The sequence below is a fragment of the Rhodoferax lacus genome (assembly GCF_003415675.1).
GTDB lineage: Bacteria > Pseudomonadota > Gammaproteobacteria > Burkholderiales > Burkholderiaceae_C > Allorhodoferax > Allorhodoferax lacus.
In genome coordinates this window covers 1-57,671 of the sequence record NZ_QFZK01000019.1, presented here as the reverse complement: position 1 = coordinate 57,671, position 57,671 = coordinate 1, and the positions used below count along the sequence as shown (strand labels likewise).

51 protein-coding genes (1 of these 51 running past the window's edge) are annotated in these 57,671 nt (G+C 60.1%); 20 read left to right on the top strand and 31 right to left on the bottom strand.

The features are described 5' to 3' along the window. On the top strand, window positions 1-3,201 hold the 3' portion of the coding sequence (locus tag DIC66_RS19415) for a site-specific integrase (RefSeq protein ID WP_117179839.1). It extends 2,373 nt beyond the left edge of the window; the window shows 3,201 of its 5,574 coding nt (coding positions 2,374-5,574); the start codon falls outside the window, past its left edge; its stop codon occupies window positions 3,199-3,201. Between the two features lie 56 nt (window positions 3,202-3,257). Here the strand turns inward: DIC66_RS19415 and DIC66_RS19410 are convergent, their stop codons facing one another. Then, window positions 3,258-4,139, bottom strand: a complete 882-nt coding sequence (locus DIC66_RS19410; RefSeq protein WP_147321360.1) for a hypothetical protein — start codon at window positions 4,137-4,139, stop codon at window positions 3,258-3,260. A 1,541-nt stretch (window positions 4,140-5,680) separates the two neighbouring features. Here DIC66_RS19410 and DIC66_RS19400 point away from each other — a divergent pair. Both DIC66_RS19400 and DIC66_RS19395 read left to right on the top strand, forming a co-directional pair. Further along, window positions 5,681-6,115, top strand: a complete 435-nt coding sequence (locus DIC66_RS19400; protein ID WP_117179836.1) for a hypothetical protein — start codon at window positions 5,681-5,683, stop codon at window positions 6,113-6,115. A 116-nt stretch (window positions 6,116-6,231) separates the two neighbouring features. Further along, window positions 6,232-6,684: a hypothetical protein gene (locus tag DIC66_RS19395; RefSeq protein ID WP_117179835.1), complete on the top strand. Its 453-nt coding sequence runs from the start codon at window positions 6,232-6,234 to the stop codon at window positions 6,682-6,684. A gap of 451 nt (window positions 6,685-7,135) precedes the next feature. On the opposite strand, the gene DIC66_RS22965 is transcribed toward DIC66_RS19395, so the two are convergent. The 8 genes from DIC66_RS22965 to DIC66_RS19360 form a co-directional block, all read right to left on the bottom strand. Next, window positions 7,136-7,396 (bottom strand): hypothetical protein, encoded by a 261-nt coding sequence (locus tag DIC66_RS22965; protein ID WP_233506011.1) that lies wholly within the window; start codon window positions 7,394-7,396, stop codon window positions 7,136-7,138. Between the two features lie 98 nt (window positions 7,397-7,494). After that, window positions 7,495-8,529, bottom strand: coding sequence for a Gfo/Idh/MocA family oxidoreductase (locus tag DIC66_RS19390; RefSeq protein WP_233506009.1), 1,035 nt, complete (start codon window positions 8,527-8,529; stop codon window positions 7,495-7,497). A gap of 31 nt (window positions 8,530-8,560) precedes the next feature. Further along, on the bottom strand, window positions 8,561-9,592 hold the full coding sequence (locus DIC66_RS19385) for an ABC transporter permease (RefSeq protein ID WP_117179834.1): 1,032 nt from the start codon (window positions 9,590-9,592) through the stop codon (window positions 8,561-8,563). Window positions 9,593-9,612: 20 nt separating this feature from the next. Further along, a complete protein-coding gene (locus tag DIC66_RS19380; RefSeq protein WP_117179833.1) occupies window positions 9,613-11,151 on the bottom strand; it encodes a sugar ABC transporter ATP-binding protein in 1,539 nt (512 codons plus the stop codon). Window positions 11,152-11,220: 69 nt separating this feature from the next. Continuing rightward, window positions 11,221-12,150 (bottom strand): sugar ABC transporter substrate-binding protein, encoded by a 930-nt coding sequence (locus DIC66_RS19375; RefSeq protein WP_117179832.1) that lies wholly within the window; start codon window positions 12,148-12,150, stop codon window positions 11,221-11,223. A 189-nt stretch (window positions 12,151-12,339) separates the two neighbouring features. Next, window positions 12,340-13,512, bottom strand: coding sequence for a Gfo/Idh/MocA family protein (locus DIC66_RS19370; protein ID WP_117179831.1), 1,173 nt, complete (start codon window positions 13,510-13,512; stop codon window positions 12,340-12,342). A 15-nt stretch (window positions 13,513-13,527) separates the two neighbouring features. After that, window positions 13,528-14,454, bottom strand: a complete 927-nt coding sequence (locus tag DIC66_RS19365; RefSeq protein ID WP_117179830.1) for a sugar phosphate isomerase/epimerase family protein — start codon at window positions 14,452-14,454, stop codon at window positions 13,528-13,530. Between the two features lie 31 nt (window positions 14,455-14,485). Then, window positions 14,486-15,394 (bottom strand): sugar phosphate isomerase/epimerase family protein, encoded by a 909-nt coding sequence (locus DIC66_RS19360; RefSeq protein WP_117179829.1) that lies wholly within the window; start codon window positions 15,392-15,394, stop codon window positions 14,486-14,488. Between the two features lie 236 nt (window positions 15,395-15,630). Between DIC66_RS19360 and DIC66_RS19355 the strand changes: the two genes are divergently transcribed. Then, window positions 15,631-16,656 (top strand): LacI family DNA-binding transcriptional regulator, encoded by a 1,026-nt coding sequence (locus DIC66_RS19355; protein WP_233506008.1) that lies wholly within the window; start codon window positions 15,631-15,633, stop codon window positions 16,654-16,656. A gap of 6 nt (window positions 16,657-16,662) precedes the next feature. Here the strand turns inward: DIC66_RS19355 and DIC66_RS19350 are convergent, their stop codons facing one another. The 3 genes from DIC66_RS19350 to DIC66_RS19340 all read right to left on the bottom strand — a co-directional run bounded on the left by DIC66_RS19350 (window position 16,663) and on the right by DIC66_RS19340 (window position 19,490). Continuing rightward, entirely contained in the window at window positions 16,663-17,454 is a 792-nt protein-coding gene (locus DIC66_RS19350; protein ID WP_117179827.1) for a TIM barrel protein, read from the bottom strand. 113 nt (window positions 17,455-17,567) lie between these two features. After that, window positions 17,568-18,578 (bottom strand): Gfo/Idh/MocA family protein, encoded by a 1,011-nt coding sequence (locus DIC66_RS19345; protein ID WP_117179826.1) that lies wholly within the window; start codon window positions 18,576-18,578, stop codon window positions 17,568-17,570. Window positions 18,579-18,587: 9 nt separating this feature from the next. Then, on the bottom strand, window positions 18,588-19,490 hold the full coding sequence (locus tag DIC66_RS19340; RefSeq protein WP_117179825.1) for a sugar phosphate isomerase/epimerase family protein: 903 nt from the start codon (window positions 19,488-19,490) through the stop codon (window positions 18,588-18,590). A gap of 108 nt (window positions 19,491-19,598) precedes the next feature. Between DIC66_RS19340 and DIC66_RS19335 the strand changes: the two genes are divergently transcribed. Then, complete coding sequence (locus tag DIC66_RS19335) at window positions 19,599-20,651, top strand: LacI family DNA-binding transcriptional regulator (protein ID WP_117179824.1); 1,053 nt, start codon at window positions 19,599-19,601, stop codon at window positions 20,649-20,651. Window positions 20,652-20,717: 66 nt separating this feature from the next. Here DIC66_RS19335 and DIC66_RS19330 read toward each other — a convergent pair whose 3' ends face one another. Continuing rightward, window positions 20,718-21,743 carry a LacI family DNA-binding transcriptional regulator gene (locus tag DIC66_RS19330; RefSeq protein WP_117179823.1) on the bottom strand — a complete coding sequence of 342 codons (1,026 nt, stop codon included), beginning with the start codon at window positions 21,741-21,743 and terminating at the stop codon, window positions 20,718-20,720. 126 nt (window positions 21,744-21,869) lie between these two features. On the opposite strand from DIC66_RS19330, the gene DIC66_RS19325 reads away from it, so the two are divergent. Together DIC66_RS19325 and DIC66_RS19320 are read left to right on the top strand one after the other, a co-directional pair. After that, a complete protein-coding gene (locus tag DIC66_RS19325) occupies window positions 21,870-23,084 on the top strand; it encodes a phytanoyl-CoA dioxygenase family protein (protein ID WP_117179822.1) in 1,215 nt (404 codons plus the stop codon). A 52-nt stretch (window positions 23,085-23,136) separates the two neighbouring features. Continuing rightward, window positions 23,137-23,976 carry an SDR family oxidoreductase gene (locus tag DIC66_RS19320; protein ID WP_233506007.1) on the top strand — a complete coding sequence of 280 codons (840 nt, stop codon included), beginning with the start codon at window positions 23,137-23,139 and terminating at the stop codon, window positions 23,974-23,976. A 2-nt stretch (window positions 23,977-23,978) separates the two neighbouring features. Here DIC66_RS19320 and DIC66_RS23660 read toward each other — a convergent pair whose 3' ends face one another. Beyond that, on the bottom strand, window positions 23,979-24,110 hold the full coding sequence (locus tag DIC66_RS23660) for a hypothetical protein (protein WP_275405262.1): 132 nt from the start codon (window positions 24,108-24,110) through the stop codon (window positions 23,979-23,981). A 1,492-nt stretch (window positions 24,111-25,602) separates the two neighbouring features. Between DIC66_RS23660 and DIC66_RS19315 the strand changes: the two genes are divergently transcribed. The 3 genes from DIC66_RS19315 (at window position 25,603) to DIC66_RS19305 (ending at window position 29,677) form a co-directional block, all read left to right on the top strand. Next, window positions 25,603-27,096 (top strand): DHA2 family efflux MFS transporter permease subunit, encoded by a 1,494-nt coding sequence (locus tag DIC66_RS19315; RefSeq protein ID WP_117179821.1) that lies wholly within the window; start codon window positions 25,603-25,605, stop codon window positions 27,094-27,096. Between the two features lie 100 nt (window positions 27,097-27,196). Next, window positions 27,197-28,909, top strand: coding sequence for an FAD-dependent oxidoreductase (locus DIC66_RS19310; protein ID WP_117179820.1), 1,713 nt, complete (start codon window positions 27,197-27,199; stop codon window positions 28,907-28,909). A gap of 12 nt (window positions 28,910-28,921) precedes the next feature. Further along, window positions 28,922-29,677 carry an SDR family NAD(P)-dependent oxidoreductase gene (locus tag DIC66_RS19305; protein ID WP_117179819.1) on the top strand — a complete coding sequence of 252 codons (756 nt, stop codon included), beginning with the start codon at window positions 28,922-28,924 and terminating at the stop codon, window positions 29,675-29,677. Between the two features lie 36 nt (window positions 29,678-29,713). Here DIC66_RS19305 and DIC66_RS19300 read toward each other — a convergent pair whose 3' ends face one another. Genes DIC66_RS19300 through DIC66_RS19280 form a run of 5 tightly spaced genes read right to left on the bottom strand, consistent with a single transcriptional unit; the run spans window position 29,714 to window position 33,536 of the window. After that, window positions 29,714-30,358: a 3-oxoacid CoA-transferase subunit B gene (locus DIC66_RS19300; RefSeq protein WP_117179818.1), complete on the bottom strand. Its 645-nt coding sequence runs from the start codon at window positions 30,356-30,358 to the stop codon at window positions 29,714-29,716. A 9-nt stretch (window positions 30,359-30,367) separates the two neighbouring features. Beyond that, a complete protein-coding gene (locus tag DIC66_RS19295) occupies window positions 30,368-31,072 on the bottom strand; it encodes a CoA transferase subunit A (protein WP_117179817.1) in 705 nt (234 codons plus the stop codon). Window positions 31,073-31,114: 42 nt separating this feature from the next. After that, window positions 31,115-31,732 (bottom strand): flavin reductase family protein, encoded by a 618-nt coding sequence (locus tag DIC66_RS19290; protein ID WP_117179816.1) that lies wholly within the window; start codon window positions 31,730-31,732, stop codon window positions 31,115-31,117. A gap of 2 nt (window positions 31,733-31,734) precedes the next feature. Further along, window positions 31,735-32,286, bottom strand: coding sequence for a nuclear transport factor 2 family protein (locus tag DIC66_RS19285; protein ID WP_117179815.1), 552 nt, complete (start codon window positions 32,284-32,286; stop codon window positions 31,735-31,737). Further along, window positions 32,283-33,536 (bottom strand): aromatic ring-hydroxylating oxygenase subunit alpha, encoded by a 1,254-nt coding sequence (locus tag DIC66_RS19280; RefSeq protein ID WP_158558955.1) that lies wholly within the window; start codon window positions 33,534-33,536, stop codon window positions 32,283-32,285. The genes DIC66_RS19285 and DIC66_RS19280 overlap by 4 nt, the downstream gene beginning before the upstream one ends. Window positions 33,537-33,827: 291 nt before the next feature. Between DIC66_RS19280 and DIC66_RS19275 the strand changes: the two genes are divergently transcribed. The 8 genes from DIC66_RS19275 to DIC66_RS19240 all read left to right on the top strand — a co-directional run bounded on the left by DIC66_RS19275 (window position 33,828) and on the right by DIC66_RS19240 (window position 42,507). Continuing rightward, window positions 33,828-35,081 (top strand): metal-dependent hydrolase family protein, encoded by a 1,254-nt coding sequence (locus DIC66_RS19275; protein ID WP_158558954.1) that lies wholly within the window; start codon window positions 33,828-33,830, stop codon window positions 35,079-35,081. 16 nt (window positions 35,082-35,097) lie between these two features. Then, the gene (locus DIC66_RS19270) at window positions 35,098-35,847 is read left to right on the top strand and encodes an SDR family NAD(P)-dependent oxidoreductase (protein ID WP_117179812.1); all 750 of its coding nucleotides are present in this window, start codon (window positions 35,098-35,100) and stop codon (window positions 35,845-35,847) included. A gap of 1 nt (window position 35,848) precedes the next feature. Next, the gene (locus DIC66_RS19265; protein ID WP_117179811.1) at window positions 35,849-36,538 is read left to right on the top strand and encodes a ThuA domain-containing protein; all 690 of its coding nucleotides are present in this window, start codon (window positions 35,849-35,851) and stop codon (window positions 36,536-36,538) included. Window positions 36,539-36,566: 28 nt separating this feature from the next. Next, window positions 36,567-37,334: an SDR family NAD(P)-dependent oxidoreductase gene (locus DIC66_RS19260; protein ID WP_117179810.1), complete on the top strand. Its 768-nt coding sequence runs from the start codon at window positions 36,567-36,569 to the stop codon at window positions 37,332-37,334. A 45-nt stretch (window positions 37,335-37,379) separates the two neighbouring features. After that, window positions 37,380-38,528, top strand: a complete 1,149-nt coding sequence (locus DIC66_RS19255; protein WP_117179809.1) for an FAS1-like dehydratase domain-containing protein — start codon at window positions 37,380-37,382, stop codon at window positions 38,526-38,528. 20 nt (window positions 38,529-38,548) lie between these two features. Beyond that, entirely contained in the window at window positions 38,549-40,621 is a 2,073-nt protein-coding gene (locus DIC66_RS19250; protein ID WP_117179808.1) for an acetate--CoA ligase family protein, read from the top strand. An 83-nt stretch (window positions 40,622-40,704) separates the two neighbouring features. Next, complete coding sequence (locus tag DIC66_RS19245; RefSeq protein WP_158558953.1) at window positions 40,705-41,484, top strand: IclR family transcriptional regulator; 780 nt, start codon at window positions 40,705-40,707, stop codon at window positions 41,482-41,484. 51 nt (window positions 41,485-41,535) lie between these two features. Beyond that, window positions 41,536-42,507 carry a PDR/VanB family oxidoreductase gene (locus DIC66_RS19240; RefSeq protein ID WP_117179806.1) on the top strand — a complete coding sequence of 324 codons (972 nt, stop codon included), beginning with the start codon at window positions 41,536-41,538 and terminating at the stop codon, window positions 42,505-42,507. A 46-nt stretch (window positions 42,508-42,553) separates the two neighbouring features. On the opposite strand, the gene DIC66_RS19235 is transcribed toward DIC66_RS19240, so the two are convergent. From DIC66_RS19235 to DIC66_RS19190, 10 genes are all read right to left on the bottom strand, one after another. Beyond that, window positions 42,554-44,221, bottom strand: coding sequence for an FAD-dependent oxidoreductase (locus tag DIC66_RS19235; RefSeq protein ID WP_158558952.1), 1,668 nt, complete (start codon window positions 44,219-44,221; stop codon window positions 42,554-42,556). A gap of 46 nt (window positions 44,222-44,267) precedes the next feature. Beyond that, entirely contained in the window at window positions 44,268-45,296 is a 1,029-nt protein-coding gene (locus DIC66_RS19230; RefSeq protein ID WP_117179804.1) for a phosphotransferase family protein, read from the bottom strand. Further along, window positions 45,293-46,075: an SDR family NAD(P)-dependent oxidoreductase gene (locus DIC66_RS19225; RefSeq protein ID WP_117179803.1), complete on the bottom strand. Its 783-nt coding sequence runs from the start codon at window positions 46,073-46,075 to the stop codon at window positions 45,293-45,295. The genes DIC66_RS19230 and DIC66_RS19225 overlap by 4 nt, the downstream gene beginning before the upstream one ends. Further along, entirely contained in the window at window positions 46,072-47,256 is a 1,185-nt protein-coding gene (locus DIC66_RS19220) for an acyl-CoA dehydrogenase family protein (protein WP_117179802.1), read from the bottom strand. The genes DIC66_RS19225 and DIC66_RS19220 overlap by 4 nt, the downstream gene beginning before the upstream one ends. Before the next feature lie 105 nt (window positions 47,257-47,361). Continuing rightward, the gene (locus tag DIC66_RS19215) at window positions 47,362-48,540 is read right to left on the bottom strand and encodes an ABC transporter substrate-binding protein (protein ID WP_117179801.1); all 1,179 of its coding nucleotides are present in this window, start codon (window positions 48,538-48,540) and stop codon (window positions 47,362-47,364) included. Window positions 48,541-48,606: 66 nt separating this feature from the next. Then, window positions 48,607-49,329 carry an ABC transporter ATP-binding protein gene (locus tag DIC66_RS19210; RefSeq protein WP_117179800.1) on the bottom strand — a complete coding sequence of 241 codons (723 nt, stop codon included), beginning with the start codon at window positions 49,327-49,329 and terminating at the stop codon, window positions 48,607-48,609. A gap of 3 nt (window positions 49,330-49,332) precedes the next feature. Beyond that, the gene (locus tag DIC66_RS19205; RefSeq protein ID WP_117179799.1) at window positions 49,333-50,088 is read right to left on the bottom strand and encodes an ABC transporter ATP-binding protein; all 756 of its coding nucleotides are present in this window, start codon (window positions 50,086-50,088) and stop codon (window positions 49,333-49,335) included. Continuing rightward, complete coding sequence (locus DIC66_RS19200; RefSeq protein WP_158558951.1) at window positions 50,075-50,971, bottom strand: branched-chain amino acid ABC transporter permease; 897 nt, start codon at window positions 50,969-50,971, stop codon at window positions 50,075-50,077. The genes DIC66_RS19205 and DIC66_RS19200 overlap by 14 nt, the downstream gene beginning before the upstream one ends. Then, window positions 50,971-51,867, bottom strand: a complete 897-nt coding sequence (locus DIC66_RS19195; protein WP_117179797.1) for a branched-chain amino acid ABC transporter permease — start codon at window positions 51,865-51,867, stop codon at window positions 50,971-50,973. Before DIC66_RS19195 ends, DIC66_RS19200 begins: the two co-directional genes overlap by 1 nt. Window positions 51,868-52,290: 423 nt before the next feature. Next, entirely contained in the window at window positions 52,291-53,472 is a 1,182-nt protein-coding gene (locus DIC66_RS19190) for a porin (protein WP_117179796.1), read from the bottom strand. Window positions 53,473-53,852: 380 nt separating this feature from the next. On the opposite strand from DIC66_RS19190, the gene DIC66_RS19185 reads away from it, so the two are divergent. After that, window positions 53,853-55,472 carry a GMC family oxidoreductase gene (locus DIC66_RS19185; protein ID WP_117179795.1) on the top strand — a complete coding sequence of 540 codons (1,620 nt, stop codon included), beginning with the start codon at window positions 53,853-53,855 and terminating at the stop codon, window positions 55,470-55,472. Beyond that, a complete protein-coding gene (locus tag DIC66_RS19180) occupies window positions 55,465-56,001 on the top strand; it encodes a VOC family protein (protein ID WP_199534802.1) in 537 nt (178 codons plus the stop codon). Before DIC66_RS19185 ends, DIC66_RS19180 begins: the two co-directional genes overlap by 8 nt. Window positions 56,002-56,019: 18 nt before the next feature. Here DIC66_RS19180 and DIC66_RS19175 read toward each other — a convergent pair whose 3' ends face one another. Next, window positions 56,020-56,820: an enoyl-CoA hydratase/isomerase family protein gene (locus DIC66_RS19175; RefSeq protein WP_117179793.1), complete on the bottom strand. Its 801-nt coding sequence runs from the start codon at window positions 56,818-56,820 to the stop codon at window positions 56,020-56,022. Window positions 56,821-57,361: 541 nt separating this feature from the next. Next, window positions 57,362-57,671: HipA N-terminal domain-containing protein (locus DIC66_RS19170; protein WP_147321358.1), on the bottom strand; the 310-nt coding region annotated here is incomplete at its 5' end.

Below are 57,671 nucleotides of genomic sequence, written 5' to 3'. Positions count from 1 at the left end.
GGTGTCCAACCGAATGTTACTGATATAAACATTCCTCAGGGATACACAGCATTTCCAGATGAGTCGTTGTTCGGCGCAGGCGCACGGGAGAAAAGTCGGTCGGACCAGCGCAAACGGGCAAAAGAGTCTGCAATTGAAGAAATTAGGGCATTCGTCAACAAGCGGCCTATTGATCAAATCAAACCCGAAGAATGGGAGCGGCTTGGGACAAATATGCTTTTGAGGGAAAACAACATTCCCCAGGCGAATGCCACGATCCGCTTTGAGGCATTTGAACGCTTTATTCACGACTCATGGCAAATATCCGGTCTTCGTCCTCGCTTCAAAACTTGGAAATTCCCTAAACCACCGAGCAGAACTGCTTTTTCAGAAGAAGCGGTTCATGCCAAGAATAAGCTTGAGCTTGTTCGCAATGCGCTTTGTAGCGTAATCGCAGTCACTCACCCTGGTCAGGTAGGAAGAAGCGTTTGTGCAGCGATCGCTGCTTTGGATGTCTGTCTTCACAGCCTTATAAGCAATAAAGGATTACTCCTAGATATAGTAAACGCAAATTGCGATGCGATCAGCTTAGTAATTCGAAATAAAACGGCATTTCTGGAATACACAGATGCACCTCGCTCCGCATCGAGCTTCCGACCTGTGGCGCGACACGCAATAACTCCTCATTGCGTTGCCTACATAACAAGAGCACTCGATGCAAAGAAAACTTTAATGCATACCGCCGTGGCGGGCGGCCCCCTAGAACCAATTGCACAGGCCCTTAATTGGAAAACCCTAGGCGAAATCAGTCTTACAGGAATGATCGAACACGTAGCCAACCTTGTCGACCACGAAAATTCATTGGAATTGCCAGGCTTACTCGCGGCAGTCAATGCCGGACGCACTCCAACCTTCTCACTTGATCGCAAAGACTGGATCCGCGCATGGACGGATCAAGCGTCTATTGATCCAAGCGACGCATTAGTCAGTCAATCTGAGCAACATGTAGAACAGAACGATCATCCAAAGGCAAACGCACAGACTATAAAAACTTTTCAAATTCCAAGAGGAACAACGGATGTTGAGAAATTCGACACAGCACGAAAATCTGCACGTAAGCTAATAAGCGATATTCGGAAGGTGCTAACAGCTTTTTTACGAGTTGAGGATGCAAATAGTACAGTGGGAATTGAGAGTGCCAATATAGAAAACACCAGCAATTCTACTGCGAAGCGCAAGAGGCGGAAATCTCTATATTCATATTCTAAAACAGAAAACATATCACGCGTTGAGGCTCGTAGGGATATCCAATTATTGATTGATGCAAGTGATGACTCCATTAGCACGACAATTCATGCATTTGCCAGATGGGTACTTCAATTGCTCAGTAGAGAAAATAACTCAAAGTTGCTTGATGTTGCGTCAGTTAAAACTTACATGGACCGAACAGCGCACGGCTTCACCTCATTTGCGCACTCTATAGACATTGCGGACCTAGACGAAGACGAGCTTACGGAGCTATACCAGCAGGTCATTGACCCATCTATATCCGTTGTAGAAGATGGGCCGGATAATGTCGACGGGCTTCGCACAACAATAAAAACACGCAAAGACCAAGTTTATGTCTTACATCGCATTAAGGAATTCCACACTTTCGCAGAAATCAAATATGGCCTGACAACTCCAGACTGGTCCGAAATTGGCGAAGGGTTAACCTCCGCAACAGCCTCGCCCGGAATCATAACTGAGCGAGAATATCAGCATGCTTTTTCAACGCTATGTAATGGCTCAGAATATTCCCATATTGACCGTCTAGCCGATGCTTTCATTCTTCTACTTACCTACAGATTTGGGCTGCGAGGTGGTGAAGCGATTGGGCTTATGCGTCACGAATGGGTAGAAGTTAAAGATACCATCGTAGTTCTTGTAACTCATAGATTTCACAAACTCAAGTCCAGAGCAGCACAACGACAAATTCCCTTGTTGGTGATGTTGACCGCGTTGGAGAAAAAAGTTGTCCTGAGGTGGATAGACCACTGGGACACGGAGAACAATTCCAATCCGAACGTTCCACTTTTCTTCTTTGAAAAAAACGCAGAATACCCCCGCGACATTCGCCCCATTAGAACGCGACTAATTGCTGCGATCCGCGCAGCTACACAGAATCAGCGAACGAACCTGCACCACGCAAGGCATAGCTTCGCTAACAGTACGGGTCTGTCGATCATCGCACCAAAGTTACCTTCACTTTGGAGTTCCAAATTCTCATCAAATTGCGTCATGGCGGAAAGCAATCGCAAGCTCCTTCTCGGCACAAACCAATCTACCAGGCGTTCAATATGGGCTATCGCCAGATGCCTTGGTCATGCTGGACCGCAGACCTTTGTCGGCGCTTATGGTCATTTTGCTCATGACTGGGCAAGCACCATCGCGCATGAAAGATTTCCTGACAGATTCAACTTCTCGTTACCAAAGGCAAGAATTGGAATTGATGATCTGGACCTGTGGCAAATCAGTCAGAATTACCTTGCGCCAACCCTATTAAAAGAGGCTCCTCCACTAGTTGATCTGACACCAGGGCTTGCAATGCGATACATGGAACTTCGATCGCAAGGGAAATCGGATGGCTCAGTCATTGATCACCTACGGCTGAAACCAGCAGTTGGACAACTGTTTGAGAAGAGTCTTTCACTTGTTGGAATGCGACTTTTAGCTAAAAAAGTTTCTTCCGATAGGTCCATTTCACGGCTGGTAAATGCCCATGGACTACTGGGTAAGATTCAGGCTCATCGATGGGAATATCTAACCAATCTTGCAAGCAGCTTAGACCAAGTTGAATGTCCTACAACGATTGACCTTGGCTCGATAATTGGTCATCCACAACAATTGCTTATTTGGAAGCGTGCCCACTTCGAATTACTCAATCTTTTTTTGAAAAATCTGAGATGGTCATTGGATCAAGTTACTGTCTATAAGCCAAAAAGCATTAATCCAGAGCTTATAGACTTGGCAAAGAGCTTCGATTTGGAACTAAACAATACACACACTGCCAATGGAAAGAAAATTTTTCAAGTGGCAAAAGTCTACGTTTTGGATTCAGAGGGAAATGAATTTGAACAGCCGAACCGAGTTGGATTGGTACGCTCACCAACCAATACTTCTGTCGCTGATAATTTTGAATTTATAGCCATTTGGCTTGCAGTCATTCGGCACCGACAATGAAACTGCAACTCGCTCCAACAACATTGGTTGCAGGCGCATAGCCTGCAACCAATGAATCACATTTCATCCTCTTCATCCTGTGTAAGCACAAACTCCTCGTCGTCAGCGAGTCTAGTCATCTTATTCAGCACCAACCGAGTCTTCTTACCCATGTGGACGATCCTACACTCAAGCTTTAATTGAGCCCTCTCATTTTCTTTCAAATCTTTCAAATCTTGTGAAAATTTTAAAATATCGTAGTAAATCTCATGCTTCTTTGGGTTTTTTTGCCCTTCTTTAACTTTGAGTAAACCTTCATCAAATTCTCTGCCGTTGTACCTTGCGATAATTTCTTTTGTTTGATCCGCACGGTCTTTCATGTCCGGATGTTCATCCCATGTCCCTTTAATCAATGCAACATCCTCCCCAGATACATTGATTTGCATGGCTTGTCTGATTTCACTCCCCCCATGCGACTTCAGAAACTTCAATGCGTGTTTCTTAATTTGCACCATAACTTCGTCGGTCAGTATTACTGCCTTTTGCCCCACGCTTTCAAACAAGTCGCGATTCGGCGTAGTCAAGTTTGCATACTCCCTAATAATTTGACGGGCATCATCACAATCTATGTTGGTCGTGGATGGAACATTGATAGATACAGTCGCCAAGATCTTCTTTCCTTCCATTTCGGTATATCGCTGCTTCAATTTTACTGAGTCTTTTTTTAGCTTGTATGTCTTTTCAAATATCCGCGTGATGCTCTTCACACAAGCATTTGCCTGAGACCATTTTGACTCAACAAGGTCACCCTCAAGATAACCCCGCCCTTTCACTGGTTTGTGTATCTCCCCAGTGATTTCACAAGTCAAATTCACGGCTGCCAATTGCTTGTATAGTGCTACAACCGTCGTTTCATTAAAAGAAGTTGGCGTCTCGGATTCCGGTTTATTTTCGCCCATCACTTTGCTCCATAGGATATTGAAGCTTTAATATTAGATTAAAACCGAGTTGCTTTTTTGTCGGCATCGCGCGGTTATTGCATGCTTTGCCGGTATTGACTTTCGAAATGAATTGTGTTCAGTGAAATAGGATGTCAATAACATTGCGCCTATTCACCATTTGTCGAACTAAGAAGTTTCTATTCTGAATTCTTGGATGCCATGGATAATTAATACCCATTTGGCATAAAATTTTCCATTTTCCCAATGGCTAATTTTTCGTTCGTACGAACGATTAATCAATTTTATTGCTGAATTCCAGTAACTTTTACATCAAAACGATTTAAACGCTTTATAGGCGCTTTTTATGCCCCAAAGCCACCATCGTATTGCCGCCCAATCAATAGTCGCTCAAAAGCTCATTTAAGAGATCGATTTTTTTAACCGAGTTCAAAGTGATGCGTACTAGTTTGCATTAAAGAGCTAATATTGTGGCTTTTTATGCAATATGCATAAGATCATATACTTCCTCAATAACTCTCTAGCATTACCGTGAAGAAGGTTCCTTTGTGGTAGTCCAGACACTGACAGATAGACCAGTGAGCTGATGTTCCTGTTGGGAATGACCGCGACTCCCCGGCCGCAGCGACCCGATTTGATGGATCTGCCAAATAACAGCCGCCCTGGCGGCCGCTACCGGGGAGAAAACGACCGTCAGCTCATGCTTGAAGCCCTGCTTTCCGGGCTCCAGATGTTTTATGTCAGCGGGCCACAGTAATCAGCAGTCCCTGTCGCTGGTGTCGCAACTGCGCGAGCACCTTGGCGCCCGCTAGGGAGCCAAAGCCGTAGTCACCATTCGCACCAAGTAGCACCCACCGCAATCCTTTAGCCGCCAGTATTTTGAAGAGAGCCGCTCGTTACTGAGCTTTGCACACGAGCGGACCTCGGCCCACGCCACCCTGGCGCACGTGGATGCAGATGGCAACCATCTGCGCTCGATTTAACCGATGTGCCCAAAAACTCAAATCCAGGAGATTTGCACCAATGCATTTCAATCATTACTGAACTATGGCGTTGGATGGTGTTCCATCTTGCAGTCGAGGCTATTTACATCCTGCTCTGCAGTGATTCAGCATCGTTCCCTAAAATTTGCTTCCAATAGTCTGCAAAAACTACCACAACGCCAATAAATTTGATCTTGCTACTGATGATCCAATTGAAAGGACTCACTCGGATCGAGCTGACGGCCTTTAACCAGATTGTGATTATCAATTGAAAAGAGATTCACCCCAAATTAATGGTGCACTTTGCACTCTGCAAGTCCACGCACAACGATCAGCGTTCAAAAAACCACGACATCTCGGTGGCTGTTTTGAGGATCGTCGTAGAGACTGCAATTCTTCTCTTTTCCCTCTGAAACACGAGGTAATGCACGTCACAACGCAGCCCGCATCTGGCTCTCTTTCGTAATTTGTTCAGATCCGTCCACTTAGCATTTGCCGGCAATCCCATCTATTGATTTGGATCGGATGCTTTCAACAACTTCTTAAAAAGGACAACCTATGAAATTAGAACCATTTGAAATTTTCAACATCGGCAATGACATTGACTGCGTGCGGACGCAGTATTGGAAGTCAAATTGGGCAGCTAACAATGTTTGGCATTTGTCATTCCTGAATGACAACGCCCGCCTGCTCCTCCCCAAGTCAGCAGAGCGCCATATTCGAGAGATGATGGATAGCAAGGAAATTTCAATTACGCGTGGCTACTCAAATATTCTTTCCAGTCCAGGTGTTGAGATATTGTTCGATTTCGAATTGATGTCTCCGTTTTTCATTCAGTTGCGTGAAATTCAATGCCTTGGTTTGCCGAAGAATTTCACATCCAAACAGCCTATGAATTTGTTCATCTGGACGAAGAGAGGGAATGTTGCCAATTTTTACGCAATGTATTCCCAAGTGGAAGAGCTTCCAAGTTCGAATCGCATCAGTTATTGAATTTCACTATTTATCTATTAAGAATTCATGTATTCCGTATGTACTCATCGTGATATCACCCAATCCGACAACATCATCACCTTCGACGTCTTTTAAAAATTTTAGGACAACCATATATGACAAAAGATTCATATGATGCTTTTAGATTTCTCTCCCCTAAGGAGATAGAAATATTTATTGACTCTATTCACCAACAACTCAAAATGTTTAGCCATGAGGATTTGATTATTCTCATTCAGTCTGGTTATGTCGCCGTCGACATGTGGTCGGTTTTGCATAACAGCTTTTATGAAGATGATGTCTACATTTTCCTTACAGAGAATGGTAGTGATGTAGATGGCTCCTTGCCGGAAACGAATCTAACTTCAATTATGATTTTTGTATATTTTCATGACTTTCTTTATCCTTCAGATGATGAAGACTCACCACAGAAAAACCCTCATTGGAACAATATTATTTCCATGTCGTGCGAAGAACTCGTTTTAGGTATAGAGGATTACATGTACCCCATGTTTATTGATGTCTTTAAAATTTGCTTTTTTGAGTATCAACAAAAAGTATATGGATAGATAACATACGAACTCCCACACTCTGTGTCAATTGCGATTATCTGTACCAGGCATGACTGAATAATGATTTCCTTCATATATGACAAGCACTTTTACGTTAACCCAGGTGGGATTGAGCGCAAAGGACGCGCCGATACCAATCTCGAATGACTGCAAACAAGAAGGTCGACTTCAGTAGTGGGCGACTCCTGACGACCAGGAGCCGTCATTCACATTCAAGACTTCTGCTGGCGGTATGTACGTCAATGCCGTCATTGCATGGCCCCTAGAGTTGACCGCTTTTCCATGTACCAGAGAACTTGCACTGAATCCCTCGTTTGCCGATACGTCTTCCCTCCTCTAGATGAGCTAAACGAAAGGTGCACCATCGACCTCCATCATTAATCCAAAGCTATTTGCTGGGGCAACACCATTTGCATATAGGATCGTTCATTTACGAAAATTATCGACGTCAGTGTGGATATCTCGGCAAAGTTACGCTTAAAAAAGCCTCTGCACCTTCTGCATCAATCGCCCACCTGGCCTGCTCAAAAGCAGCCTTATCAGTAGGGAACCCTTCATTCCAAACAGTTGACAGGCCATCATCTGCAACAACTTCAAGTGTCCAATCAGCATCATCCTCGTATTTGTAGATTTGGATGTCCAGGGTATGCCCATCTTTTGTGTAGCGTTGCTGAAGTGGTGAGTAAACAATTTCAATATCGTCTTCCATTGGTAAATTTCCGACAGCTAATGTATGCGCCACCACTTTGTTGAGACTCCAGCCACCCTCTGCCCAGACATTTAGGTTTTGTGTGCCGTTCAACAAACTTAAACAACCTCGGGCATGCCACTCTGCAAAGACCTTGTAATAGCCAATCCAATGCGCGTTGCTTCCAATGCATCCGACAAGGTAAGGGTGAGCGGGCTGACACCACGGCAGGCGTCTACAAAGGCATTCATCTCCGCGGCAAAAGCAGCTTCGAAGCGTTCGTAAAAGTCTTTCAACACGGCGTGGCGTACGCCATACTGGTCACTTTGGATCACTCGGTTTGCGGCGGCATGCTCACCCACCAGCAGTTTGCCCTCGGTGCCAATGATCTCGGTACTGGTTTCGTGACCATGGGCCATGGTACGTGATGCATACAGAACCGCCTTGGCCCCGCCCGCAAACTCCACCACTGCAATGCCGTTGTCCACATCACCGCAGGCTTGCAGGCCCGGGTGCAAGGCAATGGTTCCAGTGGCAAAAGCGCGCAGTGCCTTGGGGCGACCCAGCATCCAGCGCGCAAGATCGATGTCGTGCACGCTGCAGTCCATGAAAATGCCGCCCGAAGTGGGGGCAAAGTTAACAAAGAAGCCATCCGGGTCGTTCTGGTCGCAGGTTTGTGAACGGACCAGAAAGGGCCGACCAATTTCACCCGATTCGACGGACTGGAAAGCAGACAGGTAGCTGGGGTCAAAGCGGCGCACAAAACCGACCATGGCAACCAAGTCTGGATGCTGCTCGGAGACGGCCAGCACGCGCTCGCAGTCAGGAACATTCAGGGCCAGTGGCTTTTCCACGAACACATGCTTGCCCGCCTTGAGTGCGGCTATGGCCTGATCGGCGTGCAGGGAAGTGGGCGTGACCAGAACGACCGCATCCACATGGGGGTCCTGTAGCATTGCATTCAGATCTTCATGGATGCTGGCAACGCCCAGCTGATCGCGGGCATAGGCGCGCTCGGCTTCGACCGGGCTGCAGGCCGCCACCAGTTTGCAGTTGGGGGTGTTAAAGGCCAGGGCTGCGGCATGGCGTTTGCCCAGGCGGCCCAGGCCGGCAATACCCACACGAAGGGGCGCTTGCATGGTGTTGGAGTTCATGGCTTTCTATGTTCTATGGAATGCACCCGGATCAGCGTCCGCGCTTCTTGTTGCGGTACTGGTCGGCCACCACGGCGGCCACGATGATGGCGCCCTTGACCATCTCCTGGTAGTAGGCGTCGATGCGGATGAAAGTAAAGCCCGACATCATCACGCCCAGGATCAGCACGCCGATCACGGTGCCGGTGATGCGGCCCAGACCCCCCACCAGCGAGGTACCGCCAATGACCACCGCGGCAATGGCATCCAACTCATACATCACACCCATGCCGGACTGACCTGAGATGGCACGCGCGGCGGTGACGCTGCCGGCAATGCCGGAGAGCAGGCCGGCGATGGTGTAGATCCAGACCAGGTGGCGATTGACGTTGATGCCGGAGACGCGCGCGGCCTGGCGGTTGGCGCCGATGGCATAGGTGAACTTGCCGAATCGTGTGTAGCGCAGCACCACATGGAAGATAAGCGCAATGGTGATGAAGATGTACACCGGGTTGGCCCCGGCGCCTATGGCGGCAAAGTCATCGGTGAGCATGGAGACCGGCATGCCACCGGTGAACCACTTGGCAAAACCACGTGCGGCCACCATGGTGCCCAGCGTGGCAATAAAGGGCGGAATGGCGGTGTAGGCAATCAGCGAGCCGTTGATCAGGCCAATGACCAGGCCGACTGCCATGCCCGCCAGAACCGGCCAGATCACCGGCAGATCGGTGAGCGCCGGGAACACGGCGCGTGGAAAGTCCGACACCTGGGCCAGGCTGGCCGACACCACGGCCGTGGCCGCCACCACCGAGCCGGAGGACAGGTCAATGCCACTGGTGATGATGACCAGGTTCACGCCCACGGCGATGATACCGACCACGGCCATTTGCAGAATGATGATCTGCAGACGGTCGATGTTGAACAGAAAGCTCTGGCCGTTGATGTACCAGCCCAGGGCTTCAAAAAACAGGCTGATGCCCACCAGCACCAGCAGGATGCTGGCCTCGGGTGGCCACTTGAGTTTGGCGCTGGTTCCAACCGAAGGTGCGCGTGCGGTGGTGTCGTTGGGGGTGGAGGTAGTCATATGCTCAACTTTGATAAAAATTATTTGGCGGCCAGGTCCATGATGGAAACCTGGTTTGCATCCTTGCGGTCGAGGATGCCGCTCACATGGCCTTCGTGCATCACGACGATGCGGTCGCTCATGCCCAGCACTTCGGGCATCTCGGAAGAAATCATCAGAATGGCCACGCCCTGCCCTGCCAACTCGGACACCAGGCGATGGATTTCGGCCTTCGCGCCCACATCAATGCCACGCGTGGGCTCGTCCAAAATGAGGATCTTGGGGTGGGTCAGCAGCCAGCGGCCGATCAGCACCTTTTGCTGGTTGCCGCCCGACAGGTTCAGAATGATCTCGTCCATGCCGGGCGTCTTGACGCGCAGGCGCTGGGCCATCTCAATGCACTCAGCGTTGAGCTGTTTGCTCTGCACAAAGCCGCTCTTCACGTAGCGCTGGTTGAGTACCGCGCTGTCCATGTTTTCCTGGATGTTGAGGCCCAGGAAGCAGCCGGTTTCCTTGCGGTCTTCGGTCAGGAAGGCCATGCCCTCGGCCAGTGCCACGGCCGGGCTGTGCATGGCAACGGTCTTGCCATTGATGGCGATGGTGCCCGAGGTGGCCGGTGTCACACCAAACAGCGCCTCGGCCACGTTCGAGCGGCCGGAGCCCACCAGACCAGCCATACCGACAATCTCGCCAGCGCGCACATCGAAGCTGATATTGCGGAACACGCCGTCCAGGCACAGGTCTTTGATAGAGAGCACCACCTCGCCAATCGGCACTTCCGTCTTCGGGAACATCTGGGTAATTTCGCGGCCCACCATCATCTTGATGATGTCGTCGCGCGTCACCTCGGTGGAGAGTTTGGTGGCGATGTACTTGCCGTCGCGGAACACCGAAAACTCGTCGGCAATCTCGAACAGCTCGTTCATCTTGTGGGTGATGTAGATGATGCCCTTGCCCTGCGCACGCAGCGTGCGGATGATGGCAAACAGGTGGGCCACTTCCTTCTCGGTCAGCGCGGAGGTGGGCTCATCCATGATGAGCACATCGGAGTTGTAGGAAACGGCCTTGGCAATCTCCACCATCTGGCGGTTGGCCACCGACAGGGTCTGTATTTCGGCGCGCACATCGAGGTCAATGTTGAGGGTCTTGAACAGCTCCTCGGTCTTGCGGTACAACTCTGCGTGGTCCACGAAGCCAAACCGGTTCTTGGGTTCACGTGTGATCCACACGTTTTCTGCCACCGTCATGTACGGCATCAGGTTGAGCTCCTGGTGAATCATGGCAATGCCCTGATTCAGCGCGTCGATGGGGGATTTCAGCGTGATGCGCTGGCCCTTGAGGCTGATGTCGCCGCGGTCCGGAATGTAGATGCCGGCAATGATCTTCATCAGCGTGGACTTGCCCGCGCCGTTTTCGCCCATCAGGGCATGCACGGTGCCTGCGCGTAGCTTGAAGCCCACGTTGTCCAGGGCGAGAACCCCGGGAAAGCCTTTGCGGATTCCATGGATTTCCAGGAGCGGCGGCTCTGCGGCAGGTGCGCTTGGCACGGCCGGGGCATCCAGGGTGGCGGTATCGGACATCGGTGTTCTCGTTCAATGAAGGGGCAACAAGGCAAGCCCTCGCGGGCTTGCCTCACCAACAGACCTTGCTTAGTTCTTGCCGGAGTACTTGGCCAGGTTAGCCGGCGTCACCAGCTCAAACGGCACGTTGACAAAACGCTCGACCGGTTGCTTCTTGATGAGCTTGAGGGCCGTCTCCACCGCACCAGAGCCTTGACCGGCGGCGTTCTGGAAAACGGTGACCTTCAGGTCGCCAGCCTTCATGGAAGCCAGCGCATCGGGAGTGGCATCAATGCCGGCCACGATGGTGGCGGGGGTCCACTTCTTGCCGGCCTTCAGTGCGTTGATGGCGCCGATGGCCATTTCGTCGTTGTTGGCGATGATGGCGTCAAACTTGACACCCGAGGACAACCAGTTGGTGGTGATGTCCTGCGCCTTGGTTCGGTCCCATGCGCCTTCGCGCTTGTCCACAATCTTCAAGCCGGAGCATTCCTTGGTGGCTACAACCTCCTCAATGTCCTTGGTGCGGGTGCGGGCCGCTTCGTTGGATAGCTCACCCATGAGCACCAGGATCTCGCCCTTGCCCTTGAGCAGGCGGCAGACTTCCTGGGTTTCGACGGTGCCGGAAACCCGTTCGTCAGACGCCACCACGGCCACGCCCTTGGGCAGCTTGTCAAAGTCCACAGGCTTGCGGTTCACATAGATCAGGGGGATGCCGGCTTCGGTCACCATCTTGGTCATCTTAGGGGTGGCGTCGGTGTCCACGGGGTTGACGATGATGGCGTCGTACCTTTGCGCAATCATGTTCTGGATCTGGCTGAGCTGCTTGCCCACGTCATTGCCAGCATCTTCTACCTGAACGGTGGCACCGGCCTTTTTGCCCGCCTCTAGCGTGCCGTTCTTGAGGATGGTCAAAAAAGTGTCGAGCTGGGCCATAGCCAAGCCGATTTTTTGTGCATGGGCAGCCATGGGGGTCAGAAGGGTGGCTGATACAGCTGTAGCGATCAGAAGTTTTTTCATGATGGGGTGTCTCCAGTTTGAATTGATTCAAGTAACAGGGTTGCAATTTTGCTGTGGTGCTTGTCAAGCAGAACGATTTTTCCACGGCAATAAGAAATGTATCCAAAAATTATTTGAAAAAATAAATATTTTCTACGTGATTACACCTAGAGAAAGTATTTTTCTTTTTATATTTGTCTACTCCAGTGCTCAAACGTAGTCCACCCAGGTGGCACCCGCATCTGCTGAACGTACACAGTTCTCTACCCATCGCACGCCCTCGATGCCCGCATGGATATCCGGATAGCGCAGCATGGCAAGCGCCGTGGCATCACCGGCGTCGGTGGCTTCCATGGCCAGGGCGAAGCGGTAGTAGAGATTGGACCAGGCCTCGAACAGGCCCTCGGGATGGCCGCCACCAATGCGGTCGTCGTGCAGGGCTGCGGGGTGCAGATAGCCCATCCCGCGCTCCAGCACCTGCAGCGGCTGGCCTTGTATTTCATAGCTCATCTGGTTCGGCCGCTCGTCCCACCATTCCAAGCTGGCCTTGGAGCCGATGACGCGAATTTTCTGCCCGTGCATGGAGCCGGCATTGACGGCGCAGGACCAGACATAGCCTATGGCTCCGCCCTCGTACTCCATGATGGTGAAGGCGTTGTCTTCCAGCGGCGCGCGGCTTTTCACAAAGCTCTGACGCGAGCACATCAGGCGCTGGATCTTCAGCTCGGGCAGCATCACCTCCGAGAGGTAGAGCGGGTGGGTTCCGACGTCGCCCAGCACATAGCTGGGACCGGCAAACTTGGGGTCCACGCGCCAGCGCGTGGCCGGGTTGGCCAGCTCCACCGCCTCATTGTGGAAGCCGTGGGCAAACTGCATTTGCACAATGCGGATGTCACCCAGATCACCACGCGCAATCATTTCGCGCGCCTGCTCGATCAGTTGGTGCCCGGCATAGCCATAGGTGACGCCGACCACGCGCTGGTGTTGCTTTGACAGGGCCAGTAGTTCCTCAGCCTCGGCCGTGGTGAAGCACAGTGGCTTCTCGCACACCACGTGAATGCCGGCCTCGATAGCGGCCTTGCAGATGGCAAAGTGGGTGCCGTTGGGCGTAGCAATGGAGACGGCACGAATGCCATCGGCGCGCTGGCTTTCCGCGTTGAACAGGGCCTGGTAGTTGTCGTAGCAGCGCTCGGCCTGAAGACCCAGGCTTTGCCCGAATGTGCGACCGCGCTCGGCGTCGATGTCAAAGGCGCCGGCCACCAGCTGGAAGTTGCCGTCGCGCAGCGCCGCCGAGCGGTGGATGTAGCCGATCTGGCTGCCTTGGCCGCCGCCGACCATGGCCCAGGGAATGGTGCCATTGCGCAGGGGAGAAGATGTGATCATGGGATTTTCAAAAAATTAGTTGAAGCCGACGGATTGGAGAAAGCTGCGGCTCTGCGCCACGTCTTGCAGGCTGGAGCCGGCGTTGCGCGGATCGCGCTCCTGCTCCACGGTGATGTAGCCGCTGTAGCCGATGTCCAGCAGGGTCTGGCGCACCAGCGTATAGTCGATCACGCCCTTGCCGATGGGGCACATGACGCCACGGCCGCAGGCGGCAAAGAAGGCAATGTGTTCGCCCAGCACCTGCTGGAAAACGGCGGCATCAATGTCCTTGAAGTGCACATAGTCCAGCCGTGCCGCATAGTTCTTGAGCCATTGCACCGGGTCCATGCCGGAGTAGTAGAGATGGCCGGTGTCCAGGCACAGGCCGGCCACATCATGGGGAATGTCGGCCATGATCAGGTCGATCTCGTCGGCAAACTCGATGTAGCCGCCGGCATGCGGATGGATCACGGCGCGCACGCCGAATTCGCTCCAGGCAAGGCTGGCAATCTGGCGAATGTGCGAGACCATGGCGGCCCACTGCCCTGCGTTCAGACGCGGTGCGCGCTCGGAGTGGCCGGCGGCAAAATCACGCTCGGTGTGGCCCCAGTCCATCACCACCAGATAGGGCACGGCAAAGCGCTGGCCCGGCTCGGTGGGCAGTTGCGGCAGCTGCTTGATGAGTGCGCAGATTTCGCGCGTCTGCCTGAGCAGGCTGGGCAGGTTGGCGGGCTCCACCAGGTCATCAAAAATGGTGCCTGCGGTGATGCTCAAGCCCCTGGCCTTGAGTTCGCGGCCCACCAGGTCCACATCCAGCGGAATGTAGCCATAGGGTCCAAGCTCTATGCCCTTGTAGCCTGCGGTCGCGGCCTCTTCCAGCACGCGGGTCCAGAGCGGCAGGTGCGGGTTTTTCGGGTCATCCACGCCCCAGCAGCAGGGTGCGCAGCCAATGTTCATTGCCATGGTTTTTGGTCTTTCAAATTGTGAGTGGGGTTCAGGCCTGGGGCTTGAAATGCTGGTCGAGTTGGCGCTGCATCTCGGAGCGCATGAAACGGGAAGATTCGTTGGCGCGCTCTTCCCAGGCGAATACACAAGAAGACAGCACGCCGTCGAACTTCACTTCAGCCAGGGTGGCGAAGAAAAGGTCCCAGTCAATCTCGCCCTGGCCCATGTCCAGGTGCTGGTGCACGCGGATCTGGTTGGAGCCCGGCGGATTGACGATGTAGCGCAGCTGGCTGCTCTTCTTGTGGTTAAAGGTGTCGGCCACGCGCACATGGGCCAGCACCGGTGCAGCCTCGCGGATCATGGCCGCCATGTCGTCGCCGTAGTAAAACGTGTGGGGCGCAATGTAGGACAGCTTCAACGCCTTGGAGCCTATGTTCTTGACGATGTCGCAGGCCGGCTGCATGGTCTCGATCCAGTCTTCCGGATGCGGCTCCACCGACAGCGTCAGGCCCTCGCGTTCGAAGGTCGGCAGCAGCTCGTCCATGGAGCGGAACCAGGCGGCCTCGCACATCTCCTTGGTGTTGGCGCCGGGCTTCTCGCCCACCGAGCGCTCTGGCGAGGCACCACGGCCAAACTCGGAAATCATCAGCTCGCAGCCCATCTCCACCGAGACTTCGATGGCCTTCTTCCAGCAGCGCATGGCCCACTGGCGCTCGTCCTCAAACGGGCTGGCCCAGCGGTACATGGGCTGCAGGGTGGCCAGGCCCACGCCTGCTGCTTTCATGGCGGATTTGAAGGCTGCCATGCGCTCTTTGGTGGCGCGCGGCATCACCCACCAGTCCAGGAAATCCGAGCGGGGCGAGAGCTCGATCTGGTCGTAACCCAGATCGGCTACCGCGCCGGGCAGTTGCTCCAGGCTCAGGTGGCGGATCATGTACGGGTCAAGGGCGATTTTCATGTTGTCTCCAGTTGTTGTGGTGGTCGCTTTGTGCCGCAGCAAGGGTCTGCCTGCAGGCCTCTTTCCTATCATTTTTTTGATAGACTTTCTGGCCCGCTCGCGCTGCGTCAGAAGGTGCGGAATTATTGTTTCGCTATATGTCATGGTCAATGCTCTGGTAGCGCGCGGTATCAGACCTATCAAGCGACCGGATGGCTAATTGATAGATTTATCAAGACAGACAACAGGAGCCCGACTTGACTGAGCCGACCATGGAAGATGTGGCCCGCGCCGCCGGTGTAGGCGTGGCCACAGTAGACCGCGTGATCAACCGCCGCGCCCCAGTGCGAGCCGACACGGCGCAGCGCGTGCTGGACGCCGCGCAGACTTTGGGTTTCCGGCGCGCCGGGCTGATCAGCAAGCGCATCAGCGAGCAGCAGCGCCCGCTCAGACTGGGCTTTTTGCTGCAAAGCCAGCGCTCGCCGTTTTACACGGCACTGGGCCACGCCCTGGAGCAAGCGGTGCAGGCCCTGCAGCAGCAGCGCGCCACGCCGGTGCTCGCCTTCATGGACGACTTCACACCGCGCAAGGTGGCCGAGCGCCTGCTGGCCCTGGGCCAACAGGTGGACGCGGTGGCTCTGGTCGCGGCCGACCACCCGGTCATTCATCAGGCGATAGAAACCCTGCATGCGCAGGGCGTGCCGGTGTTTGCCCTGGTCACCGACCTGAGCGCGCCTTCTGTCGCCGGCTATGTGGGCATGGACAACCGCAAGATGGGGCGCACGGCCGCCTGGTCGATTGCCAAGCTCAGCCAGCGCCCCGGTAAGGTCGGGCTGATTCTGGGCAGCCACCGCTACCTGTGCCAGGAGCAATGCGAAATCAGCTTTCGCTCCTACCTGCGCGAAAGCGCACCCGGCTTCCAGGTGCTGGAGACGCTGGTCAGCCTGGAGGATGTGGCCCTGGCCCATGCAGCCACACTGGAATTGCTTCACTTGCACCCCGATTTGGTAGGTGTTTATGTGGCCGGTGGCGGTGTCGAGGGCGTGCTGGAGGCGTTGCAAGAGGCCGCCATGCCCGAACTGGTAACGGTCTGCCACGACCTGACCGACACCACCCGCCAGGCCCTGCTCGACGGCCACGCCAGCGTGGTGCTATCGCACCCCTGTGAGTGGATGGCGCGCAGCCTGTGCGAGGCCATGCAGAAGCGCTTGCAGAACCGCCAGCCAGTCGGCAAGAGCCAGGGCCTGCTGCCCTTCACACTGTACACGGTGGCGAATGTGTGAGTACCCTCAAGCCGCCACCTGCTCGCGCAACCAACCCATGCTGTCCGCAAGCGCGGTTTGCGGGTCGTCGAGTTCTTGCACCTCCGTGGCAAAGGGCTCGTAGCTGAATAGGCCCTTGTAGCCCGCGGCCTGCAGCGAGCGGATTTGCGCCACGTTGCCCAGCCGGTCACGCTTGTCCACCAGCACGCGGTGTGCGTCCAGCATGCCGGCCACGGACACGTCGGTGTCGGCCACGCCGGATATGTGCACCAGGCCAGTCCACTCCGGGTAGAACGCGGTCTCGCTGGCCAGGTGGTGGTGGAAGGTGTCGTGCACCAGCTTGAACACGCCCTCGCCTCCCGCTGCCTTGATGGCTGCGATGGCGTCGGCCTTGCGGCGCAGTGAAGATACGCCAAAGCCCAGAGGCTCCACCAGCCCACGGATACCGTGTGCTACCAGAACCGGCTTGATGGCAGCCAGGGCTTCGACCAGAGCCTCCTGGGCGACCGGCTTGCCTTCGTTCAAAGGACACATCACCAGAGCCTGGGCACCACACGCAGCGGCATAGGCGGCCAGCTTCTCGGTCTGTGCGCGACGCTCTTCGTTCCACACGTTGAAGGGATACAGCGCGTTGATGGACAACAGGTTCACACCGGCCGCTTTGGCTGCGGCTTTCACTTCAGCGGGCGAAATGGTACCGACCACGTTTGGCGTGTCGTTGCGAATTTCGACATCGGTGATGCCCAGGGCGCGGGCCATGGCAAAGAACTCGGCAGGGGATTGGCGCGGGGCCAGGATATGACTCAGGGAAAAACGCATGGTGGTTCTTTCAAAAAAAATAGCTTGATGGAATGTTTCGCCGCCGGGCCGCCCCAAGGCGAAACGCGCCCCCTTGGGGGGCAGCGACCCGCGAAGCGGCGGAGCGTGGGGGCTTATGCATAAAGGGCCGGGCGTACAGGCAGCGCGATGGCCACGGCTTCGCCCGATGTGGACTGCGCCGCAACGCAGGCGTCGGCAGTGACAGCGGCGGCATAGCCGTCCCAGGAGCTGGGGCCGGTGGCGCCACCGGCTGTGGCTGCGCCAATGAAGTCGTTGAGCTCCACGTCGTAGCTGGCCACGAAGCGGTCTTTCCAGTCGGTAAGGATGGTGCTCTGGCGCTTGGCGCCCAGGCGCATGTCCACGGTCATGGGTTCGGGCAGGCTGGCAACGCCGTCTTCACCCACCACCTCGCACTGGATGTCATAGCCGTAATGGCAGTTGACGAAAATTTCGACGTCGATGAGCACGCCCTTCGCGGTCTCCAGCACCACGACCTGCGGGTCGCGCAGCTTGGTGTGGCTGCGCGCGGCATTGCGCGGATACAGCACACGGGCCGAGACGTAGTCGTCGTTGAGCAGCCAGCGGAACACATCGATCTCGTGGATCATGGTGTCGTGGATGGCCATGGGCGTGGTGTAGGCCTCAGGCACTGCCGGATTGCGGTGGGCGGCGTGCACGAGAATCGGCGCGCCGGTGTGCTTGTCCACGGCTTCCTTGAGTGCCAGGTAGCCAGCGTCGTAGCGGCGCATGAAGCCCACCTGCACCAAGCGCTTGCCAAATTGCACTTCGGCTTCCACGATGCGGCGCGCACCTTCGGCGGTAGTGGCCAGGGGCTTTTCGCAGAACACCGGCTTGCCAGCAGCAATGGCGGCCAGCACATAGGGCTCGTGAGTGGCGCCCCAGCTGGTCACCAGCACAGCGTGCACTTCGGGTGCGGCAATCAGTTCCTCACCGGTGGCGTAGATACGCGCGTTGGGCGCAAAGTCTTTTTGCACGCCTTCGGCGTTGGCCTGGTTGACGTCGCTGAGGGCAACCACCTGTGCTCCGGCGAGTACTTGTTGCAGGCGACGGGTGTGGTCGCGGCCGATCATGCCGCAGCCGATGACACCGATGTTCAAAGTCATGAAGTTTCCTTAGGGTTGTGAATGTTTGTCGAGGTAGCGCTGCATCTCAGCGCGCATGAAGCGGGACGATTCGTTGGCACGCTCTTCCCAGGCGAATACACAGGAAGACAGCACGCCGTTGAACTTGACGGCGGCCAGAGTGCCGAAGAAGACGTCCCAGTCAATCTCGCCCTGGCCCATGTCCAGGTGCTGGTGAACGCGGATCTGGCCGGAGCCGGGCGGGTTGACGATGTAGCGCAGCTGGCTGCTCTTTTTGTGGTTGAAGGTATCGGCCACGCGCACATGGGCCAGCACCGGTGCGGCCTCTTTGATCATGGCCGCCATGTCATCGCCGTAGTAGAAGGTGTGCGGCGCGATGTAGGACAACTTGAGCGCCTTGGAGCCGATGTTCTTGACGATGTCGGTGGCTGGCTGCATGGTCTCTATCCAGTCTTCCGGATGCGGCTCCACCGAGAGGGTCAGGCCTTCGCGCTCGAAGATGGGCAGCAGTTCGTCCATGGAGCGGAACCAGGCGGCCTCGCACATCTCCTTGGTGTTGGCGCCAGGGCGCTCACCCACCGAGCGCTCGGGCGAGGCACCACGCCCAAACTCGCTGATCATCAGCTCGCAACCCATCTCCACCGAGACTTCAATGGCCTTCTTCCAGCAGCGTATGGCCCACTGGCGTTCGTCTTCAAACGGGCTGGCCCAGCGGTACATGGGTTGCAGCGAGGCAAGGCCGACACCGGCCGTTTTCATGGCGGATTTGAAGGCGGCCATGCGCTCCTTCGTGGCGCGCGGCATGACCCACCAGTCCAGAAAATCGGAACGGGGTGAGAGTTCAATCTGGTCGTAGCCCAGGTCAGCCACCACACCGGGCAATTGCTCCAGGCTCAGGTGCCGGATCATGTAGGGGTCTAACGCAATCTTCATGCTTGTGTCTCCTGCGGTTCTTGCTGCCACACACGCTGCATGGCTGACGTAATGTAGGTTTGGCCCCGTGCTGCATTAGAGAGATAATTGACGAAAAATCGTCAAACTATGGAAAACCCTAAGCGCCGAAAAAAGTCCGCCCGCTTCGCAGAAATTGCCGCTTTGGCAGGTGTGAGCGTGGCCACGGTGGACCGTGTTCTCAACGAGCGAGACACCTCTTCTGCCAAGTCTCGCGAGAAGGTGGTGCAGGCCGCGCGGCAACTCGGCATACCGCGCGTTCTGCCGGAAACGCAGCACGGGCTGATTCACGTAGACATCGTGCTGCCCGATAATCCTTCACCCTTTTTTCAGCGGCTCAAGCAGGCCATGAAGCGCGGCGTGGCCATGCTAGACAAGCGACTGGTGGTGCACCATGTCACCACTCCGGAAGAAGATGAGGCGGCGTTCATACGGGCCGTCGGCCCCCGGCGCTACGCCCGCCGGGCCCTGATTGTTTCGGCGCCCGATACACAGGGCGTACGCCAGGCCCTACAGGCAGCACGGGTACGGGGCGAGCACGTCTGCATGGTGGTGACCCGCGTGAATGATGTCTCGAACCTGGACTACGTGGGTATTGACCACCATGCCGCAGGGCGCACTGCGGGCTATCTGCTGGGCAGGCTCTGCCAGCGCATGGGGCATGTGCTGATCCTTTCGAGTCGCAATGACTATTCCGGACACATTGAGCGCAGCGAGGGTTGCCGCGAAGTACTGACGGCCCAATTTCCCCAGCTTCGTTTTGACGTGGACGCAACCGAAACCCATGACGACCCGGACAAGTGCTATCGGGTGGTGCGCCAGGCCCTGCAAACCAGCGAAGGAATCGTCGGGCTGTACAACACCGGAGCAGGCTCACCCGGCATACAGGCCGCCCTGCAGCGCTACGCGGGCGACAAGGTCTGCTGGGTTACACACGAGATATCCGACGACCACCGGCAGTATCTGCACCAGGGCATTCTGGATGTGGTGATCGATCAGGACCCGGACTCCCAGTCCATACGCGCCTTGCAGAATGTTCTGGCCGCAGTGGGCATGACACCGGCCGTGAAGCAACTGGACAGGCCCGGGGATTTCCGTTTGTACTTTGCAGAGAACATGGGGCGCCAGCCGTATTTGGGCTGAGAATAAAAAAGCATCTTTGTGGTGTTGGGTTCCCACATTTCGTGGGGGACGGCACCTGCAGATTCTTCAACTCTTGGGCAGATTCATGGGTGTGATGACCTGAACTGCTGACAGGCTGTGGAGTACCTGCGCGTCGCCAGCACCGTGGACCCGCATCACGCGCAGACAAGCCATGCGCAGATCGTGCTGCAGGTCGTGGTGCAGCACGGCGCTGAGTTGCCCACTTTTCAACAGTGGCAGGTTGTCGGCATCCAGATCGTGACCGATAAATACCTCGCATCGTCGTCTCTGCGCCGCAAAGGCCTGCAGGATGGCGGCATTGGCCCCACCAATTGAGTAAACAGCACACACATCCGGATGCGCTTGCAGCCGCTGACGCACGAGCTTGACGGTGGCCTCGTGCAGCCCCAGGCCCTCGCTGGCATCCACGCGGTGCAGCAGCGGGTAGTGCTGCTGCAAGGCCTGGGCAAAAGCCGCTTCGCGATCACCCTCGCCCCGAAAACGCGTGCTGCTCAGCGACACCAGCACCCCCGCCGGGCGCTCTGGCCCCAACCATTGGCCCAGCAGATAGGCGGCGGTTTGGCCGGCCGCCTGGTTGTCCATCCCCACATAGGCCAGGCGTTTTGAATGCGGCAAATCGGTCACCAGCGTGACCACCGGAATGCCCCGGGCCTGCAGCCGCGCCACGGCATCCACCACACTGGTTTCATTGGGGGCCTTGAGCAGCACACCGTGGCTGCCGCGTGCCGCAATCCGGTCCAGCGTGCCCACCAAGTCGGCCACCGGCACAGACTCGCTCAGGTGGTAGCGCGCCCGCAGAACGGCAGGGTGCAGCAAGGGCATTTCGCGCTCGAGCGCGTCACGCACCATATGGGCAAAGCGCATGGGTGCCTGCAACACCACGTCGAGCATGAACTTGCGCCCCTGCAGCCCGACCTGTGCACTTTGCCGCTCCAACTCGGCCATGGCCTGCTGCACGCGGCGAAGCGTGTGCGCGCGAACGCCCGGACGTTGATGCACCACGCGGTCCACCGTGGCCAGGCTCACGCCGGCCTGCAGGGCAACCGCTTTGAGCAAATGGGGATGGGCCATGGCCGGAATTGTGCAGCAAGCGTTGAAGCGCTGAGGTTTTCCTGAGGTGTTTTATGCCTGTGCGGCGCGGCCACTCTTCCTACACTGCAGCTTCACCGGAATTGACCGCTATCAGGAAAGAACCCCATGGTCCCCACTGCCGCCCCATCGCTTGCCACCACCTCTGCCGCCGCCCCCGCCAGTGGCTACCTGCAAGCCGCGCAATGCCAGGTCAGCGATCTGGATGCGCTGCGGCAAACAGCCACCCAAGCCACTGACTGCCCGCAGGCCACGCATATCCTGCAAGGTGTGCCGGTGTATGAGGCCCGGGCCTTGCGCGTGGGCCAGGGCCGCGCCGCCGACCCGGCTGCCTGGCGCAACGCACTGATGGCCGAATGGGCCCGCGTCTGGCAAAGCGGCCCGGGTGTGCTGGTGGTACAGGGTCTGTACCCCGATGTCGGCGTGGTCGACGCCACCACCCACACCTTCCAGACCCTCATCGAAGAATCACGCAAAGCCGGCCATGCGGGTGACCACTTTGCCAAACCGGGTGCCAATGACCGGGTCTGGAATGCGCTGGAAAAACTGTGCCTGCGGGCCCCCGACGTGTTTGCCGCCTATTACGGCAATGCCCTGCTGGCCACGGTGTGTGAGGCCTGGCTGGGACCGGCCTACCAGATCACCTCGCAGATCAACTGCGTCAACCCCGGTGGACAGGCCCAGGTTGCGCACCGGGACTACCACCTGGGCTTTTTCAATGCCGCGGGGGCCGAACGCTTTCCCACCCATGTGCATCGGCTCTCGCCCCTGCTCACGCTGCAAGGCGCCGTGGCGCATGTGGACATGCCGCTGGAAAGCGGCCCCACGCTGTACCTGCCGCATTCGCAGAAATACCTGCCCGGTTACCTGGTCTCGGGTGTGCCGGCGTTTCAGGCGTACTTTGACAGCCACCATGTGCAGTTGCCCCTGGCAAAGGGCGACGGTATCTTCTTCAACCCGGCACTCATGCATGCGGCAGGCACCAACCGCTCCAGCCACATCCGGCGCATGGCCAACTTGCTGCAGATCAGCAGCGCGTTTGGCCGCTGCATGGAATCGGTGGACCGTGTGCGCATGGCCCAGCAGCTCTACCCCAGCCTGTGCGTGGCCCAGGGCACCATGGACCCCGCCAATGTCGCCGCCGCCATTGCCGCCTGTGCCGAAGGCTATGCCTTCCCAACCAACCTGGACCGCGATCCGCCCCTTGGGGGGCTGGCGCCACAAAGCCAGCAGGACCTGATGCGCAGCGCGCTGGCCCAGGGCATCTCCGCTGCGGACTTCAACGCCACGTTGCAGGCGCAGGCGCAAACCCGCCTGAGCTGACACCCGCTACCTGATCCATCTCCCCTCCACCACCACTTTTCTTGGACGACGCATGAACACCAGTACCCCTTCCAACCCCCACGCCATGGCTTCGCTGCAGGGCCAGGTCGCTATCGTGACCGGCGGCACACAAGGGCTGGGCGCGGCGATTGCGGCCACCCTGGCCCGGCGCGGTGCGCTGGGTGTGGTGATTTGCGGACGCAATACCGCCAAGGGTACAGCCCAGGTGGAACTGCTCAAGTCACTGGGCACGCAGGCGCTGTATGTGCAGGCCGACCTGGAAAAAGTGGACGATTGCCGAGCCGTGGTGCGACAGGCCGATGAACGCTTTGGCCGGGTGGACGTGCTGGTCAATGCCGCGGCCCTGACCGACCGCGGCACCATTCTGGACACCGACCCGGCACTGTTTGACCGCATGTTTGCCGTCAATGTGCGTGCGCCGTTCTACCTGATGCAGGAGAGCATCCTGGTGATGCGGCGCGCGGGCATTGAGGGACGCATTGTCAACATCGGATCGATGTCGGCGCTGGCCGGTCAGCCCTTTATCGCCGCCTACTGCGCCAGCAAGGGCGCACTGGCAACGCTGACGCGCAACACGGCCTACGCGCTCTTGCACAACCGCATACGGGTCAATGCCCTGAACATTGGCTGGATGTCCAGCGAGGGCGAGGACCGCATACAGCGCGAGTTCCATGGTGGCTCTGACGACTGGCTGGTGCAGGCCGCCGCCGCGCAACCGAATGGCCGACTGGTCGACCCGAACGAGGTGGCACGGGCGGTGGCCTTTTTGTGCAGCGCAGAGTCTGGCCTGATGACGGGCTCGGTGATCGAGTACGACCAATCGGTATGGGGCGGCTACGACGGCGCGCCCCGTCCTGAAGGACGTTTGTAGACTTACATCCCCGGCAAACCCCAGGCCTCGGGATCGAAGTCAGCCAGGCGGTTCAGGATGTCGGAGGCTGCCGGGTAGCGCCCCCGGTCCATGGCCGAATCTGGCACGGCAATCACACGCAAACCCGCCGCCACGGCCGACTGCACACCATACGGCGAGTCTTCAAACGCCAGCGTGCGCGCCGGTCCGCTCCTATGCGCCGCATTGCCACCCGGAACAGGTCGGGCGCGGGCTTGGCAGCAAACACCTCGGGATCGTCAACGGTGACTATTGCCCCCCACTTGGCCCCGTTTGACCTACGTAATAGGAGAAGGATTACGTTAACCGTGGTGGGATTGAGCGCAAAGTGCCTATATCAATGTCAAATGACGGCAACCAAGAGGGTCGACTTCAAAAGTGGTCGACTCCTCACGACCAGGAGTAGTCATACAGTTTGATCGTCCGTGTTTTCGCTCAAGGCTATTTCCCGACATCCACAGTTCTTGGGTTTACCGCATCCACTTTGCAGAACTGTCATTGCCAATGGCTGCCTTGTGGCAACTGATTTCTGATCCAAGGTGGCACAAATAACATGCGAAATCACCCTGTCTCCGCGTTCCATAGTGGTGACGTTTCGGGCGTGATCCCGGACACTTAAATCTCGGTTTTTTCATCCATCTCCAAGGCGCTATCCACTTTTATTCCAACGTACCTCACGGTGGATAGTCAAGCTTGGCCTGTTCAGGCAAAAAATGGAACCGTGCGCAAAGTTCTTCATGAGCATGTAAACAAGCATTGCATTTGTCCGCCGCATCGAGTGAGTCCCATAGGCACAAGGGACCAGACCTCTGTGCTCCGCCCAGCCTTCCACAATTCGGGTGTAGTGACGGGTTCCCAAAGGGGGCAATTTACGTACCCGACTTGGAAACAGATATTCCTCCGAGCGGGGGCCGTGAAATCATCGGGCATAACGCCCCCAATCCCGACTGGAAACCGGCCATGACTGCGGATGGCCAAACCGCACAGGTTCGGAAACATGCCACCACATGGCTTTGGTGCGGGACCTTTAGCCTGGCATAGCTGGACACCACTTAAAAACCCCGCAACCCGTCCCGCGTTGGTAGTCCTCAATATGCACAGCGGTATTCACCCGGGTTAACCACTATGGCCCAACTGCATCTTTCTCATAAAAATATGGAAACTTTATTTCCAATAAAGAAACCATGTGCTAACCAGAGAACAATGCTAACGAAGCTGACCAATGGTAAGCTGCATGCCCCTCAGACGGGGCATACGAGCAAACGGGGCAGCGCAACGGGTGCCCCGGACGTCCTGTTGTTCTATTCAAGGTGTCATGCAAAGCAGTTCAATGACAGTGCACCTGGTTCGGAAGCTGTATCCCCCCCATTCAAAGATCGCCGGGACGAAACGTGCCACCGCAGGCTTGACGCTGATCGTGAAGGGCAATCTGCGTGTCGATGATGCCATGCGCACACTGATCCTAGGCGCCCGCGCCGCACGGGTCGGGCGCCCCCTTTGTCTGGCCGTATCTGCCATCGGGCGAAACCGGCATTGGGCGCCCGCTGGGCTGCTAACCGAGCAGCCACGCGTGGCTGGGCGTCGTTTGCTTTCACTATCGGTTTCGCCATGAACGCGGTACCGCACAAGGGCATGATCACCGTGTCCATCATGCTGGCCACCATCATGCAGGCGCTGGACACCACGATTGCCAACGTGGCCCTGCCGCACATGCAGGGCAGCCTGCAAAGCTCGCAGGACCAGATTGCCTGGGTACTGACTTCCTACATCGTTGCTGCTGCCATTGCCACGCCGCTGACCGGTTGGCTGTGCGGGCAATGGGGCCGACGACAGATTTTTCTGGCCTCAGTGGTCGGTTTCACAATCGCCTCGACCTTGTGCGGCCTGGCGCAAAACCTCAGCGAGATGGTATTGGCGCGGCTGCTGCAAGGCCTGTTTGGTGCCGCGCTGGTACCCTTGTCGCAGGCCGTGTTGCTGGACATCAACCCGAAAGAAAAGGTTGGCCAGGCCATGGCCATCTGGGGTGCGGGCATCATGGTAGGGCCCATCCTGGGGCCGGTGCTGGGCGGCTGGCTGACCGAACACGCCAACTGGCGCTGGGTGTTCTTCATCAACCTGCCGGTGGGCGTGTTTGCCTTTTACGGCATTGCGCGCTACTTGCCAGAGAGCAAACCAGCCGGTGAACAGCTCGATATCTTCGGCTTGACCACGCTGAGCCTGGCCATCGGCCTGCTGCAACTGTTCCTGGACCGCGGCGAACAGATGGACTGGTTCAACGCGCCGGAAATCCGGGTGGAGGCGGCGGGTTGCGCCATGGCCCTGGCCTTCTTCATGGCCCACACGCTCACGGTGCGCGGCCCCTCCTTCCTGAACCGCGACCTGCTCAGGGACCGCAACTTCATCACCGGCACGGCTTTCGCCAGCGTGATGGGCATGACGCTGTTTGCCACCATGGCCTTGCTGCCTTCCTTGTTGCAGGGGCTGCTGGGCTACCCCATTGTGTTCGCCGGTGAGATCATGGCTGCGCGCGGTCTGGGCACCATGCTGGCCATGGTGGTGGTGGGGCGGCTGGTGCACCGCTTTGAATTGCGCGCCATCATGGCCGTGGGCTTTGGCCTGACGGCTATCTCGCTTTACCAGATGACCCACATCACACTGGAGATGGACAGCAGCCTGTTGCGCAGCTCCGGCTTTATCCAGGGCCTGGGCGTGGGCTTTACCTTTGTGCCGCTCAGCGCTGTCACTTTCGCCACCTTGGCACCGGGCCTGCGCAACGAAGGCACACCGGTTTTCAGCCTGATGCGCACCCTGGGCAGCAGCGTGGGCATCTCGGTTGTGCAGACCCTGCTCACGCGGGGCATGGCGCGCGCGCATGCCGAACTCTCCACCGACATCCACTATGCCAGCCAGGCGCTGCAGAACCTGCCAGCAGCCCTGAACCCGCTGACGCCCGCCGGACTGGCCGCCCTCAACCTGGAAGTCAATCGCCAGGCGGCCCTTGTGGCCTACGTCCACGACTTCCGCGTCATGCTGTGCCTCACCCTGTTGACCATGCCGCTGTTGCTGTTGATTCGGCCGGTCCGCGCCTCGGAGCACGCCTAATGGTTAACCCGCTACCCCCCCAAACAAAAGGACACTATATTTCCGCATGCATTACAGTGTTTCTTTAATGGAAACATAAAACATTGAAAAAGGATGTTCTGTGGAAACTCGTACGGAATTGTGTGACCTGTTGGTGGTGGGCAGTGGTGCAGCCGGGCTGACCGCTGCCATTGCTGCCCGCAAGGCGGGCCTTCAGGTGATTGTGGTGGAAAAGGAGGACCTTTTTGGCGGCACCACGGCCCTGTCGGGCGGCATGATCTGGATTCCAGGCAACCGGCACTCGGTGGCGGCCAATGCCAAGTCCGGCAAGGACGACTCGATAGACATTGCGCGCAAATACATACTGGACGAGGGCCGGGGCTATGTAAACCCGGAACGTGTCGAGGCCTACCTGACCTATGGCCGGGAGATGGTGGATTTTCTGGAGCGCGAATCCGAGGTCAAGTTCTACTCCATGGACTATCCGGACTATGTTTCGGCCAACCCCCACTCGCGCACTCAGCGCGGCCTGTGCACCGAGACCTACCAGACCAGCAAACTCGGCGAGCACCTCAAGACCCTGCGCAACCAACTGCCCCAAACCCTTTTCCTGGGCCTGGCCATTGGTTCCAGTGTGGAGATGAAAGAGTTCATGCGCGCGGGTCGCTCCCTCAAGTCGCTTGGCTTTGTGATGAAGAAGCTGGTGGCCCATGCACGCGACATGGTGCTGTATGGCCGCAGCGAGCAGATGGTGCGGGGCCGGGCGCTGGTCGGGCGCCTGGCGCGTACGGTGCTGGACCTGGAAATCCCGATGTGGCTGAACTCACCCTTGAGGCGCCTGATCTCGGAAAACGATGCCATCCGCGGCGCCATCATCGATACGCCCACGGGCCCGGTCCGGGTGCTGGCCCGGCGCGGCGTGGTGCTGGCCTGTGGCGGCTACGGCCGTGACGACAAGCGCCGCGCGGCCTCCTACCCCAAGGTGGCTGGCGGCCTGCCCCACCCCACGCCCGTGCCACTGGGCAACACCGGCGACGGTGTGCGCCTGGCCGAAAGCGTGGGCGGCCGCTTTGATGCGCATGTAACCCAGATTGGCTCGTGGATGCCGGTGTCGCAGATGCCGGGTGTGAGCGGCATCGAAGGCGTGTGGCCGCATCTGGTGGACCGCATGAAGCCTGGCTTTATTGCTGTCTCCCGCAAGGGCAAACGCTTTGTCAATGAGTCCTCGTCCTACCACCACTTCGTGCAGGGCATGATCGCCGTGAACGAGCAGGAGGGCGCCAGTGAAGCCGCCGCCTGGCTGGTTGCGGACAGCCGCACCGTCAAGCGCTGGGGCATGGGCTTTGTGCGCCCCTTCCCGGTTCCCAAGGGCAAGTACGTGCGCAACGGCTATCTGATCAAGGCCGACAGCCTGGCCGAACTGGCCAGCAAGACCGGCATAGACCCGCAAGGCCTGCAGGACACGGTGCGCGATTTCAACGCCGCCGCCCGCGCTGGCAAAGACCCGCTTTTCCACCGCGGCGAAAGCGTGTACGACTCCTACCAGGGCGATGACGAAGTCAAACCCAACAGCTGCCTGTCACCCGTGGAGCAGGGGCCGTTTTACGCGGTGCGCCTGTACGTGGGTGAGATCGGCACCTTTGCCGGCATTGCCGTTGATGCCTGCGCGCGCGTGCTGGACCAGCAGGGCCAGCCGCTCAAGGGCCTGTATGCCGTGGGCAACGACCAGGCCAGCGTGTTCGGTGGCGCCTACCCCGGCCCGGGCTCGACCATTGGCCCGGGCATGACCTTTGGTTACATCGCCGGTCGCCATGCCGCCGGCGTGCACGTCTAAGAATCACACAGCATGGAAATCTCCTACAAGAACAAACTGGTGGTCATTACCGGCGCTGCGCAGGGCAATGGCGCGGCCATGGCCCGCGGCTTCGCAGCCGCCGGTGCACGCGTCATTCTGGTAGACCGCAAGGCGCCAGAACTGGAGGTAACTGCACAGCACATCCAGGCCAGTGGCGGCCTGGCCCGTGCCTGCACGCTGGATGTGTCAGATGCCGATGCCTGCAAGGCGTTGGCAGCACGTATCCGGGCAGAGCACGGCCCGGCCTACGCCTTGGTGAACAATGCCGCCGTTCTGCTGCGCGCGCCCTTGCATGAGGGCGACCCGCTGCACGCCTGGCACACCACCATGCAGGTCAACCTGAACGGGCCGTTCTACATGGCGCTGGCCTTTATGGAGCAGCTCAAGGAGACGCAGGGCTCGGTGCTGAATATTGCCTCGGTGCAGACCTTTGTTTCCACACCCAACTCCGTGCCCTACACCGTATCCAAGGGCGGCATAGGGCAGCTCACCAAGGGGCTGGCCTGCGAGCTGGCAAGCCAGGGCGTGCGGGTCAACGCCCTGGCCCCGGGCCTGATGGCCACGCCCATGACGGAGTCCACTTTGCAAGACCCCCAGAAGCTGGAAAAGTTGCTGGTGCACGTGCCCATGAAGCGCTATGCCCAACCGGAAGAGCTCAATGGCGCGGCGCTGTTCCTGTGCTCGCACCACGCCTCCTACATCACCGGCGCCATCCTGCCGGTGGATGGCGGCTTCCTGGCCTGCTAGAACGCACGGACCGCGCGCCAAGCGCGCGGGCGCCACTCAGTCGCTGATCAGGGGCACACCGGTGCGGGCCTGGATGTAATCCAGCGTCACACCGGGCGCCAACTCCAGCAGCCGCAAACCCTGCGGTGTGACGTCCATCACACCCAGGTCGGTGATGATGCGGTCCACCACCGCGCGCCCGGTCAGCGGCAAGGTGCAGTGCTCCAGAATCTTCAAATCCTGCGCACCGCTCTTGTTGCGGGCCACATGCTCCATCAGCACGATCACCCGCGGCACACCGGCCACCAGATCCATGGCGCCACCCATGCCCTTGACCATCTTGCCGGGGATCATCCAGTTGGCCAGGTCACCGCGCGCGGTCACCTGCATGGCACCCAGGATGGACAGGTTGATCTTGCCGCCCCGCACCATGGCAAAGGCCTGGTCGCTGCTGACAATGGAGGAGCCCTTCAGGGTGGTAACGGTCTGCTTGCCGGCGTTGATCAGATCCGGGTCCACTGCTTCCTCGTACGGGAAGGGCCCTATGCCCAGCAAGCCGTTTTCGCTTTGCAGCCAGACCTCGATATCGTCTGGCACATGGTTAGCCACCAGCGTGGGGATGCCAATGCCCAGGTTGACATAAAAGCCGTCCTGCAACTCCTGCGCCGCACGTGCGGCCATCTGTTCCTGTGTCCAAGCCATGGGGTTCCTTTAGGCGATGCGTTGACGGGTGGTGCGCTTTTCAATGCGCTTCTCGGGGCTCGCGTTCTGCACGATGCGGTGCACGTAAATGCCAGGCAGGTGAATGTCATCGGGGGCGAGTTCACCGTTCTCGACGATGCGCTCCACCTCCACCACGCAGACCCGGCCGGCCATGGCCACAGCCGGGTTGAAATTGCGCGCCGTCAAATGGAAACGCAGGTTGCCGCTGCGGTCTGCCACATCGGCTTTGACCAGCGACACCTGCGGAAACAGGGCGTGCTCCATGACATAGGTTTCGCCGTTGAAATCGCGCAGCTCCTTGCCCTCGGCCACCAGGGTGCCCACACCCGTCCTGGTGAAGAAGGCGGGTATGCCAGCACCTCCGGCGCGCAACTTTTCGGCCAGCGTGCCCTGCGGCGTGAACTCCAGCTCCAGTTCGCCGGCCAGGTACTGGCGCTCGAACTCCTTGTTCTCGCCCACGTAGCTGGAAATCATTTTTTTGATCTGGCGTGACTCCAGCAGCAGGCCCAGGCCAAAGCCATCCACGCCGGCATTGTTGGAGATCACCGTCAGGTCTTTGGCCTGGCTGTGCTGCAGCGCCTCGATCAGGGCTTCGGGTATGCCACACAGGCCAAAGCCTCCCACCGCCAGCAGCGCACCATCGGCCACCAAGCCCTGCAGCGCGCTGGCTGCGTCCGGATAAATTTTGTTCATGCGTATTCCTGCAGGGCCTCGCGCACTGGCGGCACCCGGTTGTTACAGCGTGTATTCCACGCGCAAGTCGAAGATGTCGCGGGTGCGGCAATAGGGTTCGAGCAGACGGCCAATCGGTTTCATCAGATGCGGCTGAAGTTCGCCATCGATATAGAACTCGTCCTTGGCATGCACAGCCAGCACTTCGGCCAGCACCAGGCTGGAGACGCTGGGGTGCTCGCCGAACTCGATGATTTGCAGCAGGCGGCATTCAAAGTTCACCGGGGCCTGGGCCACCAGCGCCGCCTTCACGAAGCTGGCCGGCACCGGTGTCAGGCCGGTCATCTCAAACTCGCTGACATGGCTGGGGAATTCGGCACCGGCATTGCTCATGGACTGTGCCATCTCTTCGGTGCAGGGCACGGCCACCACAAACTCGCGCGCAAATTCAATATTGCGCAGCGTGTCCTTCTTCTCGCCACCACGCCTGCGCCGCGTGGAAACCGAAAAGCTCAACACCGGCGGCGACACGCTGGCAATGCTGATGGAACTCAGCGGCGCCACATTCTGCACACCACTTTCGCCCACCGTACTCACCAGCGCAATCGGGCGCGGAACAATCGCCCCGGCCAACAGGTGGTGCAGCACCCGGAAGTCCAGGCCCTTGGGATCGATCAGCATCTTCAGGCCTTGGCGGGGCGGTATTCCACATAGGTGGAGGTGCCTTCGGGCCAGTCGGCATCCTTCGGCACAGGGCCTGCGCGGTTGCGGTCGCGTTGGCCCAGCAGCTTGGGGTAATCCGCCAGGCTGAGGTAATACATGAATGACAACTTGCGCTCGGCAAAGCGCCAGACGCCGTCCTGCTTTTCATAGATGTCGGCATAGCGCAGGGCGGTGACCATGGCCTGCTCGTTGCGCCAGACTTCGGCATGCGACGCCACGGTGCCGGTAGCACGCGTTGCGCTCTCGAAGGTAATGAGCTGGTCGTGCGTGAAGTGGTTGGTGGCACCCAGCACGCTGAAGCGTGACTTGAACTGGTCCACGATGGCCTGCGGCCCGGTGGCCCCCATGGCGCCATCGGCCGAGCCAAAGAATGCGTTGGCGGTGAACAGCGTACCCACGGTATCGAGATCGCGGTTGTCGATGGCAATGTTGTAGGTTGACACCATCTCGCGCAGTGCTAGGCGGTCTTCCACGCGGGTGATGCGTTCTTCCAGAGTCAGGGCGGCGCTCATGCTTTGCTTTCTGTTGGGGTTGCGCTTGAGGCGGCCTGCTTTTCGGCCCGGTATTGCGCAACGTAGTGCGCCACCGATTTGTGGAAATTCTGCGCGCCGCCCTCGTTACGGCCAAACAGCATCTCGGTCACCGCACCGGTCTTGATACCGGCCTGGATGCTGAAGCTGCTGGAGTAGTCCTCATCGCGCACCACGGCCGTATACAGCGCAATGCGGTCCTGCATGGCCTTGGTTTCTTCGGCGCTCATGCTAGCCGGGTCGCGTGTGGACACATGGTTTTGCACCGTGACGCAGCGGTCGGAGCTGATGGGGAACAGCTGAGACACCAGGCCACCGGCCTTGTTGGCAGAAATGGAAATCATGGGAAACAGCGTGCGCACGGCATGGAAGTGGTGCTCGGTGTAGTCGGACTCCGGCACATCCTTCATCTTGGCCATCAGCGCCGGGTCGTAGCCCCAGGCATTGCCGCCCATGCGCTGGTGAGGTCCGCAATCCAGCGGGCCGTAGGCGTCGTAAATCGAGACCGAACTCAGGCTCTCCCGCTTCCACAGTTCGTGCAGCGTGGTGCGGTGCAAAAAGGGTATGTGGTAGGACTCGACATAGCCGTCGTGCGTGATCTTCCAGTTGGCGCTCTCCAGCCGTGGGCGGCCGTGCACAAACCACTTGTCCGCTTCCAGACAGGTCAACTCTTCGAGCATGCCGCCCAGGTATTCGTCCAGGTTGAAGGTCATACCGCGGGTGAGGCTGACAAAGATGAAGCCCACACGCTCCTCGCAAGGCAGCTCGCGCAGGTTCAGGGAACACTTGTCCACTTCACCAAACTTGCGCGGGTCGGCCACTGCCACCAACTTGCCATCGGTGGCAAAGCGCCAGGCATGGTAGGGACAGACAAAAGTTTTGGTGTTGCCCAGTTCGTCGCTGGTGGGTGTGACGGCGCGGCCGCGGTGGGTGCAGGTGTTGATGAAAGCACGTACCTTGTTGTCGTCACCGCGCACGATCAGCACCGGCACATCCAGAATCTGCAGCGCCTTGTAGTCGCCCGGATTGCGCAGCTCACAGCTCAGCGCCAGCATCAGCGGCAGGCGGCGGAAGATGGCGTTCATCTCTTCATCCCAGCTCTGCGGGAAATACGTCTCTACCGGCAACTTGTAGATCTCGGGGGTGGAATCGGTGGTGCCGGCAGCGGCGTGCTGCACCACGCGCTTGACCATCTGAATCGTCTGTTCCTTCTCGTACGGGGACTGGGCCATCTCTATCTCCTGAGGGGCACACACAGCCGGAATGGCTGCGTGCTGGTTGTTTCCTGCACCTGGGGCCAACAAGGCCTCCATAAGCGTGCCAGAGTATGAATCAAGCAAATCAAATCAGGAAATAGTGTTTTCCCTAAGTTGATTTATAAATTCAAATAAGAAATAATTATTCCAATGTGGAAACTTTAAAGGGCATTCATGGCACATCAGTCTTGGCTTCTGGAGCACGGTTCAATTATTGACGGTACGGGGAAAGCGCCTTTTCAGGGCAGCGTGCTGGTAGAGGGGAACATGATCACTGCCGTGGGCGCAGAGGCCGACCAGAAGGCCGCCGCCCTTCCCGGCACCCAGCGCCTGGATGCCACCGGTATGACGGTGATGCCGGGCCTGATTGACGCCCATGTGCACTCCACCTTTGACGATGCCGCCGGCCACGACGAGCTGTTCTACCACCGCCGCCCCGGCATGGCCGCCATCACCACGGTGCGCAATGCCCGCAAGATCCTGACGGCCGGTGTCACCGGCTACTTTGATGTGGACTCCATCTTTGACCTGGGCATCGATATCAAGGAAGCCATTCAGCACGGCGTGGTGGAAGGCCCGCGCATTGCTGCGGGCAGCTATGCCCTGATGACCTCGGTGGGCGGCGCTGCCGGTCGGCTCATGCCCGACCACGGCACCATGGCCTACGCCCGTCTGGTCAGTGGCAAGGACGAAATCATTGCCGAGGTGCGCCGCCAGATCAAACAAGGCGCCGACTGGATCAAGGTCCATGTGACCGGCTCGCTCGGACACCGCCGCAGCGAAGGCGAACTGGTGACCTTCACCATGGAAGAGATGCGCACCATCACCGCGATCGCGCATGACCTCGGTGTGCCGGTAGCGGGCCATTGCCGCAGCGCCAAATCGATTGTGATGGCCTGCGAGGCCGGTTTCGACCAGATCATCCATGGCACCTCCATGGACGATGCGGCCCTGGATGCATTGGTCAAATACCAGGCGCATCTGGTGCCGGCCCTGACATTCCAGGCCAACCTGTCGGACTTCGGCGATGCCATCCATGCCAGCCCCGCGCTGCAGGACCTGTTCCGCAAGGAAATCGAAACCAGCTCTGCCATGTTCCGCAAGGCCTTTGATGCCGGTGTGCCGCTGCTGTGCGGCTCCGAGTCCGGCTTTTCGGTCACGCCTTATGGCGACTGGCATTACCGCGAGATGGAAGTGTTCGTGCAGCACTTCGGCCTGACGCCCCTGCAAGCCATCCAGTGCGCCACCGAAAACGGCGCCCTGTGCCTGCGCCTGAAGGACAAGGTCGGCACCATCCAGAAGAACCGCCTGGCCGACCTGCTGGTGGTCAAGGGAGACCCCTCCAAGGACGTGACCCTGCTGGGCCAGCGTGAACAGTTGCACGCCGTGATGGCCAATGGGCGCTTCATTGACCTGCAGCGCCAGGATCCGGTGCGCAGCAACATCCCCGAATGGCGCTGCCACGACTTTGGCGAGATTCTCACCAAGGACATCGTGGCCAAGGCACGTGCGGCCAAGTAATAAGAAACACAGGCCCATGCCCAAAAAGCTCGCCCTCATCACCGGCTCCAGTGGCGGCATTGGCGCAGCCATTGCCGCTGCGGCCAGCCGCGACGGCTACCGCCTGGCCCTGCTGGACGTGAATGCCGCTGCACTCCAGGCCACGTCCGCCAGCCTGCCCGATGCCACTGCCTTTACCTGCGACATCACCGATGCGGCGCAAGTCGCACAGGTATTGCAGACCCTGGGCCAGGTGCCCGAACTGCTGGTCAACAACGCCGGCATCGTGAAGTTCGCACCCCTGCTGGACATCACCGTGCAGGACTTCCGCCGCATTCTGGACATCGACCTGACCGGCGCCTTTGTGGTGTCGCAGCAGGTGGCTTCGGGCCTGCGCGATGCAGGCAAGCCGGGCTCCATCGTCAACATCGCCTCGATTGGCGGCATCACCCCCAGCTTTGGCACCAACGCCTATGCCGCCGCCAAGGCCGGCCTGATCAAGCTGACCGAGCTGATGGCGCTGGAGTGGGGCGCCTTGGGCATCCGCGTCAACACCGTGTCGCCCGGCTTCATCGATGGTGGCATGAGTGCTGCGGTGTACGCCAATGCCAGCACGCGCGCCGTGCGCACGGCGGCGGTGCCGCTCAAGCGCCTGGGCCTGGAGCAAGACATTGCCGATGCCGTGCTGTTCCTGGCCTCAGAAAAGGCCAACTACATCAGCGGCCACAACCTGGTGGTGGACGGGGCCCTGACGCACAGCCTGTTGAACCAGATACCGCGGGAATGACATGCTGAAAAACCTGGTACTCACCGGCGGCCTCTACCACCCCTTTGCCGACGCCTCGCGGACCCTGCAGGCCCTGCTGAACGAAGCCGGCTTTGCCAGCACCGTCACCGACGACCTGGACCACGGCTTTGCCGAACTGGCCACGGGCAACTACGACCTGCTGACGGTCTATGCCCTGCGCTGGACCATGCCGCAGGAAAAGTTTGCCGCCCAGCGCGCGGAGTCGGCCTTCAGCCCCAGCCCGGCGCAGCGCCAGGCCCTGCAGCAGCACCTGGATGCGGGCAAGGGCGTACTGGCCCTGCACACTGCCGCCATCTGCTTTGATGACTGGCCCGAATGGCAGGACGCCGTGGGCGCGCGCTGGACCTGGGGCCATTCCTACCACCCGCCTTTGGGCACGGTGCAGGTGCAGCCCACCGCCAACAGCCACCCCATCGTAGCCGGCTTGCCCGCCTTTGCCTTGGAGGACGAGGCCTATACCGACATGGTGGTTGCACCCGGCGTGCAGCCGCTGATGGAGGTGCGTGCCGCCGGGCAAACCGAGTTCTCGCCCTGCCTGTGGACCCGCACACTGCCCAGCGGGCGCCTGGTCTATGACGCCCTGGGCCATGACAGCGCATCGCTCGCAAACAGCGTGCACCGGCAAATCATCCAGCGCGCGGCCCGCTGGGCCAGCGGGCAAACCCTCTGAACCCAACACAACCCCAAGAGACACCTACATGAACAGCTCGATTGAAAACCTGTCGATCCTGGTAACCGGTGGCGGCTCCGGCATTGGCGAAGGCACGGCGCGCTACCTGTGCGCCCAGGGCGCACGCGTCACCATCACCGGCCGCCGGGCCGACCGCCTGCAGGCAGTGGCCGCCTCCCTTGGTGAGCGCTGCAGCTGGCTGGCCGCCGATGTGTGCCTGGCAGCTGACCGCCAAGCCGCGCTGCAACAGGCCCTGCAGCATGGAGGCGGGCGCCTCGATGCACTCATCAACAACGCCGGTATCACCCACCACAGCGGCCTGGAAGGTCTTGACGACGAAGCCCTGAGCCGGGTGCTCAACACCAATGTGAATGCACCGCTGCTGATGACGCAACTGGCCTTGCCCGCGCTGCAGGCCGCCAAAGGCTCGGTGGTCTTTATCGGCTCGGTGCACTCCCGTCTGGCACTGCCCGGACGGCTGGCCTATGCAGCATCCAAGGGCGCGATTCTGACGGTCTCGCGCGTGCTGGCGGCCGAGCTCGGCCCCAAGGGCGTGCGGGTGAATTGCGTGATACCCGGGGCTGTGGCCACCGAGATCAATGCCGCTGCCAGCGGACAGGACCTGGAGGAATCCAAACGCCTGTTCCGCAACCTGGCAGCCCTGCATCCGATTGGCCGCATTGGTGAACCAGAGGATATCGCCCAGGCAATTCACTACCTGTTACTGGCTTCGTGGACCACGGGCGCTGTGCTCGATGTCGACGGTGGAATGGGACTTGGCTCTACCAAGATTTAACGCGCAACCGGCGCATATATATATTTATTTATCAGGACAAAAAAAATGGATGAAGCTACCGTTAAAGGCAAGTTGTTGGCCCCCTCGATTGGCGATGATTCCCTGGCGCAGGCCCGGGCCTTGCTGGGCATGCCGATCCGCGTCGAGCAATGGAACGAGGAAGCCAGCTGGGACGCCATACGCCACTATTCCTGGGGCATTGGCGATGACAATCCGCTGTTCTGCGACCCGGCCTATGCCAAGACCACGAAGTGGGGTGGCCTGGTGGCACCGCCCACCTTTTTCTTTGGCATCTGGGATGCCGTGGTCGCCCCCGGGCTGCCCGATGTGCAGTGGTTCTACTCCGGCATTGATGCCGAGTTCCACCAGCCCATCCGCCGCAACGATGTGGTGACAGCCAAGGCCGAGTATGTGGATGCCCAGCCCCTGTCGGGCAAGACCGTCTCCAACATGATCGTGCAGACGGGCGACGTGCAGTACACCAACCAGGACGGCCATTTGCTGACCCGGGTGAAGTCGCACACCTTCCGTGTCGGGCGCCAGTCCGCCGAGGGTGGCCTGCGCTACGCACCGCGCGAAAAGCATGTGTACAGCGCCGACGAGCTGGAAAAAATTGTCAGTGCCCAGGTCAACGAATACCGCCGCGGCGCCGAGGTACTGTTCTGGGACGACGTAGTGGACGGCACCCTGTTGCCCGGCACCGTGCGCGGCCCCATCAACCAGCAGGACATGACGGCCTACTACTGCGGCGCCGTGGGCACCTCGGGCTACAAGTCCACCAAGCTGCGCTGGAAGTACCGCGACTGGGCCCACCATAGCCCCGAGCGTCTGCCCAACAACTACGACAAGAGCTACTTCGGTGCGGCTGTGCTGCCCAGCATCGGCCACCAGGATGCCAAGGTTGCCACCCAGGACCTGGGCATGCCCGGCCCGTATGACAACGGCCCGCAGCGCTGCGGCATGGTCACCACCACGCTGACCAACTGGATCGGCGACCAGGGCTTTGTCCGCGCCTTGAGCATCCGCCTGAAGCTGCCGGTCATCTTTGGTGACTGCACCTACACCAAGGGCCGTGTCACGGGCAAGCGCATCGAAGGCGAGCGCGCCCTGGTGGACCTGGAAGTGTGGGCCGAGAACCAACTGGGCCAGACCACGGCCAAGGGTAGCGCCACGGTCGAACTGCCCCGTCGTTAACCCTTGCCAAGGCACGCCTGATGAGTTCCCTCCACTCCCTTTTGCAGCCCGCCAGCATCGCGCTGGTGGGTGCCTCGCCGGACGCCCGCAAGCTGGCAGGGCGGCCCCTGGCTTACCTGTTGCGCTACGGCTTCCAGGGCCAGGTGTTTGCCGTCAATCCCAAGTACCCGGATATCGGTGGCGTGCCCTGCTTTCCCAGCATCAGCGCGCTGCCGCGGGATATAGACCTGGCGCTGATCCTGTTGCCCGCGCACCAGGTGGCCGATGCGCTGGAGCAGTGCGCGCTGCAGGGTGTGCGCTGCGCCATCTCGATTGCCGGTGGCTTTGCCGAGGCCGGCAGTGCGGCCGAGCAGCAACGCCTGACCGACATCTGCCAGACCCATGGCATACGCCTGATTGGCCCGAACTGCGTCGGCGCCCTGCATCCTGCACTGGGCATGGCGGCTACTTTCTCCAGCGAGCTGCGCAACCGCATGCCGCGCCCCGGGCGCATGGCACTGTTCACGCAATCGGGCGCGCTGGGCAATGCGCTGCTGCAAAGCTTCAACGACCTGGACATAGGCCTGGCCTACTGGGTCTCGTCCGGCAACGAGGCCGATGTGGGGCTGATGGACCTGGTCGAGCACAGCATTGAGGATGACAACATCAACCTCATTGCGCTCTACATCGAAGGCCTCAAGCATGGCGAGCGCCTGAGCGAGCTGACTCGAAAGGCACGCCTGAAGAACAAGGCCATCGTGGTGCTGCGCGCCGGCAAATCCCAGCTCGGACGGGCTGCAGCGGTGTCGCATACCGGCAAGTTGGCGGGCGCCTGGAAGGTATGGCAAGACGTGTCGCGCCAGGCCGGGATCATATCGGTGGAGACACTGGATGAACTGCTGGATGTGGCCATTGTGTTTGACCGTCTGGGCTTCCCCGGCGGCAGTGGCACCCAGGGCCTGGGCGTGCTCACGGTGTCCGGCGGCATGGGTGTGCTGATCTCGGACGCGGCTGCTGAATTCCAGCTGCCGCTGCCCCCGTTTTCCGGTGCAACCCAGGCGCGCCTGCGCGGCCTGCTGCCGGCACAGATGACCGTGGCCAACCCGGTGGACACTGCGCTGTTTACCGATGAAATGGGCTTTGCGGCCTGCGCCGAAGCGGTACTGGAAGACCCCGGCATCGATGTGCTGCTGGTGGTGATGACGCGCCTGGCGCACGACTACAAGGCCATGCTGCCGTGGCTGGCGAAGCAGGCCAATACCGCCCGCAAGATCGGCAAGTGCCTGGCCATTTCCTATCTGTCGTCGTCCGACGCCTTTGAGCGCGAAGACCGCAGCCTGCTGCTGGAGAGCGGCGCCCTGATGCTGCCCACACCCGACCGCGTGGCCCGGGCACTGGGGCACCGCCACCGGGTGGCACAGTTACCCCGCTACACGGCGCAGCCCCAGGTAGACACGCCGCAGCAAAGCCAGACCATGCAGGACTTCTTGCGTCTGGCGGGCGTGCCCCAGGTGCCGGAAGGCCTGTTTCAGGACATGGGTGCCGCGGTCAAATTCGCCGACACACAGGGTTATCCCGTGGTCCTCAAAGTGTCCTCGCCCGACATCGCCCACAAAACCGAGGCTGGTGGTGTGGCGTTGAATCTGAAGGACGCCGACAGCCTGCGTGCCAGCTGGCTGCAGATGGAGCAAAGCGTGGCGACCTATGCGCCGCTGGCCCGGATTGATGGCTACGCGGTGCAGCCCATGGTGCTGGATGGTTTTGAGCTGATCGTGGGCTGCTCGGTAGACCCGGAACTGGGCCGGGTGCTGATGGTGGGCGCCGGTGGCATTTATGCCGAAGTGTTCGATGATGTGTGCTTTTTGGCCTTGCCCACCAGTGCGCCGGAAATACGCGCCGTGCTGGCGGGTTTACGCTGCGCCCCCATCCTGGCCGGTGCACGCGGACAGCCAGCCTTGGACATCGAAGCGGCGACCCAGGCGATTCTGCGCCTGGCCAGCCAGTTCGTGGCCGACGAATGGGTGCGGGAAGTGGATATAAATCCCCTGCGCGTACGAATGAATGGACGTGGCGCCATTGCCCTCGATACACTAGTTGTTCCGGACAAAAATTAGATTTGGAGACCATCAATATGAACACGACCGCAGCCAACGCCCCAGTCCTTGAGGAAGACGCTGCACCGTCTCAAACGGAATATATGAAATCACTGCGGACCGGCTTGCGGGTTCTGCTGTGCTTTGAAAACTCCAAGAGGGATTTGGGTGTTACCGACATCGCCTTGCGTACCGGGCTGGCCAAGAGCCAGGTTTCCAAAATCATGAGCGCCCTGGTGGACAGCGGCCTGGTGGAGCAAGACCCCGCCACCCGCACCTACCACATAGGTCAGCGCTCCTATTTGTTGGGCTCGCGCTACACCACGCACGACACGCTGTGCCAGGCCGCCACCCCGGTGATGCGCGAATTGCTCAACAGCACGGGCCACAGCATCCGGCTGTCGATCCCGCACCGGGACCAGTCGCTCTACCTGATTGGCCTGGAAGGGCCGCAGTTTATTGACACCGGCTGGCATTCGGGCAACTGCGTGCCCATGGGCGCCTCGTCCGCGGGGCGCATTCTGATCGCTTTCATGGAGCCTGCAGAGCGCGAGCGCATCCTGAATATTGCGGTGCCTGCGATAACGCCCGAAACGGTGACGGACATGGCCGAGATTGCCAAAATTGTGCAGCAGGGGCGGGAGACCGGCTATGTGGTGCAGCGCAATGAAACCAGCATTGGCCTGGGCGTGATTTCTGTACCGTTGTTCACCGAAAACCAGAAGGTGATTGGCGCACTGGGTGCTGCCTTTCCGGCCCACTTCCTGAGCACCAAGGAAGAGCAGGACCTGATCCGCGCCCTGCACGCCTCGGCCAGGTCCATTTCACAGCGACTGGGCTGTGCCGTCTATCCGGTGCGTGCCCTGCCACCGGCTGCCTCCTAGATTCCACCCTTTTTTTACGGGCAGGGATGCGTATCCCTGCCCCTGCCCACCATGAACTCTCCCACCATTGCTGCTGTATTGCAGGGAATGCGCTTGGTCGCTGAAAACGTGATCAGCCTGGAGCTGCGCGCCGCAGACAGCACGTTTGCCCTGCCGCCCTTTGAGCCCGGCGCGCACATCGACCTTCACCTGCCCAACGGCCTTGTGCGCAGCTACTCGCTCACCAACCCGGGCGCAGCACCCGACTGCTACCAGGTAGCGGTGCTGCACGACCGCAACAGCCGCGGCGGCTCGCGCCATATCCACGAGCAGCTGCGCGTGGGCACGCCCCTGGGCATCTCCGCGCCGCGCAATCTGTTCAAGCTCAACGAGGACGCCGAACACAGCTTTTTGCTGGCCGGCGGCATCGGCATCACGCCCCTGTATGCGATGGTGCAGCGCCTGGCGCAACTCGGCCGCTCGGCCGACCTGGTGGTGTGCGCGCGCAACCGGGGCCAGCTGTCATTCCTGAAGGAGTTGCAGGCCCTGGTTTCACCCCAGCTGCGCCTGCACCTGCATCTGGACGAGGAAGCCGGTGGTCCACCGGACCTGCGGGCACTGCTGGGCGCACACGGCCCGGACACGCACTTCTATTGCTGTGGCCCACACCCCATGCTGCAGGCCTTTGAAGACACCTGCGCAGCCCTGAACCTGCCCCATGTGCACCTGGAGCGCTTTGCCGCAGCCCCAACGGCTGCAGCCCCGATGGCAGCACCTCGCACGTACACGGTGCGGCTGCAGAAGTCAGGCCAGGTTCTGGAAGTGAGCACCGCACGCCCCTTGCTGGACAGCTTGCTTGCGGCAGGCGTAGATGCAGGGCACAGCTGCCGTGAAGGCATTTGTGGCGCGTGCGAGACCCCGGTGCTGGAAGGCGAGATAGACCACCGTGACAGCATCCTGAGCCAGGCCGAGCGCGATGCCAACCGCTCAATGATGGTCTGTGTGTCGCATTGCAGGTCAGCGCACCTGGTGCTGGACCTGTAGAACGCAGGCCAGGGCGGCAGGTGTGCTGCGCTGCCCCGGCTGGCGTTCAGAGTTGCAATTCCGCGCCCATACGGCGCGGCCTTTGCGCCGCCTGCTGGCCGGCAATAAAACCGTAGGTCAGGGCCACACCAATCGTTCCACCGGCGCCCCAATAGGCCTGTCCGGCCGGTGAAGCCACACAGTTTCCCGCACCGAAGAGGCCGGGAATCGGTTCGTCGTTCTGGTCCAGCACCCGGGCCTGGGTGTCAGTGATGGGGCCGCCCTTGGTGTCGAGCGCCGCGGCAGCCAGGATGATGCAGTGGTAGGGGCCGCTGTCTGACAGCGGATGCATGGCGCCGCTGGCCGCACCCGGGCGCGGCGCCTGTGCCCAGGCTTTTTCAATGGGTGACTCGCCGCGCGCAAAGTCCAGATCATTGCCGGCCAGCGCCATGGTATTGAAGCGCTCCAATGTGGCTTGCAGATTGACCTGGAACGCATTGTCCAGCGTCACGCCGCCGGTATGTGGGCTGAGCTGCTGCAGCCTGACACTGACCTTCGCGGCCAGTTGCGCCCAGGTGGGAGCCGAGATCACATAGTCCAGTGTTTCACCCGGTGTGGGAATGGGAAACTGGAAGCGTGAGGGCTGCGGGTTGTTGACCAGTGCATCGTCAAACAGCCAGAACAGCAGGTGGTTGGGGTATTCGCGCGCACCCGCATCCCAGTGGAAATGCACCTGGCCGCGTTCGTTGTAGGTGGCCTTCTCGTTCATCACGCGCTTGCCGTGGCGGTTCACCATCAGCATGCTGTCGCCATAGGGCGAGTACACATCGCGCAGTGTGGAGCGGTTGCGCAGTGCCAGCTCCAGCACCAGCTGCGACCACCAGGCGTGCGTCATGTTGCCCAGTGACGCGCCCAGCGCCGTGGCCATGGGAATGAAGTCTCCCGTGCTGCCTTCGCAGGCCGCGCCGCCCATCACCGGTCCGCGCAGGTATTCCAGCGCCAGCTTGGGGTTGTGCAAAAAGCCTCCCGTTGCAAAGACGATGCCCTGGCGCGCACCCATCAGCTCGGTGCGCCGCCCGGCGCGTACCTCGGCGCCTATCACCTCGCCCTGCGGGTCTTTGAGCAGTTGCAGCACGCGGCTGTCGGTCTGGAATTGCACGCCCAACTTTTCACAAGCGGCCAGCAGTTGGTCAATCAGGATCTGCCCCTCCAGCTTGTCGATACCACGGCGGAAGCCCTCCCAGGTCAGTGGCTTGAGGGCACGCCCCACGGGGGCCGTGTCTTCGGGCATATCGGCGTAGTAATCGGGGTAGAAAATTTCTTCCAGCGCCAGCACGCCGTCGTCAACCAATGCATCGATGGCGACATGGCCCATGTCGTAGAAAGTCTCGATCAGGCGGAGCTTTTCAGGGGGCAACCCCAGGGAGGGATGCTGCGCGTTGTAATGTGTGGGATAGGCGCTTTTGGCCATGTAGCGGATGGCGTCCGAACGGTCGTCTACCAGCCCGCGCGCGCGCATGTAGCGGTTGTTGGGAATCCACAGCACGCCGCCGGACTTGGCGGTGGTGCCGCCGGCCAACAAGGCCCGCTCCAGCACCAGCACGGTGGAGCCCGCGCGCGCGGCCTGAACTGCCGCCGTGAGTCCGGCCACGCCGGAGCCCACCACCACTACATCGGCTACGCGGGTCCACTCAGAGCCCCACTCTTTGTCTTCGTCTATCAACTGGGTTTGCATACGGGCTGCCTTGGAGGGGTAAACGGCTTCGCAAAATCGGAAGGGCTCAGGCGCTTGCTGCGGCATAGCGCTGGGCGCACTGCCAGCCCGTGTCGGCCAAGGGCCCCGCCTTGGCGCCCACAGCTACTGCATCGGGTGCAGCGGCATTGCCGGCATGGGCACGCTGGGCGATGCCGTGCAGGATGCCCGCCATGCGGAACAGGTTGTAGGCCATGTAGAAGTCCCAATGCGCAATCGCATCGCGACCGGTAGCGCGGGCGTATTGCCGCACATAGTCTGCTTCGCTGGGCAGGCCGAGCGCTGCCAGGTCCTCGCCGCCAATGCCGCGCCACAGGGAGGGCGGAATATGCCAAGCCATGCACTGGTAGGACAGGTCGGCCAGCGGGTGACCCAGCGTGGACAGCTCCCAGTCAATCACGCCGATCACGCGGGCCTGGGTGGGGTGGAAGATCAGGTTGTCCAGGCGGAAGTCGCCATGCACGATGGACGATTCTTCGCCTTCTGGAATATGTTGGGGCAGCCACTCCATCAGCTGGCGCATGGAGTTGCTGATGGGCAGTGTGGACTCGGCCATTTGCCGCGACCAGCGCTGGATCTGGCGGCCAAAATAATTGCCTGGCTTGCCAAAACTCTCCAGGCCCACTGCCTTGTAGTCCACGCCATGCAGGGCCGCCAGCACCCGGTTCATCTCGGCATAGATGGCGCCACGCTCAGCGGGCGCCATGCCGGGCAGGGTTTGGTCCAGCAGCACGCGCCCGTCCAGAAACTGCATGACATAGAAGGCCGCACCCAGCACGCTGCTGTCTTCGCAGTAGGCCAGCATGCGTGGCACAGGCACAGGCGTGTCTTGCAGCGCCTTCATGACGCGGTATTCACGGTCAATGGCATGGGCCGACGGCAGCAATTCTCCGGACGGCTTCATGCGCAGGATGAATTGCTCTGCGCCGCAACTGACTCGGTAGGTCGGGTTGCTCTGGCCGCCGGTCAGGCGGGTCACAGACACCGCTCCCGGGCCGCACAGACCCTGTTGTTGCAGATAGCTTTGAAGGGCCGGAAGGGCCAGGCTTTTAATCATAGGGAGCTCACCAGATGGGCGCCGTCGACGGCCAGTGCCGCGCCGGACATGGCCGCGCCGGCATCGGACGCCAGCAGCAGCAGCGGGCCGTCCAGGTCACTCAGCGCGCCGAAACGGCGGCTGGGAATTCTGGCGCGGAGTTTGTCCCCGGCTTCGCTGCCGAGGAATTCCTTGTTGAGGTCGGTGGCGATATAGCCAGGCAGCAAGGCGTTGACGCGGATGCCGTTGCGCGCCAGCTCCAGCGCCAGCGCCTTGGTCAGCTGCAGCACACCGGCCTTGGACACGGCGTAGGGCGCCACGCCACCGGCGACCCGCTCGGCCAGGATGGAGGCCACATTCACGATGCAGCCGCCCTGGGCGCCCTGCACCAGGCGGCGCGCGGCCTCGGTTGCCACCAGCCAGGCACCGCGCAGGTTGGTGTCCATCACGCTGTCGAAGTCGGCCACGGTTTGCTGCAGCGCCGGTTTGGTGATCGTGACGCCGGCGTTGTTGACCACGATGTCTGCCACACCCCATTCGGCGATGCGGTCAAAGGCACGGACCACGCTGCAGTCGTCACTCACATCCATCTCCACGGCATAGGCCGTATGGCCGCTGGCGTTCAGGGTCTGCGCCAGGTCGGCGAGCCGGTCCAGGCGGCGCGCGGCCAGCACCACGCGCGCACCGGCCTGCGCCAGCACGCCGGCAAAGTGCTGCCCCAGGCCGCTGGTGGCGCCGGTGACCAGCGCCAGCTTGCCGTGCAGACCAAAGGGGCCCAGTGCCGCACTACTGAGCGTCATGCCGACACCTGCTGCGCGCGGGTGTGCGCCTGGCCGATCTTGCGCGCCATGCTCCAGCGGTGCACTTCGCTGGGGCCGTCGTAGATTTGAAAAGCCCGCATGTCCTGGAAGATGCGCATCACCACGCTTTCGTCGGTGACGCCGCGCCCGCCCAGCACTTGCACACAGCGGTCCACCACGCGCCAGCTGGCCTCGGAGCAGATCACCTTGGCGCGGCTGGACTCGAAATTGCAGCTGTCGCCACGGTCGAGCAGCCAGGCGGTGTGCAGGATGTGCAGCTGCGCGGTGTGCAGGTCCATGTCGTTGTCTGCCAGTTTGAAGCCCACACCTTCGTGTTCCAGCAGGGGCTTGCCAAAGGCTTGCCGCTCCATGGCGTATGCCACGGCGCAATCGTGCGCCCGGCGCGCCTGGCCCAGCCAGCGCATGCAGTGCGTCAGGCGGGCCGGTGCCAGCCGCACCTGCGCATAGCGGAATCCCTTGCCGACCTCACCCAGCACGTTGGCAGAGGGAACACGCAGGCCGTCGAACGTCACTACGCAGTGGCCACCGGCAAAGCAGCTGTCCATGGCATGCATCTGGCGTTCGATGCGAATGCCGGGCGCGTCCATATCGCTCAGGAACATGGTGGCGGTGCCGTCTTCCATGCGCGCCATGATGATGGCGTAGCTGGCGCCCTCGGCACCGGTGATGAACCATTTGGTGCCATGGATCACGTAGTCGTCACCGTCCTTGACGGCCGTGGTCCGCAGCATGGACGGGTCCGCACCAGCGCCGGGTGCGGGCTCGGTCATGGCAAAGCAGGAGCGGATGTGGCCCTGCACCTGCGGGCGCAACCAGCGCTGCTTGTGGGCCGTGCTGGCCACTGCCTCCATCAGGTGGATGTTGCCCTCGTCGGGCGCGTGGATGTTGAGTGCGGTGGGTCCCAGGCACGAGTAACCGGCCTCTTCAAAGACCACGGCTTTTTGCACATGCGTCAGGCCCATGCCGCCCATGTCCACCGAGGCATGCGGCGTCAGCAGGCCCGCAGCGCGGGCTTTGGCCACCAGCTCCTGGCGCAAGGCATCGGTGGGGCCGTGCGGCGTTTGCCGGGCGTCACGCTCGTACGGAATGATCTGCTCGCGAATAAAGCTGCGCACGTGCGCACGCAGTGACTCTGTGTCGTCTGAATAGGAAAAGTCCATTGCGGTACACCAGGTGACAAGGCGAAAAAAAGGGGCGGATGGCCGCCCGCCGGGAACCCTGCTGCCTGTGCAGTCCAGGGTTTTGAAACCCGTGCCGTGTGGGGCTTAAGGCGCAAGCACAAACTTGCCGTTTTTCACCACCATGACGCTCATGCCGGAGAAGGGCACGCGGTCTGCGTTGACGGAATACTTGCTTTGGCCCACGACCACGGGCACGTCCTTGGTCTTGGACAGGGCCACACGGATGGCGTCACGGCTGGGGTTGTGGCCTGCGGTCTTGAGGGCTTGCAGTGCCACGCGCACAGCGCTGTAGCCCACGGCTGCCCAGTTGTCGGCCTCGGTGTTGTACTTGGCCTTGTAGGCGCCGGCAAAGGCACGGCTGTTGTCATCAAAGCCGCCTGGCACCCAGTCGCCTATGAAGAAGACATCTTCCACCGCCTTGCCACCGCGCTCCACAAAGGCCGGCGAAGACAGCGCGTTGTGACCCACGATGCGGGTCTTGGGGTCCAGCCCGGCCTGGCGCAGCTGGATGATGATGTTGGCAGCCTGGGATGCGGTAGCCGAGATGAAGACGCAGTCCTGGTCGCCACCGGCGACCTTGGTGGCCAGCGCGCTGAAGTCCGAGTCGGTGCCCTTGATGGCTTCCACCGAGTTGATCTTGGTGCCGCGGGATTTCACCGTGTTCTCGAAGACCTTTTGCATCTGGACGTAGATTTCCACGTCCATGATGCCGATGACGGTGCAGCTCTTGGCCTTGAGTTTGTCGACGGTGTAGTTGGCAATGAACGGCAGGGTGATTTCGCCGGGTTGCGTCAGGATGTAGGACCAGGGGCCGGCCTTGAGCACATCCATGGAATTGGAGGTGGTGACGATGGGCATCTTCAGGTCATTGGCCGCAGCGGCAGCCGCCACAGCGACTGCGCCGCTGGTGGGGCCGAGGATCAGATGAACGCTGGGATCCGCGGCATAGCGCTTGAGCAGGGACAGCGACTGGTTGCGGTCGGTCGCATCGTCAGCGACGGTTATCTTGAGTGTGTTGCCTGCACCGAGTTCCTGTTTGCGGTTGATTTCATCGGCCGCAAGCTGTGCGCCATCGCGGTACGGTGCGCCAATAAAGGAGGCGCCGCCGGTCAGCGACTGCAGCACCACCACGCTGTATTCCGTTGCGTGGCTGCAGAGGCTGGCTGCGAGCAGGGTGGCGCCGAAGACTGCACGGCGCAGGCCGCGCTTGTGCAGTGAGCGGGCTAGCCCGTTGAATTTGCTGTTCAATGTTGTGTTGGTCATGTTGTCTCCTGGTGTTAATTTCAAATCCAAAACCCCTGGCCGCTGCCTTGGAGGGCAGCCCGGTTCCTAGTCGATCACCGCCGACTCTGCAGAACCCAGATAGTGCTCAATGATGGCCGGGTCATTGAGCAGGTCCGAACTGTTGCCATGCTGGGCAATCAGCCCGCGCTCCATCACATAGGCGCGCTCGGTGGCGGCCAGCGCGCGGTTGGCGTTTTGCTCGACGATCACAATCGTCAGGCCCTCTTGGTGCAGCGTGGCCAGGGCCTCAAACACTTGGTGGGTGATCAGGGGCGACAGGCCCAGGCTGGGCTCGTCGAGCAGCAGCACACGGGGCGTGCCCATGAGCGCGCGGCCGATCACCATCATTTGTTGCTGGCCGCCGGACAGGGTGCCGGCCATCTGGTCCATGCGTTCGCCCAGAATGGGGAACATGGAGACCACCTTGTCTATGTCGTACAGGGCTGCACGGCGGCTGCGCGCCAGGGCACCGAGCATCAGGTTCTCGCGGATGGTCATGTCCGCCAGCACCTGCCGACCCTCCGGCACATGCAGCAGGCCGAGCCGGGAGATGGTGTGCGCAGGCATGCGGCTGACTTCGGTGCCGTCAAACACGATGCTGCCGGACTGGGCGCGCACCACACCGCTCAGGGTGTTGAGCAAGGTGGACTTGCCGGCGCCGTTGGCGCCGATGATGGCGACCATTTCGCCTTCTCGCACCGTCAGGTCCACGCCCTTGAGAGCCTGGATGCCGCGGTAGCCGGACTTGAGCTGTTTGATTTCAATCATGGTTCAGTTCCCGAGGTAGGCTGCGATGACGGCCGGGTCGCGCATCACCTCCTGGGCGCTGCCGTGCGCGATCAGGCGGCCACCGTCGAGCACATGCACTTCCTGGCATAGCTCGGACACGAAGCGCGTGTTGTGTTCAATCACCAGCACGCCCATGCCCTGCTCGGCCAGTCGGGCAAAGATCTTGCCGAGTGCTCGGGCCTCGACGTCGTTCATCCCGGCCACTGGTTCGTCGAGCAGCAGTATCTCGGGGCTGCTTGCCACGGCGCGCATCATTTCCACGCGGCGTTGGTAGCCATAGGCCAGGCCACCGGCGGCCACGTTTTCATAGGCCGACATGTCGAACTGGGCCAGCAGGGCGCGGCCGCGCTCACGCAGTTCGCGCGACTCTTTGCGCGACGACGGCAAGCCCAGCAAGCTGGCCATCAGAGAGGCCTTTTCCAGCCGGTAGAAGCCGATGACCACGTTGTCCAGCACACTGGCTTCGGGCAGCAGGCGGATGTTTTGGAAGGTGCGCGCCACACCGCGGCGCGCCACGCTGTCGGCCGGCTCCGTGGAGATGTTGCTGCCGTCCAGGCTGATTTCACCGCTGGTGAGTTTGAGCACACCGGCTATCAGATTCACCACCGTGCTCTTGCCCGAGCCGTTGGGGCCGATCAAGCCTGTAACCGTGCCCGAGCGCACCTGCAGGCTGACGCCGTCCACCGCCTTGACGCCGCCGAAGTTGCGGCGTACACCCTTGAGTTCAAGCGTTGCCATGGCGGCCCCCTGTCGTGTCTGCTGAAGCCGTGGTGGCCTTCATATCGTTCTTGCGGTGGCTGAGCCAAGCTATGAAGGTGTCTGCCAGACCCTGGGGCGTGTAGATCACCACGATGACCAGCACGGCGCCCACCACGATTTGCCGGTACTCGGCCAGTGGCCGGGCGATTTCGGGCAGCAGGATGACGATGGCCGAGCCCACCACCGGCCCCAACAGTGTCCGGCGCCCGCCCAGCACGATGGCGGCCAGCGTGCTGACCATGAAGCCAAAACCGAACTGGTGCGGCTCGATGCTGTAGGAGTACATGCTTTGCAGCGCGCCGAACAGGCCGCCAATCAGGCCACTGGCAATGAAGGCCAGCGTGTGCTGACGGCGTGAGGAGACGCCCAGGCTGGCGGCCACAAACTCATCCTGGCGCAGTGCGTCAAACCCACGGCCAATGCGGGAGTGGCCCATGGCGTACAGCACATAGCCCACTACAAAGATCGCCAGCAACAGCTCCTGGGTGCCCACCAGTTTGGGAATGCCGTTAAAGCCCACGGCGCCCCCGGTGATGGGCTCAGCATAGAGCGCTACGGCCACGGTCACCTCTACCAGCGCCAGAGTGGCAATGGCCTGGTAGACGCCGCGCAGCCGCGCCAGCGGAATGGACGTCAGGTAGCCCGCTGCAGCACCTATCAGGGCACCTAGCAGAAGGCCAGGCAGCACCGGCAGGCCCGCGCGCATCACCAGGTAGGCGCAGCCATACGAGCCCAAGGCGGCAAAGGCAGCCGAGGCCAGCGAGAAGACGCCGCTTCGCAACACCACCTGCTGGCTGTAAGAGAAGCCCAGCGTCAGCAGAAAGAAGTCAAAGACCGACTGGTTGGCAGAGAAGAATTCCATCATTGACGCCCCACTCCAGCTGGTGCCACGGCACCACCAAACAGACCATTGGGCTTGAAGATCAAGACCACGAACAGGGTTGCATAGACCAGGATGTCGCTCAGTCCCGGCGGCAGGTAGGCTGCCGCCATCGCTTGGGCCACACCCAGCAGCAAACTTGCCAGCACCGCGCCGCCCAGGTTGCCCAGGCCACCCAGCACCACCACCACGAAGGCCTTGAGCATGTAGGGCTCGCCCATCAGGAACTGGATGGAGTTGAACGACAGCGCAATCAGCACACCGGCCACGGCTGCCAGGGCCCCGGCAATGCCGAAGGTCAGCATGAAGACCGAGCGGCTGTTGATTCCCAGCAGCGCCGAAGCACGGGGGTTGATGGCCACGGCCCGCACCTGGCGGCCAAAGGTCGTCTTTTGCAGGAAGTACGCCAGGCACAGCACCAGCACCGCCACCAGCACCGCAACGGTTACTTGCAAAAGCGAAATGCGCAGTCCCAAGCCCCGGTAGAACTCCACCGGGAAGGTACCAAAGGGAAAGCTGAGCACCTTGGTCTCCGACACCTTTTGGGCAATGCTGGTCAGCACCTGGCCCACGCCGATGGAAATGACCAGGGCGCCAAACTCCGCATCCGCGGCACTGTATTTGCGCAGCAACTGGAAGCCGAATCGGTCCAGCAGCACGGACAGCAGCGCACAGACGGCCATGGCAAGTAACAGGGCCAGCCAGAGCGGCATGCCGGCCACGACGGCATAGTAGGAAACAAAGGCGCCCGTCATGAAGATGGCGCCGTGTGCAAGGTTGAGTACCTTTTGCACACCGAAGATCAGGTTGAAGCCCAGGGCAAACAGTGCGTAGACTGCGCCCGAGATCAATCCGTTCAGTACTTGTTGAGCAAACATGGAAGTCTTATGGATGTTTGGTTCAGGCGCTCAGGTGGCAAGCCCGGACATAGCGGTCTGACCTTGTGGCGCAACGGACATGGCCGGAGATGAATGAGGTCGGGGCACTGGAACTCCTGTATAAATTGGGATGCAACATGATTGAAATACCATCTACAAACTCTGCTGCGCTTGCAATTTCCACTGTAGAAACATCATGTCGCATATGGAGACTATATGTTTGCATAAGTAATTCATTGTCAGATATTAAGCAATGGGACAGCTTTTTCTATGCGGGTTTTCCCGATAACTGCAACCAAGGTGACAGCGCGATACAAGTGGTTTTCTAAAAAAAGGGCGCCCGTTTTGAGGGGCACCCTGTAAACCTTGGAGGCAGAGTTTGGAGAGGCCCCTGCCAGGCCTCTTTCCGTGAGCAAGTGCCGTTTAGAAGCTCAGGTTCAGGCCGGCCATCAGGGCCACGGGGCTGTAGCCCACCACGGCCTTGCCGACCAGGCCGCCACCGTCGGTCAGGTTGTAGCTGGCGCGGCTGTTGTTCTGCATGTTGCCGTAGCCGGCGTATATAACGGTTTTGGCATCCAGGTTGCGGGCCCATGCCAAGCCGATCAGGCTGGCATCCTTGTCATTCAGGGACTTGTCATCCAGGGCGGAGTAGCTGACATAGAAGCGGTTCGCGCCCACGGGAACCATGGCGCTGATGCTGTAGCCCAGAGACTCGGACAGGGTCTTGGTCACGTTTTCGTAGTTGCCACCATTGATCTTGGCGCCCGAGGCCGATGCATACAGTTTGGCCACGCCGAAGTCGTAGTTGGCAGCCAATTGCCAACCGGTCTTTTGGGCCAAGTCGGTTTCACCAGCGGCATAGCTGGCCGTAGCCACATTCCATGTGGATACGACGGCGTTCAACTTGGGAACGTTGTAGTAAAACGCCATGTCATATCCGGAACCACTCGTTGCCGTGGCGGTGGCAGTGCCGCTGGCTGTGGGCATGTCAATATTGTTCTCGGCACCGGCGGTGTAGGACAGATTGGCTTGGAAGCCATTGAACTTGGGCGACAGGTAAACCAGCGAGTTGTTCATGCGGGTGGGCATGCCATTCAAACCCAGCAAGGTGGCGCCGCCACCGTACAGGCCAGCACCCAGCGAGTTGCCGTAACCAGCCACAGCAATGTAGGAACCGGCATATTGGCGGCCGATGGTGAAGGTACCCGCGCTGCTGCTGCTCAGGCCCGCAAAGGCCTGGCGCGAGAAGAATTGCGAACCGGTGCCCAACTGGCCGCCGGAGGAGCCCTGGTCATTGTTGATACCGGCGGAGCCGGTGCTGGTGTTGCCCACCACGCCGTTGTCAACCAGGATGCCGGCTTCAATGTTGTACACGGCCTTGAGGCCATCGCCCAGATCTCGGTCACCCTTGAAGCCCAGTGCCGAAGAGGAGTAGCCGCCCGAGCCGAACTGCTGGTGGCTGCCGTTGCCGGTGTTGGCCGTGCTGAAGTTCACGTCCAGGGTGCCATAAATCGTGTTGGTGGGCGCAGCCACGGTGTCCGTGCTTTGCGCAAAGGCCGATGTGGTCAGAGCGGCAATGGCCACGGCGATAAGGGATAGTTTCATAGTTGTCTCCTGTAATTGATCACGACTGGTGTGCTGGGATGGCCGTTTGGATGTACCGTACGGCCGTTGATTTGCTTTGCGAACCTTTTGTCATACCTGTTCATCTGCTGTAGCGACGCTTCCTTAAGTTTCCTATATGGATATCTTGTTACCATATGCGAATATTTTGTTCGCATAAAGAATATATGTCTTGCAAAGAGAAAATGTTTTCGGGTATTCCCTAGTTTTTAGCCTTATTAGCTATGCTGTTTCATAAAAATCACAACGTTTGTTGTTCCAGATGCGGGATAACCCGAAGCATCGGGCCTCCATCGATCCGTATCATTTGAAGACTCATCTATTCCAAATTGGAAACAAATTTTCTTTAATGGATACTTCGTATGGAAGAGCGATACGACTACATCGTCGTAGGTGCCGGCTCCGCCGGTTGCGTACTGGCCAACCGGCTCAGTGCAAACCCGCGCTGCCGCGTGCTGCTGCTGGAAGCCGGCGGCAGTGGCAACAGCCCCTTGGTGAAGATCCCCAAAGGCTTCGGGCGCCTGATTCCGGACCCGCAGCACGCCTGGCATTTCCCGGTAAACCCCAGCCCGGGGCTGGGACGCCCACAGCCTGAGGTCTGGGCGCGGGGCAAGATGCTGGGCGGCTCCTCGTCCATCAACGGCATGATTTATTCGCGCGGCCACCCACAGGACTACAACCATTGGGCTGAACTGGGTGCCACCGGCTGGGACTGGGCGGCCATGAAGGCCGCCTTCATGGCCATTGAGGACCATGAGCTGGGCGGCAACAGCTTTCGGGGCAGCAGCGGACCGGTGCACATCGGCGTGGGCAAGCTGCGCTACCCGCTGGCCGAGGCGCTGATTGCCGCCGGCCAGCAAATGGGCCTGCCGCGCAAAGAAGACCTGAACGACGAGGAGCAGGAGGGCGTGGGCTATTTCCCCTACACCATCCACAAGGGGCGGCGCGTCAGCTCCGCTGCCGCCTTTTTGCAACCCGCCATGCACAGGCCCAACCTGCGTGTCGTGACCCATGCGCTGGTGGAGCGCGTGCTGTTCCAAGGCTCACGCGCCGTCGGCGTAGCCGCGCGGGTGGCAGGACAAACCCGGAACTTCCACTGCGAGGGCGAGGTGATTCTCAGCGCCGGGGCGATCATGTCACCCAAGATCCTGCTGCTCTCAGGCATTGGGCCGGGTGAGCACCTGCAGGCCATGGGGCTGCCGGTGCTGGCAGACAGCCGCGATGTGGGCGCGCGCATGCGCGAGCACCTGAGCTTCTCCATCCCCTACCGGCTGCTGGGCGCACGGGGACTGAACCACCGCCTCAGAGGCTGGGGGCTGGTGGGCAGCGCACTGAACTACCTGGCCACCCGTGGCGGCCCACTGGCCGCGGGGCCGTTCGAAGTGGGCGCCTATGTGCGCACCGACCCGCGCCTCGCGCGCCCGGACGCGCAGCTGTATTTGAGTGCCTTCAGCATGGCCGCGGGCAACGACAACCAGGCCCGCTGGGTAGCTATCGATTCGCAGCCTGGCGTCACGATCTATGGCCAGCTGCTGCAGCTAGTCAGCGAGGGTTCGCTGCGCCTGCGTTCTGCCGACCCGGCCGAACCACCGGACATCACGCCCAACTGGTTGAGTAGCACGCAGGACCAGGAGTCTGCAGTGGCTATGCTGAAGTACATGCGCCGGTATATGCACCAGGCGGCCATTGCCGCGCACGTAGGCGAAGAGCTGATGCCCGGCCCCGGCTGCCAGAGCGACCAGGACTTGCTGGAGGTGTTTGGCCGCCTGTCGCGCTGCGGTCTGCACGCGGTGGCCAGTTGCCGCATGGGCTCGGACGCGCACGCTGTGGTGGATGCCCGTCTGCGGGTGCGCGGTGTACACGGGCTGCGGGTGGCGGACTGCGCGGTCATGCCCGCCCTTGTCAGCGGCAACACCAATGGCCCGGCCATGGCCCTGGGTTGGCGCGCTGCCGACCTGCTGCTGGAGGATGCCCGTGGATAAGTTCACGCGCACGCCCCACGGCATGCCGGGCCTGCGGGGGCTCGACCATGCCGGTTTCACCGTGCCCGACCTGCAGCAGGCGGAGGACTTTTTTTGCGAAGTACTGGGCTGTCACCCGAGCTACGCTTTGGGTTCTCTGCAGCGCGACGACGCATGGATGGCCGAGAACCTGAACGTGCATCCGCGCGCGGTGCTGCACGGCGTGCGCTTTCTGCGCTGCCCAAATGGCGCCAGCATCGAGCTGTTCGCGTACCAGGCGCCCGACCAGCAGCCCCAGCCACGCAACACCGATATCGGAGGCCACCATCTGGCCTTCTATGTGGATGACTGCCACGCAGCGACAGCCTATCTGCGGGCCCGGGGTGTGCGGGTGCTGGGTGAGCCCAAAGCCAGCCAGCTTGGGCCCAGTGTCGGCCAGACCTGGGTCTATTTTCTGACACCCTGGGGCATGCAGTGCGAGCTGGTGAGCTATCCACAGGGCAAGGCCTGCGATCTGCAATGCGGGCGCGCCCATCCTTTTGGCAATTAGGGCCGCGCGCTGTCCGGCCTAGGCCGCGGGGACAGCACCTTTGGACGCGTCCAGCCAGGCGGGAGGGCGCCGCTCCAGGAACGAGGCCACGCCTTCGCGGCCTTCGGCACTGGCGCGGATCGCGGCAATCTGTTCCACCGTGTAGGAGATCAGGGGGCCGTCGATATTCTTGTGCGCCACTTCCTGCAGCAAGCGCTTGCAGGCCACCGTGGCCTGGGGGCCGCACTGCAACAGGGCCTCGGCCATCTGCTGCACCCGGGCGTCAAGTGCGTCAGGGCTGGTCACCGCATGCACAAAGCCCATGCGCAGCGCCTCGCTGGCATCAAATACCTCGGCTGTCAGAAAGTAGCGATGCGCATGGCGCGCGCCCATGGCGCGTATCACATAAGGGCTGATGGTGGCCGGAATCAGGCCCAGCTTGACTTCACTCAGGCAGAACCTGGCGCCCTCCACCGCCACCGCCATGTCGCAGGCGGCCACCAGGCCCACGCCACCGGCATACACATCACCCTGGATTTTTGCAATGGTCGGCTTGGAGCAGCCATACAGGGAGTGCAGCATGCGGGCCAGTGCGGCTGCGTCGACCCGGTTCTCCGCGTGGCTATAGTCCGCCATCTTGCGCATCCAGTTCAAGTCGGCACCTGCGCAAAACGCGCGACCCCGGGCGGCCAGCACCACCACCCGCACGTCGGGCGCCACGTCGGCCTCTTCAAAGGCGCGTGTGAGTTCGGCAATGACTTCGTCATTGAAGGCGTTGCGGCGCTCGGGTTGGTTGAGTGTGATTGTCAGCACGCCACTGATTGTGGATTTCTGGATCATGGGCACAGGTAGGCTCCGGTCATTTGTAAAACGACAAGCCTAAGCTCGCTTAAGGCGATAAGGCGGCCAAACTGGTTGCAAATGCGGCCAGCGGTACAGTACTCACATTACCCATGTCACACTGGTACTGAGAATTTGAAGTCAGCTTTGGGAGAACTGTTTCTGGCAGTTATTGGTCGGTCCCCGACCTATCAGGGTGCGGCAATCGATGATACGGCCGCAATTAATCGACAATTCAGCATCAAACTCTATTGCCGCTTCGGAGATGCCCCGTGGAGCCTAGCAATGACTGCAATACAGCGGCGACCATTGGAGAGGGCGATTATTTGAAATTCGGCAAACGCTACCTAAGAGCTGCCTACCTCACGGCCCTGTCTGTCCGCAATGGGCACGATGCCGGTGCCGGCAACGTCGGCAGTCGGGTACGCTGATTTTTACGACTGGTTTATGGACGACCAATTGGGCTCGCCAAATGGAGCAGTCGACCAGGAGCCGTCATTCACATTCAAGACTTCTGCTGGCGGTATGTACGTCAATGCCGTCATTGCATGGCCCCTAGAGTTGACCGCTTTTCCATGTACCAGAGAACTTGCACTGAATCCCTCGTTTGCCGATACGTCTTCCCTCCTCTAGATGAGCTAGCTTCACTGTCGGGCAACAGGTTGTCAAAGTAATTGAGGACTTTTTCGCCTTTGTGGGGTTGGTTCTCCAGGTTGAACGGCAATGAGAGCGATAACGGCCGGCCAAGCCTGGATTGCACCCAAGCCTTGTCGTATTGCAACTGCATGTCACCGCGCGCGGGAATGGTCCACTCTCCTACTCTGGCGCCATTGCTCCAGATGGATAGACTG

Coding starts and splice junctions, on each gene's coding strand:
- DIC66_RS19410 (WP_147321360.1), bottom strand. CDS start 4,139: ATGGGCGAAAATAAACCGGAATCCGAGACGCCAACTTCTTTTAATGAA.
- DIC66_RS19400 (WP_117179836.1), top strand. CDS start 5,681: ATGAAATTAGAACCATTTGAAATTTTCAACATCGGCAATGACATTGAC.
- DIC66_RS19395 (WP_117179835.1), top strand. CDS start 6,232: ATGACAAAAGATTCATATGATGCTTTTAGATTTCTCTCCCCTAAGGAG.
- DIC66_RS22965 (WP_233506011.1), bottom strand. CDS start 7,396: ATGGAAGACGATATTGAAATTGTTTACTCACCACTTCAGCAACGCTAC.
- DIC66_RS19390 (WP_233506009.1), bottom strand. CDS start 8,529: ATGAACTCCAACACCATGCAAGCGCCCCTTCGTGTGGGTATTGCCGGC.
- DIC66_RS19385 (WP_117179834.1), bottom strand. CDS start 9,592: ATGACTACCTCCACCCCCAACGACACCACCGCACGCGCACCTTCGGTT.
- DIC66_RS19380 (WP_117179833.1), bottom strand. CDS start 11,151: ATGTCCGATACCGCCACCCTGGATGCCCCGGCCGTGCCAAGCGCACCT.
- DIC66_RS19375 (WP_117179832.1), bottom strand. CDS start 12,150: ATGAAAAAACTTCTGATCGCTACAGCTGTATCAGCCACCCTTCTGACC.
- DIC66_RS19370 (WP_117179831.1), bottom strand. CDS start 13,512: ATGATCACATCTTCTCCCCTGCGCAATGGCACCATTCCCTGGGCCATG.
- DIC66_RS19365 (WP_117179830.1), bottom strand. CDS start 14,454: ATGGCAATGAACATTGGCTGCGCACCCTGCTGCTGGGGCGTGGATGAC.
- DIC66_RS19360 (WP_117179829.1), bottom strand. CDS start 15,394: ATGAAAATCGCCCTTGACCCGTACATGATCCGCCACCTGAGCCTGGAG.
- DIC66_RS19350 (WP_117179827.1), bottom strand. CDS start 17,454: ATGCGTTTTTCCCTGAGTCATATCCTGGCCCCGCGCCAATCCCCTGCC.
- DIC66_RS19345 (WP_117179826.1), bottom strand. CDS start 18,578: ATGACTTTGAACATCGGTGTCATCGGCTGCGGCATGATCGGCCGCGAC.
- DIC66_RS19340 (WP_117179825.1), bottom strand. CDS start 19,490: ATGAAGATTGCGTTAGACCCCTACATGATCCGGCACCTGAGCCTGGAG.
- DIC66_RS19335 (WP_117179824.1), top strand. CDS start 19,599: ATGGAAAACCCTAAGCGCCGAAAAAAGTCCGCCCGCTTCGCAGAAATT.
- DIC66_RS19330 (WP_117179823.1), bottom strand. CDS start 21,743: ATGGCCCATCCCCATTTGCTCAAAGCGGTTGCCCTGCAGGCCGGCGTG.
- DIC66_RS19325 (WP_117179822.1), top strand. CDS start 21,870: ATGGTCCCCACTGCCGCCCCATCGCTTGCCACCACCTCTGCCGCCGCC.
- DIC66_RS19320 (WP_233506007.1), top strand. CDS start 23,137: ATGAACACCAGTACCCCTTCCAACCCCCACGCCATGGCTTCGCTGCAG.
- DIC66_RS19315 (WP_117179821.1), top strand. CDS start 25,603: ATGAACGCGGTACCGCACAAGGGCATGATCACCGTGTCCATCATGCTG.
- DIC66_RS19305 (WP_117179819.1), top strand. CDS start 28,922: ATGGAAATCTCCTACAAGAACAAACTGGTGGTCATTACCGGCGCTGCG.
- DIC66_RS19300 (WP_117179818.1), bottom strand. CDS start 30,358: ATGGCTTGGACACAGGAACAGATGGCCGCACGTGCGGCGCAGGAGTTG.
- DIC66_RS19295 (WP_117179817.1), bottom strand. CDS start 31,072: ATGAACAAAATTTATCCGGACGCAGCCAGCGCGCTGCAGGGCTTGGTG.
- DIC66_RS19290 (WP_117179816.1), bottom strand. CDS start 31,732: ATGCTGATCGATCCCAAGGGCCTGGACTTCCGGGTGCTGCACCACCTG.
- DIC66_RS19285 (WP_117179815.1), bottom strand. CDS start 32,286: ATGAGCGCCGCCCTGACTCTGGAAGAACGCATCACCCGCGTGGAAGAC.
- DIC66_RS19280 (WP_158558955.1), bottom strand. CDS start 33,536: ATGGCCCAGTCCCCGTACGAGAAGGAACAGACGATTCAGATGGTCAAG.
- DIC66_RS19275 (WP_158558954.1), top strand. CDS start 33,828: ATGATCACTGCCGTGGGCGCAGAGGCCGACCAGAAGGCCGCCGCCCTT.
- DIC66_RS19270 (WP_117179812.1), top strand. CDS start 35,098: ATGCCCAAAAAGCTCGCCCTCATCACCGGCTCCAGTGGCGGCATTGGC.
- DIC66_RS19265 (WP_117179811.1), top strand. CDS start 35,849: ATGCTGAAAAACCTGGTACTCACCGGCGGCCTCTACCACCCCTTTGCC.
- DIC66_RS19260 (WP_117179810.1), top strand. CDS start 36,567: ATGAACAGCTCGATTGAAAACCTGTCGATCCTGGTAACCGGTGGCGGC.
- DIC66_RS19255 (WP_117179809.1), top strand. CDS start 37,380: ATGGATGAAGCTACCGTTAAAGGCAAGTTGTTGGCCCCCTCGATTGGC.
- DIC66_RS19250 (WP_117179808.1), top strand. CDS start 38,549: ATGAGTTCCCTCCACTCCCTTTTGCAGCCCGCCAGCATCGCGCTGGTG.
- DIC66_RS19245 (WP_158558953.1), top strand. CDS start 40,705: ATGAAATCACTGCGGACCGGCTTGCGGGTTCTGCTGTGCTTTGAAAAC.
- DIC66_RS19240 (WP_117179806.1), top strand. CDS start 41,536: ATGAACTCTCCCACCATTGCTGCTGTATTGCAGGGAATGCGCTTGGTC.
- DIC66_RS19235 (WP_158558952.1), bottom strand. CDS start 44,221: ATGCAAACCCAGTTGATAGACGAAGACAAAGAGTGGGGCTCTGAGTGG.
- DIC66_RS19230 (WP_117179804.1), bottom strand. CDS start 45,296: ATGATTAAAAGCCTGGCCCTTCCGGCCCTTCAAAGCTATCTGCAACAA.
- DIC66_RS19225 (WP_117179803.1), bottom strand. CDS start 46,075: ATGACGCTCAGTAGTGCGGCACTGGGCCCCTTTGGTCTGCACGGCAAG.
- DIC66_RS19220 (WP_117179802.1), bottom strand. CDS start 47,256: ATGGACTTTTCCTATTCAGACGACACAGAGTCACTGCGTGCGCACGTG.
- DIC66_RS19215 (WP_117179801.1), bottom strand. CDS start 48,540: ATGACCAACACAACATTGAACAGCAAATTCAACGGGCTAGCCCGCTCA.
- DIC66_RS19210 (WP_117179800.1), bottom strand. CDS start 49,329: ATGATTGAAATCAAACAGCTCAAGTCCGGCTACCGCGGCATCCAGGCT.
- DIC66_RS19205 (WP_117179799.1), bottom strand. CDS start 50,088: ATGGCAACGCTTGAACTCAAGGGTGTACGCCGCAACTTCGGCGGCGTC.
- DIC66_RS19200 (WP_158558951.1), bottom strand. CDS start 50,971: ATGGAATTCTTCTCTGCCAACCAGTCGGTCTTTGACTTCTTTCTGCTG.
- DIC66_RS19195 (WP_117179797.1), bottom strand. CDS start 51,867: ATGTTTGCTCAACAAGTACTGAACGGATTGATCTCGGGCGCAGTCTAC.
- DIC66_RS19190 (WP_117179796.1), bottom strand. CDS start 53,472: ATGAAACTATCCCTTATCGCCGTGGCCATTGCCGCTCTGACCACATCG.
- DIC66_RS19185 (WP_117179795.1), top strand. CDS start 53,853: ATGGAAGAGCGATACGACTACATCGTCGTAGGTGCCGGCTCCGCCGGT.
- DIC66_RS19175 (WP_117179793.1), bottom strand. CDS start 56,820: ATGATCCAGAAATCCACAATCAGTGGCGTGCTGACAATCACACTCAAC.